The following is a 56456-nucleotide window of genomic DNA, read 5'->3' as shown; positions in this document are numbered from 1 at the left end:
TCGGCGTGCGGTAGAGCTTGCCCATCACCGCCGGTTGCGCCGAATCGCCGGCAAGGAACGCCGCGTCGACCTTGCCGGAGACGAGTGCGTCGGCGGCGTCGTCGCCCGAGAGCGGCAGCAGTTTGGTCGCGCCGCCCGGCACGATGCCGTTGGCCTTGAGCAGCGCGAGCGCCAGCTCGCGCGTGCCGCTGCCTTCGGCGCCGACCGCGAGCCGCTCACCCTTGAATTCGGAGAGCCGCGTGACGGTCGGCCCGTGATAGAAGATCGCGAGCGGCACATAGGCCACGCTGCCGAGCGACATCAGACCGTCGGACGCGGAGCCGGGCGCGACGCCGTCCTGCACGAAGCCGACATCCACGTTCGACTTCGGATCGGACAGGCGCTTGAGATTCTGCAGTGAGCCTTCCGAGGGCAGCACGTTCAGCGTGATGCGGTTGCGCGCCAGAATCTCCTTGTACTTCTGGGCGGCGTTCCAGAAGGTGCTGCCTTCCGGGCCGGCGCTGATCGTCAGCGTACTGGGCGGCGCGGGCTGGATCAGCCGCACGGCGACCCAGATCGCGACGGCGGCGATCAGCAGGATCGGCCCGAACGAGACGGCGAGATCGCGCCAGGAGATGGCGACGAAACGGGCGACGAGACGGGGAGGGCTTTTGCGGCCGGTGGCTGGCTTCATCGGATGACGTGACGGCGACGGTCGAAAGTGAACAGGAACGGCGCTCCACGGCGCGCGGACCAGGGCGAGGCGCTCGCGCCGCACCGCGCCGGCTGCCGCGAATGGCGCGCGAGCCACGCGGCAGCGCGCGTCGCGCCGATGGTACCTGAGATTCGCCGTACGGCGCCACGCCGGGCGTCTACGCGCGCCGACAAACCCGTAACAAATCGTGAACGCCGTGTGACAGCGGTGCGCGTGACGCAATTCGTGTCTCGTGTATGACTAAACCCTTTGCGCTTCTGGCCCGGCTAGATTAAATTGTGCATCGCTGCCGCGAACAGACGTTTGCGCAGCGCGACCCGGCAAGACACAAAAGAACTGGGCGCGCTCGCGGACCTCGCGGCTTGCCGGTCCGTCGTACCGCATGGCATGGCCGTCATCGCTTGCGGCAACGGCAACTGGCCTCTCCGCCTCTCGCACACCGTGTTGCAGCCATAGTCGGCCGTCGCTTGGCCGCGCCTTGTCGCGCGTCCAGCGTGGCTGCGGGAAGTCGTACGAAGCCGCTTGTGTATGCGGTCCAATGTGAAGCTAAGGAGAAGAAAAGTTATGAAATCGGTCGGTTTTCTGAAAACGCTGGGCTCGGTGGTGGCAATGGTGGTGGCGTGCAATGTGTACGCTCAGGCAAGCGACGCAACGGCAACGGGCACGACCGCCGCGCCGGCTGCAAGCGCCAAGGCCACCAAGAAGGCAAACAGCCAGCTGGGTCGCAAGGTGCGTAGCGCGTTGGCCAAGGCGCAAGGTATCGACGTGTCGAACATCGCCGTGCGCGCTCGTGGCGGCGCGGTGACGCTCACGGGCTCGGTGCCCGACCAAAGCCAGATCGACGCTGCCGGCGAAGCCGCCAAGGGCGTTGCAGGCGTGACGTCGGTGTCGAACAAGCTGACCGTTGTGCAGCAGTAAACAGGCTGGCGCATCAGGCGCGGGCGGCGAGACGCCGCCATGCGCCATCGTGATGCAGGTGTGCACCAGGGTTCCGGCAAAAAACCGGAGCCTTTTTTATTTTGTACTGGCGATTTTTGAAGCGGCGATGATAGGTCCAGGCGGTCGCAAGCCGCGCCGCGGCGCGACTGTGCGCTGTGACACATTACTGACGCGCTCTGAAGCGTACTGTGATGCGTAGGGAACCGGAGTCAACGCCATGGAAACCTCGCTTTTGCGCTATACCGATCTGCCCATCAGCGATCGGGCGGCTTTCGAACTGGTGTGCGCGCGGCACGGTTTCGCACCGGCGCATTTCGACATCAGCGCCTGCGCGGATCCCAGCGACGCCGCGCACGAGCGCCTTGTCACCATACGGCGCGGCGGCTGGGCGCAGTCTTATCACGATCGCCAGGGCCAATGGGTCCGGCAATTCGAGGCCGATCTGACCTGCCGGTTCTTCAAATAGCCGCCGGCCGCCTGCGCCGGCGGGCCGGCACCCCTTGCGGCCGGTCAGGCCAGCACGAGGCGCACGCCGACCAGCGTGAGCGTGGCGGCGAGCAGGTTGCGCAGCAGCGCGTCCGGCGCGCGTGAGGACAGATAGCTGCCGAGCGCGATGCCTGGCAGCGAGCCCACCAGCAGCGACAGCAGCATCGACCAGTCGACCGAACCCAGCAGCCAATGGCCGGCTCCCGCCAGCAGCGTAAGCGGCACCGCGTGCGCGATGTCGGAACCGACGATGCGCGTGGTCGGCAAAAGCGGATAGAGCAACAACAACACCGTCACGCCGATGGCGCCCGCCCCGACCGACGTCAGCGACACCAGTACGCCGAGCACCGCGCCGGTCAGCATGGTCAGCGCGAGCGTGCGTCCCTGACGCGGCGCGCGCTGCCGGCGCGCGCCGAGCGCCGCGAGTTGCGGACGAAACACCAGCGCCACCGCCGTCACCAGCAACGCCGCGCCGAGCACGATCTGGATCAGCCGGCTGGCGCCCGGCGTGTCCATGCCGTAACGATGCAGCAGAATCAGCGTGATCGTGGCCGCCGGCACGCTGCCGGCGGCGAGCCGCAGGGTCACCTGCCAGTCGACGGAGCCCTTCAGGCCGTGCACGAGCGTGCCGGTCGCCTTGGTGGCCGCCGCGTACAGCAGGTCGGTGCCGACGGCCGTGGCCGGATGCACGTTGAACAGCAGGACGAGGATCGGCGTCATCAGCGAGCCGCCGCCGACGCCCGTCAGCCCGACCAGAAAGCCCACGAACAGGCCGGAGACGGAGTACAGCAGATCGATGTGGGGAAGAGCCATTGAGCGGACCGCTGACGGTCGGGTGGGTTGGACGGATCAGGCGGCAAGGCCTGCGCGCCAGCCTTCGACAGTCGACGAAGGGCGGCGGGAAGGTCGCCGCGGCGCGGCGAAAGCCGCTATTGTCGCAAAACTGCCGCGTTCGCGTACGAAACGGTGTGCTGCGCCGCGAGCAAGCGGTCGATCAGTGCGAAGGCTTCGGGCCGCGTCTCGCCTGGCTTGCTGACCGGCGCCCGCCTTCTGCCGGGCGGGTTGCTGGCGATTGCCGGCGTGGCGGTGGTGGTGCGCGGGTGCTCGTGAGACTGACCTCCGCAACTGCGGCGGACTATCTGGCGATACCTGCTCAAAGCGCCCGGCGAATCTCCACGACGCCGAAGGCCGCCAGCATGAGTCCCACTATCCGGTCGATGGCGACGCGCAGTTTGCTGCCGATCGCATGGCGCGCGAGCGACACCACGGTCACGAGGAAGCACCACCATGCAATCGAGCCGCAGAACACGCCGCCCACCGTAGTCAGCGCAATGCTCGATGAAAACGCGCCGCGCGGGGCGAGCGTGGTGAACAGTGCGGCGAACATGATGACGGTTTGCGGATTGGTCAGCGTCAGCAGCAACGAACTCGCGTACGCGCGCAGCGCGCCGGCGCGGCCCACTTGCGTGAGCTTGCCGTTGCCGTTTGCCGCATCGTTTGCGGCGCCATTTGCCGCGTCAGCAGGGGCTTTCTGCAGCAGCGTGCGCACGCCCAGATACAACAGGAACAACCCGGCGAGCAGATGCAACGGGCGGTCGTACGCGAGCATGAACTGCGAGATGCTGACAAGGCCGAGCGCCGCGATCAGACCATAGGCCGCGTCGCCGGTCGCGATGCCGAAGCCGATTGCAAGTCCGGCGCGCGGACCGCCGGTCAGCGTGCGGCGGATGCACAGCATGCCCATCGGGCCGACCGGCGCGGCAATGGCGAGCCCGACGCCCGCGGCGGTAAAGAAGAGACTGGTGGTGGACATGGCTATCCCGGATCGATTGTTCTGGTTCGTGCTGCGATTCGTGTGTGCCCGGCAAGCGTGCGGCCGGCTAGCCCTTCAGCATAGCCAGACCGAAAACGCCGGGCAAGTCCGCGCCCGGGGATCGTGCCCGATCGCTTCGCGCAGGTTCGCATTCCCGCAGTGTTGCTGATGAGCCGAGGAGTATGTCGCTCGCTAGCGGGAAAACTTATTTCGTATCTCTATCGCGCGTTTCAGGCGGACCAGTGTCCTAACGCGGCCGATGGAATTCGTTTATTCGCAGAGCCGGATTTCCGCGATGTACCCGGCGTTCGCGAGCGCGCGATTTTGACCCGCTTCGACGTGGACGGAGTATGCGTGCTTATACCCGCCGCAAATGGCGATGGCGATGGCTGGGATATTCATGACGCTGCCTAAGGCAACGCTCAGGCCGACAATGCGGGGTGGGGTGCTGCAGGCTATTTCGCTTCAGATAAATACCCGCCGTGATTCGGCGGGCATGCTCAATGGGCTATCTTCAATGTTTCTTGGCGGTGGCCGAAGTGCTGGGCGCCATGCGGATCGGCGGTGCGCCCGAGGGCGAAGTGGCGGGTTGCGGTTTCTTCGCCTGTTTCGGTTTCTTCACCTCGCGGTTACTGCGCATTTGACCTTTTGCCATGATGGACTCCCAATTGGCGGTTATTGCTCCGCAAAGGAGCAGTTAGCTAGTGTGCGCCTCTTTTGTCCGCGTGGGCAAACAATCTAAACGGTTCGGCTCCTTTTCCAGGTCTGCGACGGCAACTCGCCGAACTGCCCGCGATACTCGTTGGAGAAATTCCCAAAATGCCAGAATCCCCAGCGCGTGGCGACTTCCGTTACGGAAGCCGAGCCGCGCAATTCACGGCGCACGTGATCGAGCCGAACAGCGCGCATATAAGCGGAAGGGTTGACGCCGAGGGTCTCTTCGAACGCATATTGCAAAGTGCGGCGGCTCGCGCGGAACCGGGCGCATAACTCCGCGACCGAAAGCGGACAATGCGGCGAGCCTTCGATCAATTCACGAACGCCACGCACCAGCTGCCAGTTCCGCGCAGTGCGCGCCTCGCTATTGCCGTGCGGATCGGTGTCGCGTAAGTCCTGCAAGACATCGGCGAGACCGAATATGACTGACTTCTCGAACGCCGCGGCCACACCGGCGTCGTCGAGCAAAGTGGGCGTGGCCGCGACGGCGTCGAGCAACTGCTTCAGCACTTCGCGAAAGCCCTGCAGTCTTGCGGGGTCGACATTCAGCACGCCGGGCTTCGCACCCAGTCGGCGTGTGATTTCGTCGAGTTGCGATCGCACCAGGGGATCGTCGATCGCACCCGGCTCGATTTCGAGGTTCACCACCACATGCTTGTCGGGCGACAGAAACTCGAAGCCGCCGTCGCCGGAAAACACATGCAGGCCGTCGCGATGACTCGTCTGCCCGCACAACAATGCGTGTCCTTCGAGCTGAAACGGAATGCCCACCGCGACCCTGGAGGCCGCCACCTGGCCGCGCTGATAGACCGTGCGGTTCAGGCGCTCGACCAGCACCCGCACGCCGCCCGCGTGGCACGAACTCACCGAGCCGTCGAAGGCGCCGCGCGAGATCTGGCAATAGCTCTGGTTCCATGCGTCGAGCAGCATCGCCTGCTCATCGATGTTGCGGCAACAACGAATTTCGACTGCGCCGCTCGTCTGATTGACCGCCTGCATAGCTTCTCCCGATTCTGATGGCGCTCCCCGAAAGCCTCGTGCCGACCAGTGTATGCGAAAAAAAAGCGCTGCCGTAGAGCGGATGCGGACCGTGTTTGCGCCGCTGGCAACGCGGCCGGACGCTGTCGTAATGCATTTGTCAGGCAGCCGGATTTTTACGGGATTTTTATCTTTTTGCCAATTTTGGATAGTCGCCGCTTTTTGCCGCCCCTACTTTGTGCCTCACGCAATGCACCGGAAAGGGAGTGAGGTATGAGCAGATCGGCAGGCAGGCTCGAAGGCAAGATCGCAATCGTGTCGGGCGGCGCAACGGGCGCGGGCGGCGCGGCCTCGTTGCTGTTCGCCGAGGAAGGCGCGCAGGTCGCCGTCGTCGATATCAATACGGATGCCGGCGAGGAAGTGGTGACGCGGATTCGCGCGGCGGGCGGCAGCGCCGAGCTGTTCGCCGCCGACGTGTCGAAGCGCGCGGCCGTCGATGCCGCCGTGGCCGGCATCATGGCGCGCTTCGGACGTATCGACGTGCTGTTCAATCACGCCGGCAGCATTGTCGTGAAGCCGTTCGTCGACACCACCGACGAAGACTACGACTGGCTCATGAACGTCAACGTGAAGAGCATGTTCATGATGACGCGGTCCGTGCTGCCGCACATGCTCGCTGCGGGCGGCGGCTCGATCGTCTGCACGGCGTCGATCTCGTCGGTGGCGGCGACGCCGCTCGAAGTGCTTTACTGCACCACCAAAGGCGCATGCGCGATGTTCGCGCGCGCCATCGCCGTCGAGTATCGCGACCGGGGGATTCGCTGCAATGCCGTGTGCCCCGGCTTTATCGACACGCCGCATGGACGCCGCGAAATCAGCGCGCTCGCGAAGTACGGCTTCGACGCGAGCGAAGCCGCCTTGTCGGTGCAGCAGGGCCGCCTGTGCGCGCCGGAAGAAGTGGCGCGCGCCGCGCTCTTTCTCGCGAGCGACGACGCGAGTTTCGTCAACGGCGCACACCTGTACGTCGATAACTGCTTCACGGCCGCGTGAGCCGCTTTGCTTGACGCGGCCACGCCGTTGGACCGGCTTGCCGGTTTGCCGCTTCGTCATAACCCTGTTCAAAGGATCGCGTCATGGACATCAACACGGCCTTGCCGTCGGCGGAGTCCGCCGACAACGACGTCAAGCTGTTGCACAAGATGGGTTACGCACAGGAACTGTCCCGGCGCATGGGGGCGTTCTCGAACTTCGCGGTGTCGTTCTCGCTGATCTGCATTCTCTCGGGCGGCATCACGTCGTTCCAGATGGGCTTGTCGGCGGCGGGCGGGGCGTCGATCGGACTCGGCTGGCCGCTCGGCTCGCTGTTCGCGCTGGTGGTGGCCGCGGCGATGGCGCAGATCGCTTCGTCGTATCCCACGGCGGGCGGCCTGTATCACTGGAGTTCGATCCTCGGCGGCAAAACGTGGGGCTGGCTGACCGCGTGGCTGAATCTGCTCGGCCTCGTGTTCGTGGTCGCCGCGATCAACTACGGCACCTACGATCCGTTCTTCCGCACGCTGATCGCGCCGATGTTCGGCGTGAAACCCGAAGCGCTCGGCTGGTGGCAGCAGACGCTGTTTCTGACCGTGATCACCGCGTCGCAGGCGTTCCTCAATCATCGCGGCATTCGCATCACGAGCAAGATCACCGACCTGTCGGGCTATCTGATCTTCGTGGTGACGATCCTTCTGGTCGGGTCGCTGCTGGTGTATTCGCCGGTCAAGATCGATCTGTCGCGGCTCTATACGTTCACCAATTTCACGGGTGTGGACGGCGGCGCGTGGCCGAAGCAGACCATGGCGATGGCGTTCCTCTCAGGCCTGCTGCTGACCGCCTATACGATTACCGGCTTCGACGCGTCGGCGCATACGTCGGAGGAGACCCATCAGGCGGCGCGCAATGTGCCGCGCGGTATCGTCGGTTCGGTGTTCTGGTCGACGACCTTCGGCTACGTGATGGTGTGCGCGTTCGTGCTGGTCATGCCGGATATCGGCGCGGCCGTGAAGCAGGGCACGGGTTTCTTCGAAGCGATTCTTGCGCCGATTCCGGGGCCGCTGCGCATCGTGATCGAATTGCTGATGTTCTTCATCAACTACGTCTGCGGTCTGGCGGCGGTCACGTCCACCTCGCGCATGATGTTCGCGTTTGCCCGCGACGGCGGCCTGCCCGCGTCGAAGTGGCTGCGTAAAGTGAATGCCGCGCATCGCACGCCGGGCGCCGCGATCTGGACCTCGGCGGTGCTGGCGATCGTCGTCACGTTGTACGGCGATGCGTTTACCGTGCTGAGCGCCGGGAGCGCCGTGTTCCTGTTCATCTCGTACGCCATGCCGATCGCGGCCGGCATTCTCGCCGAAGGCCGCACGTGGAACGAGAAAGGCCCGTTCCAGTTGGGCATGCTGTCGAAGCCTTTCGCGGTGGCGGCGGTGATCGGCGCACTGGTGCTTGCCTATGTCGGTATGCAGCCGCCGAATCAGAAAGTCGTCTACGTGATCGTCGGCTTGCTCGCGGTGCTGCTGGCGATCTGGTACGGCGCGGGTGTGCGCAACAGCTTCGCCGGGCCGCCGATCGGCAAGGTGTCCAAAGAACGCGAAAGCGAATTGCGCGGCATGGAGGGGCAGTTGGGAGAAAGTTGAATCCCTCGCTCGCCTGGCAGGTTCTGAACGCACAAAAAATAACGTCAGCCGGCCCGTGAGCCGGCTGACGTTTTTATGTCGGCCGCCGTACCCGAGTCCGGGTACGGCAAACGCATGCTTACATGCCGACGTATCCCACCGGCGTCGTCGCGTTGGCTCTGGCGACCGACGCGTTGTTCGACACCACGTACACCGGCGATTCGGTCAGGTTGAGGGTGAGCACACCGTTGCTGTAGTTCGCGGTGGTGGCATTGCCCATCATGTCGATCACCTTGACGGTGCCGCTCGTGCCCGGTTGATCGACGTTGAGGCTGTAGGCGACGCTATAAGTCGAGCTGAAGCCCGCGCTCGCGCTCCACACGCTATTGTTGTGCGCCCACAGGGCGGTGATCACCGCGCCGTTGCCCACTTGCTGGAACGCGTAGGCGTAGACGCCGGTCGGCGTGCCGTTCACCGGACCGAGCGTGGTGGTGCCGTCCAGCGTGTGGGTCATCGCGCTGATCGCCATCGCCACCGGCTTCGGGCTGATGTTGGTCGCGCCGAATGCGCCTTGCGCATCGCTCAGATCGAAGAAGGTGCCGTAGCCCACTTCATCCGGATAGTCCGCGCCGTAGAACACGTAGGTCTGATCCGCGCCCTCGCCGAGCGTGATGATGTGCATGCGCGCCGCGACCGCCGCTTGCGCGTACAGCACGTTGGCGGTCGGATAATTCGGACCGTACGACGTGCCCAGGTCGTAGCTGATGCCCGCTTCCGTCGAGAACAGATGCATGCCCGTGCGGTAGTCGGTGGCCATTTCCGCGCGCAGGTTGCGCATCTGGCCGCGCAGCGAACCGTCGGCGGTGGACGGGTCGCTGTCGTAGCGCTCCGGCGGATGCGACGGCGACGTGCCCGCGTCGTAGTAACCGTGCGTGGCGACCGCGTCGATGTACTGGCCGAAGCCGAGCGGCGCGAGGCGCTTCAGGTGCGAGGTGGTCAGGCTCGGGAAGGCGTCGGCCGGGCCCGTCACCATGGCGTGCGGATCGGTCGAATGAATGCCCTGGTAGACGGCCTTGTACAACGCGACGAAGTTGGCGTCGGTGTCGGTCCACATCTGGTTCGGTTCCCACGTCACCTGATAGTAGTTCGCCGACTGGGTCGGGAAGTACGCGGCGCGAATCGCGTTCGATTCCGTGCCGACGCGGCTCATGTAGCTCTGATAGTACGAAATATCGGTCGGCAGCGTGGTGTCGTCCTGGAAGGCGCCGGTGCTGCTCGCCCAGGCCGGAATGCCGTCGAGGCGGATCAGCCGCATCACGTTACCGCTCTTGTAGAACGCATCGAGATTGTTGGCCGACGGGTTGAACGTGTTCGGGCCGTTCGGTTCCATGGTCGAGAGCTGGCGGTCGTCGATGGTCGACGAAATGCCGAGTGCGGCAAGCAGCGGGCCGTTGTCGTTCGCGCCCTGCATGCCGAAGCGATGCTGCTCCTGGCGCGCATACGTGACGGCCGGCACGACGCCGGACAGGTTCGGCGTCACGCCGAACGTCGCGATGCCGACCGGACGCGTGCCGGCCTGCGGCAACTGGCCGCCGTTCCTGGCGAGCGTTCCCGTCGCCGCGAAATAACCGGCGAGCGTCGACGTGCAATTGAACGTGATGGTCTTCGCGCCACTCGCCACGGCGGTGCTGCCGCTCGCTGCGACCCGGCCGAACGTATCGGTGACGGACCAGTTGAGCGTGTCCGCGCCCGGTGCGTTGGTGTTGAAGGCGATCTGGAACGTGGTGCCGGAGGCGAAGATGCGCGTGCCGTCGGCGCTGGGCGTATCCGCGGAGATCGTCGCGCTGCCCGAGCCCGCCGACGTGGTGGGCGAGGCGCAGGTCATGCTCGCGGTGCCGCCGGTGGCGTTCAGCGCCGCGGTGCCGGTGCTGGCGTTCCCAGCGGCAGACGTGCTGGGCGAACTGGCGGCGTTGCTCGCGCTACCGCTCCCGTTGGACTGGGCTGCCGCGTTGCTGGTGGCGCTGTTACTGCCGCCGCCACCGCCGCAAGCGGCGAGGGCGAGGGACAGTGTCGAAAGAAGGAGTAGTCGAGATTTCATCAATCTGTAAGCAATGTGTTGGCTGATCATTGGTCCACGTCCTCGCGCGGAGCGCGTCAGGAGGCGGGGGAACAGCGGGGTTCATTTGCAAGCCAGCCGATGACCGAGGCTTCGACACTGGCGTCCTGGTGCGCAGCATTCCGGCTGCGCGAAGGTGATGCCTTCCCGGGTTGTCGGCCCCGAACGCATTTCTCTGCAGAGAAGCGCGCGTCGCGCGAAACCGGGCCGCCCACGCGAGCGGCTTTGGCGGAATCGGACGACCGGAGCAGGTACGACCAAACGGCCAGCGTGGTGAGGAACAGCGCGATTCAAAACGAACGGCTTGCGTACATGGCGCCAGCCGATGAACTTTTTACTGTTCCGTAAGCTGAAAATGCTTAATTTGGGAAGAATCGACCGCAACCATACGCATTAGTGTGCTTAAAAGAAGTAACGAGTCGTTACGTATGAACATTGAGGCAGTACTAATTGCTTTGATCGCATGAAACCGTCTGTCAGGCAAGACCAGTCTTTTTCCGCCACGTCGAATCGGGGTCGAAAGGATTTGAAATGGATGCCTAACTATCACGCACGGCCAATCCACTGAGAAATGGGCGCTAGCGCTCGTTGGTCAGCCGAAAAAGTCTTGGGCTTGGCGTAAAAGTGCTGGGTCTTGGGTGTAAGGTTTCTTCGCGACATGGAGTTCGCGGCGGAACTGTCGCTGATTGATAGAGACCGTGACGCGTTCCGCAAAAAAGGAGCGCGCCATATAGGGAGATGGATGTCGACGTTATTCGGGTCTGCAATAACGGGGGCGGCATCCCGTCCGCTGCGCAAAAAAGACGGTTATGCTGAGAGATCAATCGTGAGGATTCTTCAACTGGTTCATGCACCGCGATTGTCGGGGGCAGAAGTACTCGTAAAGGGGCTGGCCATTCACCATCAGCGCGGTGGTCATGAAGTCTGCATGACGTCGCTGCTCCCAGAGCAGGACGACTTCGCCGACATTCACGCCGAGCTTCAGGCCGCGGGCGTCACCTGCCTGTTTCCCGAGGTCCGCTACGGCAGGATAGGCAAACTGCTCCACCTGTATCGCGTGGTGCGGCGGTTCCGCCCGGATTTCATCGTGGCGCATGCAACGCTTGCGGCGCTGTATGTCCGTCTTCTGCCGGTCCATACGCCGATTGCGTGGGTCATGCATTCCGGCGTCAACGACTTCGAGAACGGCGCGCTCAAGCGCGCCGAGCGCCTGCTCTCGCGGCGGGCCAGAGCGATCATCGGTGTGTCGCAGCAGAATATCGACGACTACCTGCGGGAAATCGGCCGGCATCCGTCCATGGTGGTGATTCCGAACGGCGTGGATGCGCAATTGTTCGCCGAAGCCAACGACGCCGGCACGCCGGATATCGACCTACACCCGAAGCAGATCGTTCAGCTTGGCCGGTATATCGAAGGCAAGAGCCAGCTCGACACGATTCGCGCGTTCGAACGCGTGTTGCAATCGGAGCCGGACGCGCGTCTCTTATTGTGCGGTGTGGTCGAAGATCTGGACTATCACAGGGCGGTGCTGGAGCTCGTCCGGCAGCTCGGGCTGGAAAGCAAGGTGAGCGTGGGCGGCCCGCGCTCCGACGTGGCCGCGATCCTGCGCACCTCGCGCGTGTTCGCCATGCCGTCGCGTTTCGAAGCGCAGAGCATCGGTTTTCTGGAGGCGCTGGCCTCCGGTATTCCTGTCGTGGCGAGCCGGATTCCTTCTTTCGGCTTTGCGAGCTCCTTTGCCGGCGTCAACCTCGTCGACACCACCGACCCCGAAGCCTACGGCAACGCCTTGCTGAGCGCGCTCAATACACCGCGCGCCACCCGGCAACTGGCGGGCTACACGTTGCACGACACGGCGGATCGTTACATGTCGATCGCGCGCAAGTTCGCTCAACCCCTCCAGGTCTCGGCCTGACGTGAAACGGAACCGGCCGGCCCGCGCGCTACTGCGCGAGCCGGTCGATTCGCACTGTCTCCGAGAAAAGCCCCGGCAGTTTGCCCAGATCCTGAGCTTCGCCCAAGGCGAGTCCGTTTCCCGACGGATAGCGCGACAACGCGGGCGCGCCGCCGGTGAAGTAGAAATCGCCGAGGGTGGCGTCGGTCCGTCGAAACAGCATGAGTGCGGCGCCGTGCCGGTCGCGCACGAATTGCGGAAAGACATCCGACCACGACAGGTCATGTAATGTCGCGGCCGGGACCGGCGCGCTCGTCGCGCCGCTCAAGTCGAGCGTGGCGACGTCGATCGTGCCTTCTTCGCCCGATTCGTCGAGATGCGGCGTGAGCAGAATCAGCGTGTTACTGTCGCGCCCGTGCACGGCGCCCATGGTCACTTTCACGAAGTCCGGGACGAAACTCGCCGGCAAGACGGTGCGCTCGCCGACGGTCATGCGTGCGCCCTCGTTGGCGATGGAGGTGAACGCGAGGCGTCCGTTCGCACCGTCCACCGCGATCAACGAGGCGCGCGAGCCCGCCGTCTCACGTACCAATAGATTGACGTTGCGCGGCAGGTTTCGGGCCTGTGCCCACAGCGCCGGCGCCGACCCCACCGAAGCTGCCGATTTTTGCGGCGACGCCACCCACAGATCGAGCCCGCTGTCGGCCCGTTTCTGCGCGATCAGCACGCTGGCCCGGCCCGCCGCGGTGAAGTCCGCGGCCACATATTGCTGCGTCAAGTCCGGCTTGAATGCAGTGCTGGTTTGCAGCCAGAGGCGCGGCGCCTCGAAATGGTCGCCGGCACTGCGAAGCAACCAGAACGCGGTCCCGCCCTCGCGCGCCGCGACGATCATCAGATCCGCCTTGCCGTCGCCGTCGAAATCGCCAAGCAGGAAGCGTACGCTGTCGAAGCACAATTTGTCGCCGGCGCAGCTTGCCGCGGTGGCGAGCGGATCGAATGGGACGACGCTCGCGTACCACAGCGCGGGCGGCGACACCTTGGCGAGCGACGCGGCGTAGACGTTGAACCCCGGGCCGTCGTGCTGCCGCTGGACATACACCGCCGACTGTTCACTCGAGCCGGCCACGTCGCCCACCATCGCGGTGGCGAGCCGCAGATCGTTTGCCTGGGTGTGTTGCGTGGTGGCCCACCGGTAGCGCGTGGTGAGGGCGGTACAGCCACGCATGGTCAGCTTGCCGTCGTTTTCGCCGAGGCAATGCCGCATCGGCGTATAGACGAGGCCGAAGTCCCATGGCGTCCAGCGCTGCGCCACGTCCCATTGATCGCAGGTCTCGGCGACCAGATAGCCGTCGCGTTCGGCAATGCATTGCGAAGTCTCGACGCTCACGAGCGCGGCGTTGCGGGTATTGCCGGGGTAGACCGTCAGCGGATCCCATCGCCATTGCTGGGCCGGCGAGCCGGTGCACGCCGCGAGCGTCGGCGCGCGGCCAGGTCCCGGCGCGTTCAGGCAGCGGCTCGCCGCCGCGTTGAAGAGCTGAATTGGGTGAGACACGAAATCCGGCACGCGGCGATCAGTGCGATCGGCAAAAGCATAGCGGCGCGAAATCCAGTTGCCGTCCCATTGAAACTCACCGAATACATGCGACGACTCGCTGCCGTCGATCGAAAAATAGCTGGCGACAATGTCGCGCTTGCGCTGCACTTCGGCGGCCGGGAGATTGCCCGGCCAGCTGCCGGTCGGATAGGTGACGTGGTAGATGATCGGCGCGCTCTTGCCGAGCGTCTGGGCCACGTGGCGTGTAACGCGCGCGGTAAGGATGTGATCGGGATGCTCGATGAACGGCACGGTATCCGGGTTGAGCGTATAGATCAGCGTCGCCGGCGCGAGTATCGCTTTCAATGTGGCGGACAAGCCATCGCGATCGTATTTCACGCGCGCGGAGCCGTCCGCGTTCAACGGATAAGTTAAGAGCGTGGCGCGTTGTTCCCACAACAGGCCGAGCGGCACGCGGCCGCCGCGTACCGCGCCGCCGGGCAGCCGCAGTTCGAGCAGGCGCACGCGTGGGCTCGCCTTCAGCACCATCTGATGCACGAGCTTGCCGGCAATCGTCACGTTCGACTCGAGCCACTCGTCAGGCACGCCCGCCATGCGCGCGTAGGCGAGCCGCGAAGCCCGCTCGCGCGTTTGAACATAAGCGAAGTCCGCGCCGTTGGCGCCGCCGATCAGATGCACGGTGGTGATGCACCATCCCGCGTCGAGACGCTCGCTGATGGCGGGGTCCACGAACAGCAGATCGTCGTCGAGGTGAGCCACCACGGTGACCAGCGTACCGGCGCCGCAGTCGGCCGCGCGAGCGGAGCCCGGAAGGAAGGCGAAGAAGAGCAGCGCGAGACACGCAACGAATGAATCGCGAACGAGCCGGATTGCCGATGATCGCATAGTGATTCGAGCCCTGACGGTGAGCCCGAATCATACTGTAGCGGCCAGGGGCGGCACGTTGCCGAACTCACAGTCGGCGCCAGAATGCGGTCCGGCACGGATTCATGCGCGTGCGGCCGCCCGCGCGCACGTTTCGCACGCCGCTTAGCGGAAGTAGGCTTTGGTGTTGTCGTGAACGTCCGCGCGCGCCAGCAGTTCCGCCGGTGCGAGCCAGACATATTCGCTGTGCTGCTCGGGCCGTCCGAGCGGGGCGGTGCCCGCGAGCGTCAGCGCATAGGCGAGCACGATGTAGTGAGTCGATACGTCCGGCTCGCCCGCGAAGTTGTCACTGTAGTGATGCTCGAACACGCCTTCAAAGCGCGCCGCCGAGCGCGCCAGATTCGCGATGCCCAGCTCGGCGTCGGCGATGCGCGCGAATGCGGCGTCGAGTGTTTCGTCTTTGTGAATGCGGCCGCCGGGAACGAACCAGGTGCCGCGGGCGGGCCGGTTGCGGCGGCGGCCGATCAGCACGCGCCCTTGAGCATCGCTGACGATCAGATCGAACGCGACCAGCGGCGTGAGACGGACCACGTCCAAAAAATCGATCTCGGTCAGCATGTCATTTCCCCCGGTTTCCCCAGCGTCCGAGCGCGCCTGATCAGCGCGATCCCGAAGCGGCATTCATTGTTCGTCACGATTCGCTAGTAGTCGCGATGGTGATCGTCGTTCCGTGTGAGCCGGCTCGACACGCTCGCCAGAAAAAGCGCGAGCAGGACCGCGCCGAGCGTCGCGAAGAGAACCGCGCCGATCATTGCGGCCAGTACCAGCATCGTCCATGCAAGGCCGCTCATGTTTCGGCTCCAGCGTTCGGCTCCAGCGTGTTGACAGCCATGCTAACGCGCCCCCGTCTGCATGCTATGTGCGCCAGTCACCGCAGAGCCTGTCACATCCCGCCGAAGTATCGTCACATCGCGCCGCTAGCGCGCCACGTAACCCTCGGGTGTCGTGACTGCGTCCTTGAAGACGTCGGGGTTGCCCGAGACGACGTAGACAGGTGCGGGCGAGAGTTTCAGGCTCGCCACGCCGTCGCGGTACGGCAAGACCGTCGGGTTGCCCATCATGTCGAACAGCGTGACTTCGCCGCTGGTGCCGGGCGCGTCGACCCGCAGCCGATAGTCCACGCTCCGGCTCGCGTCGAAACCGGTTTTGGCGCTCCATGCGTCGTTGTCATGCGTCCAAAGCGCGGTCACGATCTTGCCGCCCCCCAGCCGACGGAACGCATACGCGTAGACGCCTTTGGGCACGCCCTTGAGCGGGCCGAGCGTGTCCGTGCCGTCGATGATGCGCGTCATCGCCGCCACCGCCAGCGCGGCGGGCTTCGGGCTGATGCGGGTCGGGCCATAAGCGCCGGTCGGATGATCGAGTTCGAAGAAAATGCCGTATCCGGGCGCGGCGTCCGGCATATCCGCCAGATAGAACACGTAGGTCATGTCGGCACCTTCGCCGAGCAGGATCAGATGCGTGCGCGCCGTTACCGCCGCCTGTGCGTACAACACGTTCGCGCCGGGATAGTTCTTGCCATACGATTGGCCAATGTCGTAGCTGATGCCGGTCTCGGTCACGAACAATGGCGCGCCAGGCTTCAGGTACTGACGCAACTCGTGGCGTAGCGCCCGCATGGCAGCCGGCAGCGCGCCCGGTACGGTGCCCTGATTGCCGGTATCCGCGACGCGCTCGGGTGGATGCGAGGGCGTCGTGCCGATGTCGTAGTAACCGTGAATCGTCATGCCGTCCATATAGCGGCCGATTCCAAGCGGACCGAGCTTGCGCATCCAGGTGACATTACCTTGCACCGACGAATAGGTCAGCCCCATGACCACCGCATGCGGATCCGTCTGATGGATGCCCTCCCACACCGCCTTGTACATGGCGACGAAATTCGCTTCGGTGTCGCGCCACGGCAGACCGCCGTCGGCGTCCGGCTCCCAGGTCACTTGATAATAGTTGTCGCGCTGCTTGGGAAAGTAGCTCATGCGCACGCGATTCGACTCGGCGCCGACCTTGGCCATGTAGTCTTTCATTTGCGCGAGCGACTTGGGCGCATAGCTGTGCGTTTGCTTGCCTGCCGAACTCGCCCACTGGGGAATGCCGTCGAGTTGAATCAGCCGCATGAGGTCGCCGCGCCGGAAGAACGGCGTGAGCTGTTTGGCGGCGGGGTCGAACGTGCCTGGCTTGTTGGGCTCCTCCATATACCAGTTGCGATTGTCGTTGACCCACGAGAGGCCGAGCGCGGTGTAGACCGGCCGGTAACCGTCGCCGTCGCAGCAGTGCTGGCCAGGCGCAAGATAGGCGGCGCCCTGTCCGCCGAAGCGGTGCAGATCTTCATAGGGAAAACGTACGGCGGGTAACGCCGCGGAGGGATCGGGCAGCACGCCGAATGTGGCGATGCCCATGGGACGCGTGCCGCGCGATTCGAGCTGGCCATGTGCGCGCTCCAGCGATGCGGACACCGCGAAGTAGCCCGCCACGCTCGAGGCACAACTCAGCGTGGACAGCGTTGCGCCGGCCGCAACGGGGAAGCGTCCGCTGGCACGCACGACATTCCACGCGTCGCGTATCTGCCAGTTGAGCGTGTCGTTTTGCGTGGGGCGTGTGGTAAAGACCAGCGCGAACGGTTTGGCCGCGGCGAACAGGCGCGTGCCGTCGCTGGGCGTGTCGGCTTCGAGCAGATCGCCGCTCGCGACCGTGGGCACTTGCATCGAGGGCGCCGAGCAGCGCAGGCCCTGGCCGGGCGGCGCCTTCAGAGCGGACGGCGCAACTGACTGCGCTGCGGCATTCGATGCCATATCGCCATTGGCGGCAGGCTTCGCGGCAGGCGCCGCCGCCTTGCGGGCTGCCGTTTGCGCCATCGCGCAGCGCTTTTCCACGCCGGGCGCCGGATCGCCGAACACGCCGTTGTTGCACTCCGCACTGTCGGAGAACGTTTTGACGACATGTTGCTGCGCCGTGCCATACAACACATCGCGCGTGCCGTTGAAACGGCAGGTACCGTATTCCGCCGCGCACGGTGTCCACTTTCTGCCGTCCGCGGTGAACTCGCCATTGCTCACACCATTCGCTTGAGGCGTAGCGTCCGCAGCCACGCACCGAACGGCGGAAAAGCCGAACAACATCATGGCCGCCGCCGAGACAACCTTGCTGATCCGTAGTCCTTGAATCCCGGCGGAAGAACCGCCGTCGCGCTTTCGCGGCGCGCGCTGTTCGCGTACATTCGACATGTGTTCCCCGTGCCGTTCGCTGTACCACCCCCAGACGACAGACGCGTCGTCCATGAACTAGTTCACCAGGTCAGACCCGCCTCGCCATTCCTTTTGAGGCAATGTGTTGCGGAAACCGCATAGTGTATTTCCGCAAGGCACTGGCGGAAATAACCCGTCTCGTACTCGACAGATTCCGCCACTGGCCCGCCTATTGCCGCGCGGTCTAAAGTTGTCTTATTCCCGTGTTTCACGTTTGAAACATTAATCGCCGCGTTTATATTCGTGCGATCCAATAACAACAAATTAAATAATTTTGTCGCGGCTTCAAGTGCTTATATTGGATGTTCGTTTTACTTATTGCCACTCCGAAGATTTATCGTCAGAAGATAGGCCGTCTGGCGTCCCCCGCAGAGCAGACGCCGGTATAGCGAAGCCGGCTGCGCTCATTCTGACGTCGTGGCGGGAAAAAGTCACTTCAAATCGGTTCGGCAACGGATGGTTCAAATTGTAACTCGGCCTTTTTCGAGTAGTCGCCGTGTGTGCGGTGCCGAACGAAATCGCGGTTTTATTTGCATTAACATTCGCAGAATGCCAATTCATTCATATGTGGAATCGGCAATTAACTCGTTGAAAAAGATAGCGGCAGCGGGGGAGTTCCGAAAATCCCTGGCCGGTCACCCCGTCCAAACGCCAACATGTACGCGCTTTCCGTCATGGCGGCTAAATGCTTGATTGGCGGTGACCATGATGCGCTGCACAGAGAAAGCCTCTCTGCAGCCGTCCGAAGGTGAAAAAGTTAGATCCGTTTTCTGGTGAGAGGATGACTATGACCTGCGCGAGTCTCGAGTCTGCAATGCTGCGCTGGGTGCACGCTCCGAACAAGGGTATGCGTCGCATCGCGATACTGATGTTCAACGACTGCTCGCTGCAGGGAGCCGGGGTCGTTGCCGAAGTGTTTCAGGCTGCGAACGAAATGGCTTCGTCCGGCTCGGGCGGCTGGTTATACGACGTTTCCTTCCTGTCGGCCGATGGCGGCATGGTGACTTCATCGTCCGCGCTGCGTGTCTGGACGGATGGACTCGATGCGCGGCATTACGGTGGTTTCGATGCGTTGTACGTGGCGGGCGGCAAGGGCGCATTCGCCGCCGCGAGCGACGAGCGGCTGATAGCCTGGCTGCGCCGTGTGCGCCGCAACACCGGCATGATCCGGCCGATCGCGGAGGGCCGCGCGCTGCTCGATGCAGCCTACGTGCCGGACAGCAAGGACAGCAAGGACGGCGCGGACCTGAACGGGCAACCCATGCAGGCGCGCCAGCCGGAACAGGGCGCCGACGCGGGCGATCGCCTCGAATCGATGCGCAGCGCGCTCGCCATGATCAAGCGCGATCTCGGCAGCGCCACGGCGCGTACGGTGGCCGAGCGCCTGCTGGCCGATTCGTGCTCGAATCTCGCGCCCCTGCTCGGTGAGGACGGTGGTCTGAGCCCCGGCGACAAGGTCCGCGCGGCCGCGCGCTGGCTGCAGGAGAACTGCCAGCAGGCTATTTCGATTGCCGATGCGGCGCAGTTTGCCGCGATGAGCGAGCGCAACTTTCTGCGCCGCTTCAAGATGGAAATGGGCATTACGCCCTCGAGTTTCCTGTTGCATGAGCGCCTTGCGGTGACCTGCAGCCTGTTGACCGAATCCGAGTTGCCGGTCGACAAGATCGCGCGGCGTACCGGCATGGGCAATGGCGATCGTCTCGCGAAGGTGTTTCGCAAGCGAATGAGAATTTCGCCCACCGAATTTCGGATTCAAAGCCGCCGACTGGTCGGCGAATAGCGCGACGGAGCCAGCCCGGAGGGCCGTGTGGCAACGCGGCATCCGGTCCGAATTTCCGCCGATCTTTGAAGATTATAAGGAATGCGAATATGTTGACTCAGGGAGCTGTGAGCGCCGTGTCGATCAATCCCGACAGTGCGGGAGCCGCGGCGGCGCACGGGCGCTGCGCGCGCATCGTCCCGGTCATTCTCGCGGGCGGTTCAGGCACGCGGCTGTGGCCGGTGTCGCGCGAAAACTTTCCGAAGCAACTGATCGACGTAGTCGGCTCCGACTCGCTTCTGCAGGCCACCGCGCGCCGCATGGACGCGTTTCCCGCCGGCTGGAAAGTGGATGCGGCGCCGATCATCGTGTGCGGCGAGGAACACCGCTTCGTGATCGCCGAACAACTTCATGAAAATGGCGTCGACGCTCGTCTTATTGTCGAGCCGGCGCGACGCGATACGGCGCCCGCGTTGACGCTGGCGGCTTCGCTGGCGTGCGCGGACGGTGGCGACGCGATCCTCGTCGTCATGCCGGCGGATCATTCCATTGCCGATGTGCCCGCCTTGCAGGCCGCGCTCGAACTGGCGGCGCGGTACGCGGAGCAGGGCGCGATCGCGACGCTGGGCGTGCCGCCCACGCGCCCCGATACTGGCTTCGGTTATATCCGCATCGGCGCGGAATTGGCGGGCGGCGGCCACGCGATCGACGGTTTCGTCGAAAAGCCCGCGGAAGAACTCGCGGCGAAGTACGTCGCCGCGGGCGTGTATTGGTGGAACAGCGGCATCTTCATCGTCCGCGCCAGCGTGTGGCTCGACACGTTGAAACGTCTGCAGCCGGACATGCATTCGGCTTGCGAACGCGCTTTCACCGGGGGGCGCCAGGACGGCGCGTATTTCCGGCCATTGGTCGACGCGTTCCTCAGTTCGCCCGCGAATTCGATCGATTACGCGGTGATGGAGCGCCTGACCGAGACGGCCGAACCGGACGCGCCGGATGGCGAGTCCGCCAGCGCGCCGGCGACGCCGGCGGGCGTCGTGGTCGGGTTGGATGCCGGCTGGTCGGACCTCGGTTCCTGGGACGCTGTCTGGGCCGCGATGGAGAAGGACGTCAACGGTAACGCGGGGCGCGGCCGGGTGACGTTCGAAGGCGCGGTATCGAGCTACGCGCATTCGGAAGGGCGGCTGGTCGCCTGTGTCGGCACCACCAACGTGGTGGTGGTCGAAACCGCCGACGCGGTGCTGGTAGTCGACCGCTCGCATGTGCAGGACGTGAAGGGTCTCGTGTCGCGCATCAAGGCGCAGCACGCGCCTGAAGCCGACGCGCATCGCAAGGTGCGCCGCCCTTGGGGTTTCTACGATTCGATCGATCATGGCGAGCGCTTCCAGGTCAAGCGCATCGTCGTGACGCCCGGCGCGCAACTGTCGTTGCAATTGCATCACCACCGCGCTGAACACTGGGTCGTCGTGCGCGGCACCGCACTCGTCACGCGCGGCGAGGAGCAGTTCCTGTTGAGCGAAAACGAATCGACCTACATTCCGCTCGGCACCCGCCACCGGCTCGAAAACCCCGGCAAGGTGCCGCTCGAAATCATCGAAATCCAGTCAGGTACCTATCTTGGTGAAGACGACATTGTGAGGTTCAACGACAACTACGGCCGCTGCTCCTAAACAGCACGCCGGACTCAAACTGCAGACAAGAACGGCAAGAACGAGGTGACCAAAATGCGCAAGTTTCAGGATTTGCTCGCGCGAGTTTTCGATGTTGCATTGGTGTTGGTGGGGGCGGCGGTGGCGTCGCAGATCCGCTTTGATTACCTCGCTCAATCCGGGTTCTATTGGGCGCTCGTGATGTTTTCCGCAGCGTTCGCGCTGGCCATCTTTCCGGCGTTCGGCGTCTACGAATCATGGCGCGGCCGCTCCAAGCTGGCGCTGGCCGGCCAGGTTTCGCTCGCCTGGCTGATGGTGCAAGGCAGCGCCCTCGTGCTGATGTATTCGCTGCATCGTATCGACTTCGTGTCGCGCCTGTGGTTCTCATACTGGACGGCGGTGACCGGCGGCCTGCTGATCGCCTACCGGCTGATGACCCACGCGGTGCTGGCGCGCGCGCGCAGCGCCGGCCTGAATCTGCATCAGGTGGCGATCGTCGGCAGCGGCTCGCAGTGCGACGCCATCATTCGCCGGATCGGCGCCGCGCCGGCCACCGGCTTTCGCGCCACGGCCGTGTACAACGCCCGGCCGGACGTGTCGCCCGTCACCAGTCCGGGTGTGCCGGTGTTCGACACGGTCGACGCGCTGGCGGGCTATATGCGCACCAATGACGTACACGAACTATGGCTGATGCTCTCGCTCACCGAGGAGCCGCTGATCTGCTCGCTGGTCAGCGAGTTCCGCGACGACCTGGTGAATATCCGCTTCATGCCCGACGTGCGCAGCCTCGCGCTCTTCGAGGGCAGCGGCGTGATCGATCTGCTCGGTGTGCCGGCAATCAATCTGGTGGCTTCGCCGCTGTCGGCCAATTCGATGCTGAAGAAGGAAATTTTCGACCGTCTGTTCGCCTTGACGGCGCTGATCGCTCTGGCACCCGTCATGTTCGCGATCGCGATCGCGGTGAAGCTGTCCTCGCGTGGTCCGGTTCTGTTCAAACAGAAACGCAAAGGCGCGGACGGCCGGGTATTCACGATCTACAAATTCCGCTCGATGCGTCTGCATACCGAGCAGAAAGGCGTCGTCAGGCAGGCCACGCGCAACGATCCGCGCGTCACCAGGGTGGGCGCGTTCCTGCGCCGCACGAGCCTCGACGAATTGCCGCAATTCTTCAACGTGTTGCGTGGCGACATGTCGGTCGTTGGACCGCGTCCCCATGCACTCGAGCACGACGACCTCTATCAGAAAGTGGTCGCGGGCTATATCAATCGCTACCGGATCAAACCGGGGATCACGGGGTGGGCACAGATCAACGGCTTTCGTGGCGAGACCGACCGCATCGAGAAGATGGAGCGTCGGGTGGAACATGACTTGTATTACCTGGGACATTGGTCGTTCGCACTCGACATGCGGATTATCGGCGCGACGATAGTCGCCGGACTGGTGCATCGAAACGCTTACTAAGTGGTTAACAAAACGCCAGACGCTACCTCCCTTGAGGAAAACGCCGTGGCGCAAGGAGGAAACATCATGAGCTCGCTTGGTTTACGCACGGGAAGTCTCCTGGTTTTCGCTACTGCAGCACTGCTTTCCGGGTGCGGTATCGCACCGGGCCAGCGGATGATTACGCCTGCCGCAATTCAGGACACGGGCGGTGATTACAGTACCGAAGCGAACACGCAACAACAGATTCCGATCACCGACATCAACCTGACGTTGCTGCGCAAGATGAATCAGGCGCAGAGCACCGCGCCGCTCTCGCCGCAGATGGTCGCGCTGTTCGGCAAGCCCACCGCTTATAAGGTCGGCCCCGGCGACGTGTTGCAGATCGTCGTGTGGGATCACCCCGAACTCGCAGCCGCGCTCGGTCAGCCGGCCCAGAACTCGAAGACGACGGATGCCGCACCTGGCTTCCTGATCGATGAAAACGGCGATGTGCAGTTCCCGTACGCGGGCACCGTGCATGTGGCCGGCAAGGATGTCGCCTCGATCCAGAAGGAACTGTCGCGGCGTCTGAGCAAGGTGTATCAGAAGCCGGAAGTGACGGTGCGGGTCGCCTCGTTCCGCGCGGCGCAGGTGTATGTCGACGGCGAAGTGCGCACGCCCGGTGCCCAGTCGGTCAACGACATTCCGATGTCGCTGACCACCGCGATCAGCCTGAGCGGCGGTCTCAGCGCGAATGCCGATCGCAGCCGCGTGGTGTTGCTCCGCAACGGCGTGCCTTATCAGCTCAACATCGACGATCTGATCAAGCGCGGCCGCAATCCGTCGGATATCTACCTGCAACCGGGCGACGTGCTGCGCGTCGCCTCGCGTGAAGACAGCGGTGTCTACGTGATGGGCGAGGTCAACAAGCCGGCGACCATCCTGCCGATGCGCAACGGTTCGCTGACGCTTTCGCAAGCGATTTCCGACAGCGGCAGCTTCGACTCGAACACGGCCGCGGCACGCCAACTGTTCGTGATCCGTAACTCGACAAGCGAAAAACCCGAGGTCTATCACCTCGATGCGACTTCGCCGGTGTCGATGGTGCTCGCCAACCAGTTCGAGCTTCAGCCGAAGGACGTGGTGTACGTCGGTCAAGGCGGGCTGGTCCGCTTCAACCGTGTGCTGAACCTGCTGCTGCCGGCGATCAATGCGGCTGTAACGGGCGTCGTGCTCACGAAATAACCACCGTGCAACGTGATCTTGAACCGCCGGGCTTTGTTGGGTGAAGAAAATGGCAATCAACTTCGAAAACCGCTACACCGACGTGTCCGGACCGGACGAGCTTCATCTGTCGGACTATCTGCGTACGATCGTGCGAGGCTGGCGCACCATCGTGATGGTGACGCTGATCGCGCTCGCGCTGGGGTGCGCGTACGCTTTCCTCGCGCCGCCGACTTACCGCGCGGACGTTCTGTTCCACGTCGAAGACAAGACGGCCAATGCCAATGCGAACGGCAAGGATTCCTTGCCGCCGCTCACCGGCATGTTCGACACCAAGCCTTCGACGGCGGCCGAGATCGAGTTGCTCAAGTCGCGTCTCGTCACGGAAGAAACCGTCAAGAAACTGCACCTCGATATCACGGCCGGACCGCGCTATTTTCCGATCATCGGCGGAATGATCGCGGGGTTGGTGAACGGGCAATGGGGCTTCAAGTTGCCGCAGTTCATCAACCTGTCCGGCTATGCCTGGGGTGACGAGAGCATTTCGGTGTCGCAGTTCGACACGTCGAAGGAAATGTACGACACGACCTTCACGCTGGTGTCCGGCAATGACGGCTCGTACGTGTTGCGCGACAAGAACGGTATCGCGATTCTGTCGGGCAAAGTGGGCGAAACCGTGGCAACGGATACCGCGGACGGCCCGATCACGCTGCGCGTCGACAAGCTGGTCGGCCCCGCCGGCTCGCGTTTCGAATTGTCGCGCGCCTCGACCTTGAGCACGGTGGACCGCCTGCAGAAAGCGCTGGTGGTGCAGGAAACCACGCTGCAATCCGGCGTGATCCGTGCGAGCCTGGAAGGCGGCGACAGCGCGCTGACCGCGGCGATCGTCAACAGCATGGCGCGCGAATTCGTGCGTCAGGATGTGGAAAGCCGTTCGACCGAAGCCGAGCACATGCTGGCCTTCCTCGATCAGCAACTGCCGGGCTTGCGCAAGGAACTCGACGACGCCGAGCAACGCTACAACAAGTTCCGCAATACGCACGGCACGGTCGATCTGGGTGAGGAAAGCCGCCTGTTGCTGCAACAGATCGTCGATAACAAGACCAAGCTGATGGATCTGCAGCAGCAACGCGCGGAGATGTCGCAACGCTTCACGGCGAATCACCCGGCAGTGGCCGCGCTCGACGCGCAGATCGCCGCCTTGCAAGGCGCGGCGGCGAACATGAACCGCAGCGTGGCGGTCATGCCGGATACGGAGCAGACGGCATTGCGTCTGCTGCGCGACGTGCACGTCGACACGGAGCTGTACACCAATCTGCTGAACAGCGCGCAGCAGCTGCGCGTGGCCAAGGCGGGGCAGGTGGGCAGCGTGCGCGTGGTCGACTTCGCCGAAGCGCCTGACGAACCCGTGCGGCCGAAGCGCGTGATCGCGATCCTGATCGCGCTCGGCGGCGGCCTCGTGCTCGGCATCCTGCTGACCTTCTTCAAGCGCGCCATGTACGGCGGCGTGGAGCGGCCTGACGAACTCGAAGGCATGCTCGGCGTGCCGGTGTTCGCGGTGGTCCCGCGCAGCCAGACCCAGCTGAAGCTGCAGGAGAACGTCATGCTGCGCCGTCGCGGGCTGCATGTGCTGGCGCAGCAGGCGCCGGAAGACATCGCCGTGGAAGGCGTGCGCAATCTGCGCACGTCGCTGCAGCTCTCGCTCGATCACGCCGAGAACAACGTGGTGATGATCACCGGCTCGCGGCCCGATTCCGGCAAGTCGTTCCTCTCGGTGAATCTGGCGGCGCTGGTCGCGTCGGCGAACAAGCGCGTGCTGATCATCGACGGCGATATGCGGCGCGGCGACGTGCACTCGCATTTCGGTGTCGCGCATCAGCCGGGTCTCTCGGACGTGCTGAGCGGCGGCGATCTGAGCGCGATGATCCAGCGCGACGTGCTGCCGGGCCTCGACGTGCTCGCAAAGGGCACGCTGCCCTCGCATCCGGCCGAACTGCTGATGAGCAAGCGCTTCGAAACGATGCTCGAAGAGCTGAAGTCGCATTACGACCTCGTGATCGTCGATACGCCGCCGGTTCTGGCGGTGACCGACTCGACGCTGATCGGCAAGCACGCGGGCACGACGCTGCTGGTGGTGCGCCACGGCCGCCATCCGCTCAACGAGGTCGTCGAGACGGCCAAGCGGCTGCGCAACGGCGGCGTGCCGCTCAGAGGCGTGCTGCTGACCGACGTGCCGCAGGAAGGCGCGTTCCTCGGCTCGGGCTATCAGGGTGGTTACTACGGCTACGACAGTATTGCCGGTTGAGACGACGGCTGGCAGCTGGCGGTTCAACAGGATTCAACTGGGTTGCGGCATTGGGATTGCAAAGGTTAACGAGGAGAATGCTCCATGAAACGTAAGGTCGCGCTGATCACCGGCATCACAGGACAGGACGGATCGTATCTGGCGGAGTTGTTGCTCGCCAAGGATTACGACGTACACGGCATCAAACGCAGGTCATCCCTGTTCAATACGGACCGGATCGATCACCTGTACCGCGATCCTCACGATCCGGACCAGCGACTCTTCCTGCATCACGCGGACCTGACCGACTCGACCAGCCTTCTGCGCGTGATCCAGCGTGTCGAGCCCGACGAGATCTACAACCTCGCCGCGCAGAGCCACGTCGCGGTGTCGTTCGAGGAGCCCGAATACACCGCCAACGCGGACGGCCTCGGCGCGTTGCGGATTCTCGAAGCGATCCGGATTCTCGGGCTGCAGGAAAAGACCCGCTTCTATCAGGCCTCGACCTCGGAGCTGTACGGCCTCGTGCAACAGGTGCCGCAGTCGGAGACCACGCCGTTCTATCCGCGCAGCCCGTACGCGGTCGCCAAGCTGTTCGCGTACTGGACCACGGTCAATTATCGCGAGGCTTACGGTCTCTATGCGTGCAACGGGATTCTGTTCAACCACGAATCGCCGGTGCGCGGCGAGACGTTCGTGACGCGCAAGATCACGCGCGCCGTCGCGCGGATCGCGGTGGGCATGCAGAAGACCTTGTATCTCGGCAATCTGTCGGCGCTGCGCGATTGGGGCCATGCGCGCGATTACGTCGAGATGCAATGGCGCATGCTCCAGCAGGAGCAGCCGGAGGATTACGTGATCGCCACCGGCGTGCAGTACAGCGTGCGGCAGTTCGTGCAGCACGCGGCCGCCGAGCTCGGCGTCACCGTGCGCTTCGAAGGCAGCGGCGTGGAGGAAATCGGCATTGTCGAGAAGGTGGAAGGGCGCGAGATCAAGATGTCGCCGGGCGACGTGATCGTGCGCGTCGATCCGCGCTACTTCCGGCCCGCCGAGGTCGAGACGCTGCTCGGCGATCCGTCGAAGGCGCATGCGAAGCTCGGCTGGCAGCCGACCACCTCGTTCGCCTCGCTGGTCAAGGAAATGGTGCGCTCGGACTATCAGATTGCACGACGTGACGCGCTCGTCACGCTGGCCGGATTCACGGCGCTGGAACATCACGAGTAACTTGCGATGAACAAACAAGCACGTATTTTCGTCGCGGGACACCGTGGCATGGTCGGCTCCGCGCTGGTCAGGCGTCTTGCCGCCGAGGGGTATCCGAACGTGATCACCCGCTCGCGCCGGGAGCTCGACCTCACGGATCAGGCGGCCGTGAACCGTTTCTTCGAAAGCGAACAGATCGACGTGGTGCTACTCGCGGCGGCGCGCGTGGGCGGCATTCTCGCGAACGCGACGCGGCCGGGTGAGTTCATTTATGAAAATCTGGTGATCGAAACCAACGTGATTCACGCGGCGTATCGCGCCAAGGTCGAGCGGCTGGTGTTCTTCGGTTCGTCGTGCATTTATCCGAAGCAATGCCCGCAGCCCATCCGCGAGGAGTATCTGCTGAGCTCGCCGCTGGAACCGACCAACGACGCCTATGCGATCGCGAAGATTGCCGGCGTCAAGCTGTGCGAAGCCTATAACCGCGAGTACAACACGCAGTACGTCGCGTTGATGCCGACCAATCTGTACGGCCCGAACGACAACTACGACCTGAATAGCAGCCACGTGTTGCCGGCGCTTCTGCGCAAGGCGCACGAAGCGAAGCTGAACGGCGACGCCACGCTGTCCGTGTGGGGTTCGGGCACGCCGCGCCGCGAGTTTTTGCATGTCGACGACCTGGCCGCGGCCACGCTGTTCGTGCTCGAACACGACGTGACGGTAGGCCTGTTCAATGTCGGCGTGGGCGAGGACCTGTCGATTCGCGAGCTGGCCGAATGCATCTGCAAGGTGGTCGGCTTCGATGGTGAACTCGTGTTCGACGCCTCGAAACCCGATGGCACGCCGCGCAAGCTGCTCGACGTCTCCCGCCTCGCGCAAATGGGGTGGCGCGCAACGATCGGGCTGGAGGAGGGGATCGCTTCCACCTATCGGAACTTTGTCGAATCCCATGCCGGTTCGACACCCGCTGCCGCCGTCGAGGCATAGGCGCGCGGGGTGCCGCGTCGGCGCGGCTTTGGAGTGAACAGCTGGGGACGCTGTGCGTGCGCAGAACGCGCCATGCACGCAGGACGATTTTTCGAGGAGTGGCATAAAAATGACAGCGTCAGTCACGATCTTTCACAACGTCGTGTGGTCGCGCCACAAGGGTGTCGTGTTTTCCGCCTTGCATAACATTTCGGCTTCCGGAGCGATTCGCTATTCGATGGTGCAGATCGCCGATACGGAGCACGACCGCGTCGGGTTTTCCGACGTCGACTATTCGTTTCACCGCTATCCGATGCAAAAGCTGTTCGACGGCTGCTACGAAGACGTGCCGACCATGAAGCTGATCGTGCGGCTCACGTGGGAGGTCTTGCGCACCAAGTCGGACCTGATCGTGCTGCCGGGCTATCACCGCCCGGAATACTGGGCGATGCTCGCGGCTTGCATCGTGACCGGCAAGCGGCGCGCGGTGTTCTGCGATTCGACCGCGCGCGACCGGCCCAAGAAGCTGCTCACGTCGATTCCGAAGCGGGTATTTTTCTCGCTGTGCGACGGCTATTTCGGCTTCGGCGAGCGCAGCCGCGAGTATCTGCTGTCGCTCGGCGCAAAGCGCGACAAGATTTTCGTGCCGTGTCAGGCGGCAGCGTTGCCGGGCTCGTTCTCTCCGGAACGGGCGCTGGTCGAACGGGTCGCCGCGCGCGCCGGTAATCCGCCCGTGTTTCTGTTCGTGGGACGTCTGTCCGAAGAAAAAGGCATCGGCACGCTGATCGAGGCGCTGGCCGGATTGCGGCGCCGGGTTCCGGCCGCGAAGCTGCGCATAGTCGGCACCGGCCCGATGCGCGAAGCACTGCATGCGAAGGTGGCAGAGCTCGAACTCGGCGACGCGGTGACGTTCGTCGGCAGTCTGCAGGACGAGCCGCTTACGCGGGAGTATTACGGCGCCACCTGCATGGTGTTGCCGAGCTACAGCGAACCATGGGGACTGGTGGTGAACGAAGCGCTCGCGCACGGTTGCCCGGCGGTGGTCAGCGAGAGTTGCGGCTGCGTACCGGAACTGGTGGTCGACGGGGTGAGCGGCTACGCGTTTACCGCGGGCGATGTCGCCGGGCTGCAGCGCACCATGCTCAAGGCAATGGAAGCGTTCGCCGATGCGGGCGGCACCGCGCGCCGGTGCATGGATGTGATTCGCCGGTTCGATCCGCCTTCCGCGGCTGCCAATATCGCCCGCGGCTGCGCGTTGATGTTGAGCGACTAGGCCGGCCCCCGCCCAGTCACTTCGCGCGTACGACGCCCTAACTCGTTCTGGCAGTCACAATGAAGATACTGATCTACGGCATCAACTATGCGCCTGAACTGACGGGGGTGGGCAAGTACACGGCGGAAATGGCCGTGCTGCTGGCCAACCGCGGCCATGACGTGCGGGTGGTGTGCGCGCCGCCGTACTACCCGGAGTGGCGTGTTGCAGAGGGCTATGCGTCGTGGCGATACCAGCACGAGACGCGCGACGGGGTGGCGATCTGGCGTGCTCCACTGTGGGTGCCGGCGCGTCCGAGCGGCCTGAAGCGCATGCTGCATCTGGCGACCTTCGCGGCGACTTCGCTGCCGCTGCTTGCATGGCAGGCGCTGTGGCGTCCTCACGCGGTCATGTTGATTGCACCGACCTTGATGTGCGCACCGGCCGCGCTGATGCTCGCACGCATCACGCGCGCGAGTGCATGGCTGCATATTCAGGACTACGAGGTCGATGCGGCGTTCGATCTGGGTCTGCTGAAAAGCCCACGAGCGGCCCGCGCGGCACGCTGGATCGAAAGCGCGTTGCTGCGGCGCTTCGATGCGGTGTCGTCGATCACGCGGCAGATGAGCGCGCGCGCGACGACCAAGGGCGTCGCTTCGTCGCGAGTGGTCTGCCTGCCGAATTGGGTCGACGTGTCGGCCATTTTTCCGCTTGCCCGGCCGAGCGAATTCCGGCAGCTACTCGGTATTCCGGACGAACAGAAAGTGATTCTGTATTCCGGCAACATGGGCGCGAAGCAGGGCATCGAAACGCTCGCCGATGCGGCGGTCGCGCTGGCCGCCCGCCAGGATCTCACTTTCGTGTTCTGCGGCAGCGGCGCCGCCAAAGATAATCTGCTCGAACGCTGCGCCGGCTTGACCAATTGCGTGTTCATGCCGCTGCAGCCGGTGGAGCGCCTGAACGAACTGCTCAATCTCGCCGATATTCACGTGCTGCCTCAACGCGGCGACGCGGCGGATCTCGTCATGCCGTCCAAGCTCACCGGGATGTTCGCGAGCGGCCGCGCGACCATCGCGATGGCGCGCCGTGGCACGGCGCTCTACGAAGCCGTGGCGCCCCGCGGCGTGGTCGTGCCGCCGGACAACGTCAAAGCGCTGGCGGCGGCGATCACGGTGCTCGCCGGCGACGCGGACCGGCGCGCGGCGCTCGGCAAAGCCGCGCGCAATTATGCGGAGCGCGCGCTCTCGCCGGAGTCGACGATTCGCACCTTCGAGGAACGGCTCGCGGTGCTGTTGCGTAAGTTGGGAGGCAAACCTTCGAAAGGCGCGGCAGGCGCTGCCGGTTCGCGGCCTTCAGGCGCCGCGAACCGGCGGCGACCCAAACCGGCCACGGCGGAGGAAGCCGCGCCGGATTGATCCGGCACGCGGCCTCATCATGAAGCTGATGTCACCACGGAGAGCGGTACACGCCGTGCTTGCCCGCGGAGTAGGGATCGGCGTAGGTGGTTTTCGCGGTGCCGTCGGCGGCCAGCGCCGCGTTAGCCTGATTCGGGCGGCCGGGCTGACCCGCTGCCTGCACCTGGCCATTGGCCGCGGCCGGCGCCTTGCGCTGGCCCTTGCCGAGCGCTGGTTTCGCGCCCTGGCCGCCGCCCAGCACGGTCATGCGCTGCGTGTCGAGCAGCGCGGCGCGTTGGGCGTCGTCGGTATTGCCTTGCACATTGTCCTTGCCGTATGGGTTCGGGGAGCCGAGCAATGCCTTCTCGCTGTCGCGATGCGCGGCGCGCCGGTTGGCGGGAAGCTGGGCGTTGACACCGTAGCCGTTGACCGCGGTTGCGGCGGGCGCGGGCGCGGCGCGATCGGGTGCGGCGTTTTGCGCGAACGCCGGCACCGCGCACGATGCGATCGCAAGAAACATCCAGGTAGCCGTGTGTCGAAGCGAGGTGGTCATCTTGTTCCCCAGAGAGATGCGGTCGGGATGCAGCTATCGTGCGCCAACCCGTACGCGTGTAGCCGCCAAAACGCTTGCCGGCACGGCCACAACGCAAAGTCGCGCAAGGTGCCGCAACATAATGTAAAGAATTTGCCTGGCATGCCTGCGTATGTTTACCACTATTCGTGGTTCGGAGAAAGCTGATGGGTAACGTTGCGGACGATCCACATATCGGGCGCATGCCGCAGGCCGCCGGGTCGCGCGAAGACGGTCGCGTCATCGAGCTGGCTCAGGCCGGCAAAGGAAACTATCAGGCGGGGCGCGGCGCGTTGATCGAACTCATCTGGTTCGTGCTGGAAGCCTGTGTGATCAACAACAAACTGCTGCCGTTCTCGGGTGTGCGCGTTGCGTTGCTGCGTCTGTTCGGCGCGAAAATCGGCACAGGTTGCCGGTTCGTGCATCCGGTGCGGGTCAAGGCGCCCTGGAATCTCGAGGTGGGCGACAACTGCTGGTTCGGTGTCGATGTCTGGATCTACAACCAGACGCTGATTCGCATCGGCTCGAACGTGTGCATTTCTCAAGGCACATTCCTCACCGCCGGCTCTCACGACATGAGCACCACGATGGATCTGCACGTTGCGCCGATCATCATCGAGGACGGCGTGTGGATCACTTCCAAATGCGTGGTGCAAATGGGCGTGACGATCGGCCGTTCGGCGGTCGTGACGCCATTGTCCGTCGTGCATCGTTCGCTCGAACCCGAAGGCGTGTATGGCGGCAATCCGTGCCGTTTTATCAGGAAACGGTTCGACTCCGTGACCTGAACCACAGACTTAGAACCACAGCGTTCGTACGCTGAGGAGGCCGAGGTCGCAATACCGGGATGTGCATTGCCGCAATGAGGTTGTCGCGCGATCTGACGCGCGGCGGCACTCATGCAGCACCCCGGTTGCGACGTTTGCGTGGCACGGCTGCCAGCGTTGGCCGGCGACCCGTGACGCGCTCAAAAAATGCGTGACGAAGATGGGGAGTAACGGATGTTCATCGATACGCGTACTGTTGAACAAAACACGGTTGTTGAAACGACGGTCTGCATCATCGGCGCAGGCGTCGCGGGGATCACGCTCGCGCTCGAAATGTCGAGGGCCGGTATCGATGCCTGCGTGCTCGAAAGCGGTGGCTTCGGACCGGACGACGCGACCCGCGATCTGTATCGCGGCGAGAACATCGGGCTTCCCTATACGTTCGCGGACGGCTCGCGCAGCCGCTATTTCGGCGGCAGCAGCAACTGCTGGGGCGGCTGGTGCCGCCCGCTCGATCCCTGGGACTTCGAAAAGCGCGACTGGATCGCGCACAGCGGCTGGCCGTTCGGCCTCGACGAGCTGGCGCCCTACTATGCGCGCACGCATGAACTGCTGAAACTCGGCCCGCAGAACTTCGACCCCGCTTACTGGGAGCGCGAGATCGGACGCCAGGATGTGCGCCGTCTGCCGCTCGCGACCGGCGATATGCGCGATACCGTCGCGCAGTTCAGCCCGCCGGTGCGTTTCGGCAAGACGTATCGCGAGGAGCTGTCGCGCTCGGCGAAAGTGCGCGTGTTCCTCCATGCGAACGTGCTCAATATCGACGCGGATGCCCAGGGCACGTCCATTTCCAGGGTGAAGGTGGGCACGATCAGCGGCCGCCGGATCTCGGTGACCGCGAGGATTTTCGTGCTCGCCACCGGCGGCATCGAAAACGCGCGCCTGCTGCTCGCGTCGAATAATGTGCAGGCCGCCGGTCTTGGCAATGCCAACGATCTGGTCGGCCGCTACTTCATGGATCATCCGCGGATGATGTCGGGCAAGGTGCGCTTCCGTCCGGGTATCGCGCGCAACAAGCTGTACGACATCAAGTATCACTACCAGAACGCGGCGGTGTCGGCGCACGGCACGAAGATCTCGTCCCAGTTCGCGCCGAAGCAGGAGTGGATGGAGCGCGAGAAGCTGCTCAATTCGCGCGTCTGGCTCTACTCGAAATGGTACGGCGAAGGCAGTGCCGGTTCCGAGGCGTTGATCCGCTTCAAGGAAGCGCTGATGGGCAAGGACCAGCCGGGCCGCAGCCTGAAGCGCGACATTGAGACCATGATCGCGCACCCGTTGCACACCGTCGGCTTCGGCCTGACGCGGCTGTTGCAATGGCCCGCGCTGATCACGGACGTGACGTTGCAGGCGATCGTCGAAGCGGTGCCCGATCCGGATAGCCGTGTGACCTTGTCGGCCGACAAGCGCGACCACTTCGGCATGCCGCGCGTGCGGGTGGAGTGGCGCCTGGGCGAACAGGTGCAGCGCACTTTCGACAAGACGTTCCAGTTGCTCGCGCAGGAATTGCAGTTGGCCAACGTCGCCGACGTCACGCTCGATGAGCCGCTCGAAGGCCGTACGTGGCCGGCGAAACTGGAAGGCACGTGGCATCACATGGGTACGACGCGCATGCACGATTCGCCGCGCGAGGGCGTGGTCGATCGCGATTGCAAGGTGCACGGGATGAGCAATCTGTACATTGGCGGCAGCTCGGTGTTTCCGACCGTCGGCGCCAACTTTCCGACCATCACGATTGCGGCGCTGTCGCTGCGCCTTGCCGGTCATCTGAAGCGGCAACTCGATCTGCCGGATCTCGTCGGCAATACCCGGGCCGACGCCGCGAACAGCGCCAGCATGCCGCTGCAGTCACCGTCTCAGGTCGACACGCTGCCGATCGCGGCTTCGACCCTGACGCCGTTGATGAAGGAGCAGTGAGCGCGTAACGAAGACGGGCGAAGCTGGCGCGCTTGGGGCGCGCCAGCTTCGGGCCGGGTAGAGAGGTTGTCAGGTCGTGACGCGTGACGGCGTGAGCTTGTGCGCGCGTGTGGCGCGCGCCGCGCGCCATGGGTGAGCCGTGCCGCGCGTCAGCGGGTTTGCTGGGTTGCTTCGCGCAGCGTGGTAAGCGTGGTGCTGTCTCGCGCGTTTTCGTGGCGGCCCTTGGACTCGAGCAGCGCGGTCAGCGCGCTGACCATGGTCTCGACCCGGAAGCGCGCTTCGAATGTGCGGCGTGCCTGCGCGCGCATCGCCTCGCGTGACGCGTTGTCCAGTTCGAGCCAGCGCACCAGATTCTGTTCCGTGCCGTCGACGGTATCCGCGGCCACCAGTCCCGCGCCGTCCGCTTCGATCTCGCGCCACACGTTGACCTTGTCGGAGATCAGCGCCGGCAGCCCGCAGCCGAGCGCCTCGGCGACCGCCACGCCGAAGTTCTCCTGATGCGACGGCAGGATAAACACGTCGCTCGCATGAAAAGCGCCCCACTTCAGGTCGCCTTGCAGCATGCCCGGCAGGCTCACGCGATGGGCGACACCGGCCGCTTGCGCCTGGGTGCGCAGCGTCGTGGCCCAACCGGTTTCGTCCGGACCGGCGATCACGAGGTGCAACGTCTGGTCGCGGCTGGCAATACGCGCGAACGCGTCGATCAGCAGATCGCAGCCTTTTTTCGCATGCACGCGGCCGAGAAACAGCACGATGCGCTTGCCGCGCAAGCTGGGTATGGCCTGCAGGAACGCTTCGCGCAGCGGCGCCGCTTCGAGTTGCGGCACCGTCGTGCCGAACGGCACGATGCGTTCATGTGCCCGGTACAGCCAGAACGACTGGCGCGCCCGCGTGCGTTCTTCTTCCGTCGTGAAGATGACGGCGCGCGCATCGCGCAACACGCGGTACTCAGCCCATGGCCAGTACAGCCACTTCTTCAGATGCTTGAGCGGGTAGGCCTCCTTGAACCACGGGTCCAGCATGCCGTGCACATACACGTAGTACGGCACCTCGCTCCTGTGCAGCACTTTCCATGCGGCGAAGCCGTGGTATTGCCACAAACCATGAACGATTACCGCGTCGAAGCGCTTCGCGTTGGCGGCGAGCCACGGTACGAGGCGCTCGCTGAAGCTATAGCGGCCCCTCGTCGGCCCGAACGCATGGACCGGGAACGGGAAAGCCGCGAGGTAAGCCTCGCTGGGCGCATCGCAGGTCGCCACTTCGATCTCGTGTCCGGCTTCCTGCATGGCCACGCCGCTGCGGCGAACGCCTTCAACCGGACCGCCGGCGCGTGGGTCGACGCTTGCAAGGAGGTGGAGAATTTTCATCGGATGATATCGGGTTGGTTGGGACGGTGCCCGGGCGGCGTGTGCGGGACGAGGGCGCCTAACTGGCTGGCGTCGCGACTCGTGTTGGCCGTGCTCGACACGCCGAGCGTGGACGGGAGATCAGCGCGGCCCATGCCGGGCTGAATCCGGCCGGGCAACGGGGGCATCGCTTCCGGGCGCACGGACGGCGGCCGGCGCAAGCGCCGCGCGCGCGCCGGCAGCGCGCGCTGCAAACGCGCGTGCGTGGCGATCATCAAGCCGAGCGCGACGCCGAATATCAGCCCCGAAAAACGCGGCCCGAGCGGATTGCCGCCAATCGAGGTGGCCGGTAACGCGGCAAACAGCATGATGGCGCGCCCCAGCACCGGCAACATGGGTGCATCGGGCACGACGGCGCGCCAGTATCGATACGAGAAGAAGCAGATTGCCAGCGCCGCGAGCGTGACCAGCGGCATGGCGAGGCCGAACAGCAGGCCGCCCGCGAAGAACTGATAGACCCAGAAGTTGTGCCCCGCAGCCCATTCATTGATCGCGTAAAAGTCTTTCTCGCTGATCTGGCCCGCGAGATCCGGCAGATAGACCGGCGAGTAGCGATAGTAATGGCCGTAGCCTTCGCCGAACCACAATGACGCCGGATCCGCCGTCACCTGATCGTACTGGTCGCGCATTTCAGCAAGGCGCGTAACGGTGGTCGGATCCTTGCCGGAGCGGGTTTCCTCGGAAACGAAAATGCGCTGCGCCCAGTGCTCGGCGACGGTCGGGAAACTGATAGCCGCGACGCCGGCCACCCCGGCGAGCACGGCGCCGATGATGAGCGTGCGGCTCATGGCGCGCCAGATATGCCGGATCGACGGCGCGCTCAGCCCCATCGCAATGAAGAACAGCAGTACCGTGCCGACCATCGCGCTGCGGGTCACGCTCAACAGTTCGATGACGACGCTCAGCGCGAACACCGAGACGGTGAACCACGAAAAACGCTTTGCCACGACGAATTCGTGCAGCAACACGCCTTGCAAACCCAGCAATGTCACGGAGAGGATGCGAAAGCGCACGTCGTCGAGACCACCACCGGTCGCCATCCCGTAGACCATGGTGAACACGAGGCTGATGACGTTGGCGACGAACAGGGCTTTCTCGAACTGGGCGATGCGAAATTCGCTCCACGGGCGGCACGCCACCAGATAGCCCAGCATGAAGAGGACGAACGGCAGCAGCACTCGCAGATAGTTGCCGGTATCGTTATCCTGAACCAGTTGCGCGACGATGCTGCCGAACACGCACAGCATCATGCTCCACGTGACGGCCGAGCGCAGCCGCGAGCGCTCGTGAAAGCGCGGCGCGATGAGAAGCAGGGCAATTCCCGCGGCGATCGCCGGAAGGACGAAGATGAACTGCGCGAAGTGGCCCGTATTCGCGTCGGTCGCCTTATAGTCGAACGCTAGCGGCAGCAGAAAAAACCATATCCAGGGCGTTGCATACTGATGGCGCATTACCGATTTCCTCCCCGTCGCCTCGTTCCGCCGTCGTCTATAGCGGACGGTCTCGCATCGGGTTATTTTGAAGGAATCCCTACGCCTGTTAGTTGGCTGGGCCGCATTCGTCGAACATTGCCTGGGTTCTGGCGTCGGTGGAAAGCGCACGCTCTGCAAGACGCGCGCAACCTTGCGCATGTTGTCGGCCAATGCCTTGAAGTTGGCGCGCACGCACGCTTGCCGACACCGAAGATGCAAAAAGGGCCGTGCGCCCGTGAAAGACGACAGCAACCATCTTGCATGGGACCAGAGTACGGCTAAGGCGCTAAAGCACCAACTCTGGCCGACAGGGGAGAACAACATGAAATTATTCGGCGGGGCGGGACCCACAACGGCCGGGCGGGCGGTCGAACTGGACTTCGTGCGCGGCATCGCCATCATCATGGTGATGGGTTTTCACTTTCATGCTGTTCACACCGGTAATTACCTCATCCAGATTATTGAGTACCCGCTGAAGAGTTTCGGCCGCGAAGGCGTGAACCTGTTCTTCACGCTCAGCGGCTTTCTGGTGGGCGGCCTGCTGCTCAGACAGTACGCCGAGACCGGCCATGTGGACGCACGGCGATTTATCGTCCGGCGGATTTTCCGCATCTGGCCCGCGTATTACGTGCTGATCATCTTTCATGTGCTGGCCGGACGCCACCCGTGGAATACCTTCCTGATCCAGAACCTGACCCATTTGCAGAACTATCTGGGCACGTCGATTACGCAGACGTGGAGTCTTGCCGTCGAAGAACACTTTTATCTGGTGCTGCCCGCGCTTCTGCTTCTGTTCGCGCGCTGGCGCCTCGGTGCGTGGACGATCGTCGGCGTGCTCACAGGCATCTGCGCGGTGGTGCTCACCGCCCGATGCTTCGCCGTGGCGGGCGGCAACCTCGAAGGGGCGTTCGCGTACACGCAGTACCGTATCGACAGTTTGCTGGTCGGCGTGATTCTTTCCGCTATCTACTGGATGAAGCCCGGCGTCTACCATCAACTCGCGAAGCGCAAATGGCTGCTGATCTTCAGCGTCGTCCTGCTGTGCGCGTGGCTCGCCCTCGCAACCAGGCATCTCGCACTGGATGAAAGCATCGGCTACACGATCCAGGCGATCGGATTCGCCGCATTGATCGTGCTGGTGCTGGAGTATTCCGGGTCGCTGCGCAAGTCGTGGCTCTATCGCGGCGTGGCCTGGATCGGCCTGTATTCGTACGGTATTTACCTGTGGCATTCGCTGGCGCTCGCGCCCGGCGACATGCTGATTCGCAAAGCGACCGCGATGGGCCTCGCGCCGAGCCTCATCTGGTTTGTCGCCCTCGCGGCACAGTTTGCGATCGCGATTACGATCGGCTACGTCACCACGCGTGCGATCGAGTATCCGTTCCTGCTGATGCGCAACGCGCTGTTCCCGGAAAAGCGCAGTAGTTCGGTGCGGGAGCAGGTGCCCGCCGCCGCGGCGGGTGGGCAGTTGTCCTGATGAGGGAGACATGCGGCCGGTTACGCGCGTAGCCGGCCGCTTAACCGACCAAACCGACGCCAAACCGACGCCACATGCGCCGAGGCGTCCATCTGATGATGGACGCCTCGCGTCGTTTCTGGGAAGTGTGCCGCGCAGTCAGGCCATCTGTTGCAGCAGGGTCTGCTTGAACTGCCCGAGCGTATGCCGGGACAACAGATCTTCCCGCGCGGCTGGCACGGCTTCGGGCGCGTGCGGCCACGAGGTCATCGTCTCGGTGATCGCGCGGCCGATCGATGCGGAACTCAGGTCGCTCAGGATCGGCCCCAATTCGCAACGCCGGCTGAACCAGCCGATCAAACCGTCTTCGGTCGCAATCACGGGTTTGCCGAAGCGGTACGCCTGCACCAGCACGCCGCTCATGCCGTAGTGCCCCTTGTAGCCGAGCCAGACCGCGTCGCATGCGGAGAACAGGTCGCGCTCCATATCGTTGGAGATGAAAGCGTCGAGCACCACCGGCGCGGGCTTCAGGCTGCGCACATGATTGCGCATGAAGTGACGTGTGCCGGCGTCCTGCTCGCCGGCGACGATCAGCGTGGGCGCATGCTCGAGACGCGTCAACGCATGCACCAGTTCGTAGATGCCCTTGCGCTCCGTGATCGCGCCGTACACCAGCAGATAGCGCTGCTCGGAATCCAGCCCCAGACGCTGGCGGGCCAGCGCGGGGTTTTCCGCCTGTTCATCGGGAAACGGGTCGGCCACATAGGCAATGGCTGCGCTGTGTTTCGGTGCACTGCGCGCCGCCCATTCCGGCAGCGTGGGGTCGATCGTCAGCAGCGTGCGCAGGCCGGTGGTGCGGATCGCGCGCTTGAAGAGCTGCGCCTTGATCGCATTGACGACCGGACGATCGGGAGCCTTGATGCCAACCTTGTGGTGATGGAACGTCGCGCGCATCGTGATGCCGATCCACGGCGTGTCGCCGAACGGCGAGCCGAGAAACGGCAGCGAATAAAAGAAGTAATCGACATAGGGCACGACCACCAGACGAATAGCCTGCATGCGGCTGATGATCGCGTGCACGCGCTTGAAATAGCGGTGAAAGCGCCAGTATTCGTTCGGATCGCGCAGGCGGCCGCGCGGCCGCTCTTCGGGATCGACAAAGGCGATCTGCTGATCCGGGCGGTTGGCGGCGGTGATCTGCCGCGCGAGCCGGTGATCTTCGTTGGCGCATTCGGTGACGAGCATGCACGGATAGCCGGCCTCCGCGCAGGCCTGCATGGTCCACTCGACGTATCGCCAGCGGTGCCCCGTGAGATTCGGTTCCACAATCAGGACATAGTCTTGTTCCATCGCGTCGGTAACCATTACGTTGGGTGAAAAATTGCTCGCGCGCCTGTTCCCGCATGGCGCCGGCTGACCAACGTTAGCACCGCCGGAATGCGCGGAACCACTAATTTGACCCGCTTTGTGGGTAAACGTACTAGGGGGCGTTGGTAGCGGCGGAACTGGCCTAGCTGATGGCGGTTGTCGGCGATTCTCTCGCGGTAAGGTCGTGCATGGAATTCGTTTAAAAACTTCGCCAGCTTGCTGGTGCTACTAACTAATTATGCGCCGGCGGCGTTCGCAGCGATGCGTGAAATCGCTGTGCGTGGCCGATTCACCGGCGCTGTGATTCGACGGAGAAATAGCTTGCGGGCGATCAGGCTTCCGGCGTTCTCGATGGCGGGCAGCTTCGGCGCGAGTGCGGCGACGTGGGTCCTGCTGCAACAGTTCGCCGTGCGTGGACTTGTAGCGGTCAAATTTCTTGCGATTGGGCGGATGCTCGGACCGGCGGCGATCGGTAGCGTGAGCGTGGCTCTGCTCGCGGTGGCGATTGCCGAGGCGCTGTCCGATACCGGACTCGCACAGGCGGTCATTCAAGGCGAACATCCGCCGTCGCGCTCGCAACTCGGCGCGCTATGGACGACATTGACGGCGCGAGGCGTGCTCATCTCGCTGTTGCTGGTCGCGCTCGCCCCGTTGTTGAGCAACCAGTTCCATCTGAACGGCTCACTCGTGCTGATCCAGCTCGCGGCACTGCTGCCGTTGCTGCGCGGTCTGGCGTCGCCCGCCTATTACGTGGTGCAGCGCGAGCGGCGCTTCCAGCACATCGCCGGGGTGGAAGTGGCGGCGGCGTTCGTCGATTGCTCGGTCGGGCTCCTGCTCGCGTATTTCGGCGCCGGCGCGGCCTCCGTGCTGCTCGGCCTCGTGGCGGGCGAAAGTCTGAAAAGCACGCTGACCTGGGCGACCATGAAGCCGCGCCCGCCGATCCGCGCCGTGTGGTCGGGCATCGGCCACTATGTCGGGTTCAGCCGCTGGATCTGGGCGAGCAGTGTGATCAATCTGCTGCTCAACCAGTTCGACAAGGTCGTGGTCGGCAAGCTGCTCGGACCGGCCCAACTGGGCAGCTATCAGATGTCGTCGCGGCTCGCGCAGATGCTGCTCGCGGACGCCGCGATCGCCATGTCGCAATACCTTTTTCCCACTTTCGCGGCGCACTACCGGCGCAATCCGCAGTCGGCGTCGCGCGTCATCAAGATCTACCTGCTGGTGATCGCGATCGGGCTCGCGGCCTTCGTCGCGTTGCTGAGGCTGATCGCCGAGCCGCTCTTCTCACTGGTTCTCGGCGCGGCGTGGTTGCCGGCGGTGCCGCTTTTCAGGATCCTCGTGATCAATATGGCGATCGGTGCGTTGATCGCGGTCCTCGTGGCTTATCTGCGCGCGGTGGGCGATGCGAAAGCGACCGTGCACGCATCGGCGATCCAGGTGGTGGTGTTGCTGTTGAGCGCGCCTCCCGCCGTTCACTGGTGGGGCGTAACCGGCATTGCGTGGTCCATGACGCTCGGCCTCGGCTGCGCCGCGGCGTGGATGCTGTTCCGGACTTTGACGGCCAGGACCTCATGATGCGCGTCTTTCATCTGGTTCTTGCGCCGCGGTTATCGGGAGCCGAAGTGCTGGCCAAGGACCTCGCGCTCGACCAGTGCGCCGAGGGCATGGCAGTGTGTGTGGCGTCGCTGTTGCCGGCGCACGCCGAGTTCGCGCCCTTGCAGGACGACTTGCAGCGGCACGGCGTGCAGTGCGTGTTTCCGCGGCGGCGGCACCGTGCGCTCGTCAAGCTGTGCCATCTGTTCGCCGCCGTGCGGCGCTTTCGTCCGGATGTGATTTTTGCGCATGCGACCATTCCGTCGTTTTATGCGCGCGCGTTGCCGCTGCGTGTCCCGGTGGTCTACGTCATGCATTCGGCAACCAACGATTTCGAGCGCCCGCTGTTCAGACGCGTCGAGCATGTTCTCTCGGGACGCGCCCGGGTGGTGATCGGCGTGTCCGAGCAAGGCGTGACGGACTACGTGCAGGCCATCGGGCCGCATCCGTCGATGACCGTGGTGCCGAACGGTGTGGACCTGGAGCGCTTTTCGTTTACCGACGGCGTGGAGCGCACCGGCCGCGCGCCGCAAGTGGTGCAGATAGGCCGATACGCGGCGGTGAAGGATCAACTGGCGACGGTGCGGGCTTTCAGCGAAGTGCTCCGGCAGGGGAAAGACGCACGTCTGGTGTTGTACGGTGTGGTTGAAGATCCCGACTATCAGCGTGCGGTCATCGCGCTGGCGCAGACCCTGGGAATTGCCGAGCGCGTCGTGGTGGCGGGCCCGCGCTCCGATGTCGCCGCGGTGCTGTCGGAGTCGAACGTCTTCGTCATGCCGTCGCAATCCGAGGCGCACAGTGTGGCTTTTCTCGAGGCGCTGGCCTCCGGCGTGCCGATCGTGGCGAGCAGGATTCCGGCCTTCGCGTTCGCGAACGGCTTTCCGGGGGTTCAACTGATCGATACCAGCAATGTGCAGGGCTATGCCGAGGCCGTGATCGCCGCGCTAGGGCAGGAGCGGGCGCAACGCTCGCTGACTGGCTTGACGCTTAGGGATACCGCGGACCGCTACCGCGCGATTGCGCGTCAGGTGAGTCTTGCCGTGTCGACACGCTAGAGGGCGCCGCCCTCGAGTGCTCGTCGACGTGGGTTCATGTGCTGCACGGAGCGGAGCGCGCCCATCAGTGATGGCTGGTCAGGTCGCGCGTGTCGGGTACGGACTCGGGGACGGGCTCGGCGGCCGGCGGAATCTGGAGCTCGGTTTCGCGTTGCGCGAGCGTCACGAGACGCTGGGCTTCCTTGCTGCTCGAATCGATCTGCAGCGCCGTACCCGCATTGTGCGAGACGCACGTCCATCGCGCGATATATCCGCAGCCTCGCGCGAGGCTCAGCAGCGCATCGCGCTGCTGTTCCCGCGCGCTCAGTGTCGAGCGCATATTCAACGCGTCGCGATTATCGGGTTGCGCGGCGATCGCTGCCGCAAGGCGCGCTCTGGTCGCCGATAGATTGTTCTCCTGCAGATTGGCACGCGCGGCTCTGAGGTGCCGGGACACATCGGGGCGCACCTTATCCGGAGGCTTGCCTGACTGGCCGCCTGGATCGCGTGTCGCGCCGGGCTGGACGGAGGCGACGCGGCCAGCAAGCGGCGGCGCGGCGGCCGGCGGCGGCGCTGGCGGCGCACGCACGGGCGCGGGCCGCAGGGCGGCGACGGTCGTGGGCTTCTGTGCGGCCACGGTCACCGCGGGCGGCTGCGGGGCAGCGGCAGCGGCCTTCTGCGCAGGCATCGCCGTGGGTTTCTGAGGGGCGGCGGGCACCGACCGCTGAGCGAACACGGCCGCGGGCTTCTGAGGCATGACGGCAAGCGGCGCGGCATGTTGTGTCTGCACCTTGCCGGAAACCGCGATTGGCGTGCCGCCATCCGAGTCGTTGCTATGAATGAAGCCGAGGTACACCGCCGATGTCACCACCAGCGCCGACGCGCTCAGCACGAGGGGCTGGCGCAGTCGTTGATAGATGGGCACCGCGACGACGGGTTCCTCGACGAACTCATAGCGGTTGACCAGCGCGCGTGAAGACGGACTCCAGATCCTGCGCGCCGGCAGCCGGCTGTCGACCAGCGGCAGCGGATCGTCCAGTGGCTCGTTCAACGGGACTTGCAGGGGAGAACGCGGCGCGGCGCGCGCGGGGAGCGACTCGACCGCCCGCTGATGACACGAAGGACAGGGCGCGAAGCGACCGCTTAGCGGGACACCACAGTGCCCGCATCGGGAAGGATCGTCATGATCGGAAGTGAAGTCGCTAAGCATCGCCGTGTCGCAAAGGGGCGTCGAATGCTGGCGCCACAATCAGAAAAACAAGGCACCGTAACGAGGCTTGCAAGCAAGGTTACTGTGCGACGACGTAACCCTTGGCTTGCATGCACGCGCCATACGCGGCCCAATATTGTGTCATTGGCGGCTCCGGTGCCGGCAGGGGCGGCAGCTTCACGCCGGATGCCGCCGCCACTTGCGCCGCGCTCGCAGCCGCCGTTTCCGAGGCGCCGCTCTCCGCGCTTGTCATGGACGCCATCGACGTCGCCGATCCCGCCGTGGTCGTGGTGCCTGCCGGCGGGGCGCTCGCCGCACCGGGCGCTGAGCCTTTGGCCGTCGCCGCCGTGGTCGCGGCGGCCACGCTCGCGCCCGTGGCGGTTGCCGCAGCCGGCATGCTCGCGCCAATCGGCGCGCTCGAGAAGCTGCTGCCGGGCAATGGCGGCCGTGACGGCACGCCGGTCGACGAGGTCTTGGTGGCAGGCGGCTTACGCGGCGGGATCTGCGGTTCCCGGGTGATGTTGACCTTGGTCTGCTTGTTGGCCGCCGCGTAGCACAGCGCAGTATCGACACTGCGCTGGTAAGGGCCTTGACTTCGAATCGGATAGGTGAGTGGCTGCCATGCGAAGGCAGCACTGCTAAACAGGACTAGCGTCAGTACGGTATATGTTTTGATTTGCATCGCAGTCGCTCCCGCAGCGATGTTTAGCCTCTCGTAGGCAATCGCGCTTCGCGGTATGTTCTGATAGCTGCTGGTTCTGCCGCTGAACGGCGGCTCACTGCCGCGAAGGCTGCTTTCCTGAGCGTAACACCGTGTATTGTCGACGTAATACACTGTCATAGCGCGCGAAACCGCCATCCTGCAGTCGAATCAAGCCACATTAAACGGGAAGAAGGAAAAGTCAGGGGAATCCCTGGGCGTGGCGGATGCAACCGTGAGAGGGCGTTGCTTGACGGCGCAGGCATCTGACGCCGCAGTTGATCATCGCGGGAACAGGGGAAGGGACATCTGAAGGAAGGCCGAATGCATCAGCGCTACAAACTCCTCAGCCTCGCGCTCGAGCCAGAATTCACCGGCATGGTCAAAGCGAATCTGAGTGAGAAGACATGTCGACTGATCTTCGAGCAAGTCGGCGGAGATATGTCCACGCTCACCGCGTGAGAACTGGTGAGCCGGCCGCGGCAGGTTTGATCCCGCTTGCCCGGTGCTCCGTTGCCATACTCAATCACCCGGCCGGGGACGATGCCCGTGCCTGCCGGATCTATGTACCGGGTTTGGCGCCGCGCGATTCCTCGACGTCGCGGAACCAGTGTTCCGCGCGGGAGCGCTCAGCAACGTCGGAATGAGGCGGCTGCGCATTCAACTCATGATCGACGAAGCGTGATCCCCATTCGACCCCGTCCCTGATGGCTTCCTCTTCGGTTAACCACTCGGGTTGGATCGTCATCGGGCGGTCATAGACTGGCGTTCCCGTGCCGCGACTTACGCTGACACTTGCCACCCAGGCGCCGCGTTCGTTAGTTTCAGGCCGCACGACGATCTCAAACTCGCCGTAAGAAACTGTGCATGCTGGCATCATTTTCCCCTTTGCAGCGTTCGTGATCGGCATTCGCCCTCATTCAGCGCGCGCTTCTCTCAAGAGGTCATCATGCCGCAATTCCCTGACCTGGACAGCAGGATATTCAACGCGAGCAGTCAATCTGCGCGCGTAGGGGGGCGATCGCCATCATTGGAGAAGCCGCGCTTCACTTGGCCATGACTTGCTCGTAGACTTTCAGACGAGAAGACGAACGGCCTCGCATTTCAAGAGTTAAATGGGTAACGCTTCACGCTACCGCGTGTAACGCGAATCAACGCAAGGGAGAGCATCATGGCGGCGCAACAGGGTGAGTTGGATGAGGCGTTCATCGCGCAGCAGCGTGAGCGCCTCGAGGCGCTTCGCCGGGAATTGCTGGGCGGCGAGGAAACTACGCTCGCCGACGAGCAGGCAGCGCAGGAGCAGCATGGCGACGAGGCGGAGGAGTTCGAGGATGAAGCGCAGTCAATGGCCCAGAGGGAAGTCAATCAGGCGTTGCGTGACGTGAACGACCAGCGCATCGCCGACATTGAACGCGCGTTGCAGAAGATCAAGGATGGCACCTACGGTATTTCCGACGAGAGTGGCCTGCCGATACCGAGAGCAAGGCTCGAAGTCACGCCCGAGGCTATTTTCACAGTTGAGGAGCAGAGCCGCCGCGAGTCCGGCAAGTGACGGCTCCCCTTCGATACTTGTCGGGCCGATCCGCCGATGCCCATGATCGGAAAATCCAGCATGTCCTGCTTCGCCCGCATGGACGCGGGCGGCTGGTCGATCACGTATGTGGCGACAGCTCGCGAGGCGTGCGAGATTCTGGGCCCGCAACGATGATCGGTGTCGAAGCACCTGTCTGGGTCCGCTTGCAGCATGATTGAATGCCGGAACAGTCGAGCATGCAGTCGAGCGAGACCGTTAGCGAAGCATCGATCCGTTCACTCCGCTTGCGTGACTGAAACCGATGCTTCGCTCGTCAACATTAAAAACGTCAGCGTTTCGCGCAGATAGAGACGCACCACGGTGTCCGTATGACTCGTGTAGCCGATCGACAGGTCTTCGCCGAGGTGTAACTCGAAGTCGCCGCCACGAGCGGACAGCACGCTGCCACCGGCGAGCGCGGGCGCCCAGATGATGTCGCCGTTCACAATCCGCTTGATGTGCTCGATAACCGGATAACCCTGGTCGCGTGCCTCGCCCAATGCCGTGTACGCATCGGCGCCGAGCAGCACGGAATAGGGACCGTCCACACCGGCAAGCCGCAACTGTTCGAGCGCGTTACTGATGGCGTTCGGATAGTCACTCACCGCGGCCGGCAACGCAAGCGGCGGGTTCGACGAACCTTCGCGAATCCCGCCGATGCCCGCCGCCTGATAGCCGTCGAAGATCGCTCGATCTTCGGCGTAGGCGAGTTGCTTTGCCGCTTCTTTCGCGGGCTGCCAGTCGGCATCTTTCGCGCCGCGCACGACGCTGTCGATCGCCTCGCGCTGCAGTTCGAACGGCACGGTCAGCTCGACGAGGCTTTTGATCTCGGACAACTTGGCCACGACGCCCTGCTGCGGCGCGGTGATCGCGATCTGATGCCCCGTGCCGACACCCGACAGTTCCGTTCCGCCCGGGCCTTTGACGTCGACTACGCGACGGCCGGCAACACTGCGCCTGAAAGTGCGCGCCACTTCGTCTTCGATCTGCGACCAGGCGGCACGGGAGATTGGGGCGAGCTCGCGATGCAGGTTATTCATATTGAGAAATTCCCTTGAGAGAGCCGATGTTCAACGAACCGCCTTGATGCGGTTCTGCGGAAGAAGCCGTGTCGGGTTGCTGCTCGACACCGGCAGCGGCCGCTTGTGGATCACGGTCTGCCAGTTCCTCGAGCAAGGTCGCCGATGGGACGAAGAAGAGGCCGCCCGTCACCGCGCGGCTATAGTCGAGCAAGCGGTCGTAATTGCCCGGCGGCCGGCCGACGAACATGTTTTCCAGCATCTGCTCGATCGGCGCAGGCGAGCGTGCATAACCGATGAAGTAGGTGCCGAACTCGCCCGAACCGGGCCTGCCGAACGGCATGTTGTCGCGCAGTATCTTCACTTCCTTGCCGTTCTCGGTGAGGGTGGTGAGCGAGCTATGCGAGCACGACGGTTTCACCGCTTCATCGAGTTCAATATCGGACAACTTCGTGCGGCCGATAATGCGTTCCTGAGTCTCCACCGAAAGCGCATTCCAGCCCGTCATGTCGTGCAGGTACTTCTGCACGACAACATAGCTGCCGCCGGCGAACTCCGGATCCTCGTCACCGATCAGGGTGAATTCATCAGCGGCGCGACCCGTCGGATTTTCCGTGCCGTCGACGAAGCCCACCATGGCGCGCATATCGAAGTAGCGAAAGCCGTGAACTTCGTCGACCACGGTCACCGCGTCGCCGAGTGCCCCCAGCAGCTACGTGGCGAGTTCGAAGCACAGATCCATGTGGTCGGCGCGAATATGCAGCAGGATGTGCCCCGGCGTGCCTGGCGCCTGGCGTTCGCCTGAGCCGACTTCCCGAAACGGGTGCAGGGAGGCGGGGCGGGGAGCGCCGAACAGTGTGTCCCACGCGTCGGAGGCGAAGGCGCACACGCACGATAGATTGCCGGCGGGGACCCGCTTGCCGACCGAGCGCACGAGGGCGGCGATGTCGCCACACCATGCACGCACCTTTTCTGCCGGATCGGGGCCGGCTTCGAGCGTCGCGACGATAAAGATCGCGCTACGGGTGACGTCGTTATGAATGGCTTGCGGCTCTGGGGTGTCTTTGGGCATCGGATTGGGTGTGAATAGATCGTTGCGAATTCCGACAGCAGTACAGCGAATGCGTATGCGATTGCGCGATCACCTGCTTGAGGCAAGCGGGAATATTTCATTTGAGTGGCTGAAACAGCTTGGCGGCTGTGTTGATTCGCCTCGCCGCCGCGAAAAGCCCACTGCGCAACGTCGTTGGCCTTCACGATTTTCACGGATCTTATACCGCCCACTCACTTTGTGACACCCCATAAAAGGCTATGGCGTTCAATTTCTATATGCGTGTTGTTGGTAAAGCATCGTGACATGACTACTGCTTTTCGATACTTCATATCGGATTCGACAGCTTCTTACTTTCTGTCACGCCGTTATCATGCGTTAATCTCCGGCTCAATGCGGCATGCGGATCAGGAAGAATACCTTCTTTCATGTCCGCGTGTTTGCCGGATGCCAATTCGCATCGCTGAACTCGACAGGGAAAAGCGTGTAGCATCGGCGAGTCCACGGCTCGCCGTGTGCATTCGTCAGGAGTATTGGAACATGACCCGGCCCGCCGACGAACATCTCGCTCGCCAAGCGATTGAAGACTTCTACCGCGCTTTCGAGCAAAAGAACGTCGCGTTGCTGCGACGGGTCGTCACCCCTGACTGGGAATAGATTCCCGAGCCTGCCGGAGTTGTGGCGGGACCCGACCAGATGGTGCAATTGTTCGACAATCTTGCTCAAGCACTTCCCGACCTGAGAGTGACGATTCTCGACGTGCTCGTTCATGACGACCGGGTAGGCGTTCGCGCGGAGATCGGCGGAACTCAGACCGGGACACTGCTTGGTATTGCCGCGAGTTCCAAACACATCAGATTCGCGATTCACTCTTTCCACCAGATGCGCGGAAATCTGATTGCGAAGACGTGGCACCTCGAGGACTGGCTGTCCGTGTTCCGGCAACTTGGCGCGTTACCCCAATCTCTTGAACGGCCTTGAGTGCGTGCGCAGGACCGATGTCATGTCACGAATAATTGTCGATAGCCGGGAAGCACCTCATCGGCGTCTTTTTCGATTCGTTGTATTGCGATATTCGAAGTCGCGAGTGAGCGCCGCGCTATTCGTGTGCTGGGCGGCCGTAATCCGGTTGAACCGTGTCCGCAGCCTTAAAGGAAGGCCAAACGTCACGCGTTATCGACGACGCCACTATGACGCTGGCGCTACGACGAATGCGTACGCTACCGCTACGATGGGTGAGTTGCGTCGTCTATCTGGTCGATTATCGACAGTAGACGCGTTACGCGGCGTGCGCCATCGGGAAGCAATGACTGCGCTGGTTCGAGCGCCGTGATACGCCGACGCCAATAGACTAGCCCAAGGGCGCTACTGGCCGCGAGCTGTGGAAATATGTGTTCGAGGTGAACGATATCCTGTTCGAGTTGATGATGCGACACATCGGTCCTTTGTCTGGAGGGAAGCTCCGGAATGCTGATGTTTCGCCCGATGCCGGGACCGGTCTTTCCGCCGCTGCGCGCACAGAGCCTGGCTGCATGAAGATGGTCCGGTTCCGCCGACCACTGCATACTGATTCAGTCTGTCAACCTTCTACTTGCCCACCAAACCTTGCCGATATCGGTAATGGGATACGATAATTATTATCGCCATCCCGACTAGAACGCCCCACCACGCTGTGGTCATGTTGTACTCCTTCATTCCTCCTGCCTGCCCGACATCAACTGCCTGTCAACGCCACGGAATAGCGCCACTTGCTTGCGTTGGAATCAATGCGGGCATCATTGACGCGCCGTTGTTCCGTCCGCGCCTGGTCCGCCCGTTCGAGCAGAAGTGCTTGTGCCTGACGCGACAGAGCGTATTCGCTCATAGTGCCGCTCGTACGTGGTGCAACTTTGATTTGTGATCGCATGGTCATTCCAGAATAAGGGGCGTCAAACGCGACCCGTACACCGACTGTATACCCTTCGGGCGGTGCAAGCACGCTTTCCTTTGAAAAAGGTTGAGGCCGCAACGGTCATGTCGCGCTCTCGTCGAGCGTGAGACGCAAGCTCCGTCGACGTTGCCGACGATTCGTAGCCCGAAGTGAGATGCGGCCTCGCTCGCGCGGCGTTGTGTAGTGACGCGCGCGCCGTCGCCAGAATTCTCGTGTTTGTACGTCTGACGATTCAGTTCGATGGGAGCCAGATCAGTCAGGCGCGTCGTGGATGGAGCCGGCAGCCCTCGCATGCGACCCGCGCGGCCTTAATGCAGGTGAATCTCCCGGCGAGCCAGCCAGACGCCGGGCAGCATAGGGAGCCAGACGGTCAGGGTGCACAGCAGAAGCGTGGGCGCGTCGGCCAATTGCCGAAGCAGCGTGGTGAAGCCATGCACTCGCTGAGCGATGCGATCGGCGCACGTTGGCCCCATTGTTTGGGTCCCAGCACGCCAGCCGGTGCCGCCGATGTGGCCACGACGAAGATCGCTACGCCGGCCACTAGCGGCGTGTTCAACCGCTGCCGCAGCCACGGCATGCCTGCGCTGGCGATGCCTGGGCCTGCGTTAGCGCGGCAGTTCGTACATCGCCGCGGCGATGTCGGCATGTCCCGGCTTGGCGGCCTGTGCGACGGTGGCGTGCGCTTGCCGGCTCGGCACCAGTAACACCGGCAGGTGCGCACTGCGCACGACGCGCTCTGCCACACTGCCCAGAAACAGGCGCTTGAAACCGCGCCGCCCGTGCGTGCCGAGCACCAGCAGGTCCGCATTGAATTCGTTGGCCGAAATGCGGATGCGTTCCGCAATGTCTTCGCCGATCGGCTCGACGTCGACGATCCGCGGCACGCCGGCAACGTTCTCATGCTCCATGCGCGCCAATGCATCCGCCAGTACCTGCTGGCCTTCCTGCATGCAGGCGTTGCGCAGGACGGTCGGATCGTAGCCGGAGGCGTCGTATGCCATCACTGGGTTGTCGATCACATAGAGCGGCTGCAATTGCGCGCCATTATCACGAGCGAGTTGCAGTGCGCTTTCGAATGCATGTCCGGACGTCTCGCTGCCGTCGATCGCTACCAGAATGCGTTGATACATGTCGGGCCTCCAGTGAATTCGTGCGGACGGCGAGCACCGCCGTGGGGTGGGAATATCTGAGTTCGCCGCGACACAGCCTGAACCTTGCTGTCGGCAATGACGGACTCCCTTTAACAGTTTACTCCGCCGGGCCGGCCCATCGCTAGATTGCAGTCGCCCGGAAGCAGAGCCAGGAACGGCGCTACCTTCGGCCAACAATCATGCAATGCAATGAAGGGATGCCCGGGATGCCGTACTGAAAGACGAGCAATGTGGGAGCTATTGCGGCCTGCACACAGCGATTCGATAGTGTGGTGGCGCGCTATTTCAGATTGTTGAGTTCGGCGCGGGCAAGCGTCTCGACCGATTCCCATGCGGCCTCTTCACGTTCGAAGACCGTGTCGAGCTGGATGTGTTCGTTGCCCTTCGACGCGCCCTTCGGCACGATGCACACACTGGCTACCCAGCCATCGGAAATGTGATCCTTGACGTTCATGTGGGCGTCGTGTGTCGTGCTTGAAATGATCTTGTCTGCCATAGCGCCGTCCGTCTGATCGAACGACAGCCACACTGGCCGTCGTCACTGTTGGTTAAGGCTTGCGATTCGTCGATAACGGTGAGCGCTGCTATATCCCGAACTTATGCTCCGCAATGTATTTATCGCCATACGCGAGTGCCGCCTCATGGCCTTCCTGGCTCGTCGAAAAGATGCCGATGTCGTAGAGTTTGTCAGCCGAAGGAAGCGTGCCTTCCACCGCATGCCGAAGATGAAAATGAAATGTGCCGTCCTGCAGTTCGACGCATTCGGGAGTGAACGTGTGGATACGCGCCTGATACAACTTCTGGATGTTTTCCCTCATGACTTGCCCCTGCCGTTAATGCCTTTGAAGTTTTCTGCTCCGATCGGTCCGGCGCTGTGCGGACTTCGACGAGAGCGGTGATCCGCCCGGCGCCTACGTCCTATCCGACGCACTCGGGTGCCGGCATCGAGCCATTCTTCGCGCTTGACGTGAAGTTGATCGCCCGATCAGGGGCCACTGTTGTTCAGCACGAAGGTGCCGATCAGTCCAGCTTCGTTCCCGCTCGTCGACGATAAGAGAGACGCTACGCGCACGCGCCGGAGAATGCAATACGACAACGTACAGACGGATGCCTATGTTCGAACGCGCAATCCGCTGCGATCGCAGTGCGCGTTTGAGCGTCAGACCGACCCGAATCCGCGGGCCGTTCGGGAACGCACCAATTTCCCCGGCTTTTGGGGCTCGACCGACGCTCGGATCAGTCGGTCGCTCTTGCCGATTTGAACGCTACCGTACGGACTTACCGACCCGCATTTGCGAAGCTGTTCTTTCAACCTGCCGACCGCTCGTGGATTCCTGATCGCGTGAGGCGAGGCAGGCATGGGCGAATCACGCGGTGCCGGTGCTCTCTGAGAAGCAGCCTTGCTGCTCTCCTTGAACATGTGCCGACACGCGCCTCGCTTTGCTCTTCGTGGTCCAATGGGCCGCGAAATGGGGATCAAAATGTCAGCCTATCTGGCGTCCACCGAGCCGTCTTCGGGTGGTTCTGCGTTGAACGGTCTAATCGTGACGGACGCAATAATGAACCGTGGTTGCCGCGCGGCCGAAAGTGGCTTCGTGGCGGATGCGTGTGCGGCGGGCCAACGCATCGACGCACCAGCACTGAGCAATGAGGTCCTGGCCATGGTGGCGCACGAGTTGCGCGCGCCGTTGATGCCGTTGCGGATGGCCAGCCAATTGATCCGCAGCGCATCGGCCGAGCGCCCGGAGATACTCCGGCTGATATGATCGATCGGCAAGTCAGTGGAATCGCACGGCTCGCGCAGGACTTGATGGATGCAACCCGAGTCGATCAGGGCGCGCTTCGGCTCAACAAGTTCGAGTTCGAAATCGCGCCCCTGCTTGCTGACAGTTGCGAGATCACGGCAGCGGCCGCCGCGGCAAAAAATCAGGCTTTTACCGTGTCGATTCCAGACAGGACATTGCGCGTTGAAGGCGATCCAGAACGCTTGACGCAGGCTATCGGTAACCTGTTGCATAACGCGGTGAAATACACGCCGGTGCACGGCAATATACGCATGACCGTGCTTGCCGAGGGAAGCAACGTCGTCATCAGAATCAAAGACGATGGAGCCGGAATTTCGCCTGTGCTGCTGCCGCATATTTTCGAGTTGTTCGCGCAGTGCAGCAGAACGATCGCCTCCAGCGCTGGCGGCCTTGGCATTGGCCTTGCCGTCGTAACGCGATTGCTCAAGCTCACGGGGGTACGGTGTCGGCAGCAAGTGCCGGCCCGGGGGAGGGCAGTGAGTTCACGCTCAAGCTGCCGATCGCCACGTAATCACGTCCGGCTGTGCTTCTTTATGGCCGCGTATCAGTGGAGCGGCGGTTGCCTTTTAGCAGGTGAACCACGCCGGACAGGCAGACGGCGCGACAATCTCGAAGTTCGTGCGATACGCATCCCCAGCGTGCGCCGCCACGCGGTGTCATGCGAGGGCGCGGACCTGTGCCCTGATGTCGACGCGACTTATAATCCTCCTTATATCGGTCAGACTTCGGGTCGCGTAAAGGATGCCGGCCCTTGTCGTGCGTCGGCACAACCCTTAAGGCGTTGGAGCATTCCTCCTTCTATCCATATTTACCGTCAGGAAATCGTCGGCGAAAGCGGCGCGGTTCCGGGCGAGCTGCGGAGCGTGCGAAATGGCCCGAGGTCATCAAGAAAACGAAAATCATCTGCTCGCGGTGCTGCCTGACCTGGAGTGGGAGCGGCTGGCGCCACATCTCGTGCTCGTGGATATGCCGCTAGGCAACGTCGTCTACGAATCGGGCGACCGGCTCAATTAGGTTTATTTCCCGACCACCTGTATCGTGTCGCTGCTGTATGTGATGGAGGACGGTGCGTCCGCCGAGATCGCGATTGTCGGTAACGAAGGGCTGATCGGCATCGCGCTTTTCATGGGGGGCGAGACCACGCCCAGCCGGGCGGTGGTGCAAAGCGCAGGCAAGGCGTATCGGCTGGACGCTCAAATTCTGAAAGATGAATTTCATCGTGCCGGCCCGGTGCAGCGCCTTCTGCTGCGCTATACGCAGGCGCTGATTACCCAGATGGCGCAGACCGCCGTGTGTAATCGACACCACTCGATCGACCAACAGTTGTGCCGGTGGCTCCTGCTTAGCATCGACCGCCTTTCTTCAAACGAACTGAAGATGACGCAGGAGCTGATCGCCAATATGCTGGGCGTTCGCCGGTCCGGTGTGACAGAGGCCGCGCTGAAGTTACAGGACGCAGGCTTGATTCGCTATAGCCATGGCCACATCGAGGTGCTGGACAGGCCGGGGCTCGAAGCACGCGTGTGCGAATGTTACGGCGTGGTGAAGCGTGAATTCGACCGGTTGTTGCCTGCTTTGAAAGCGGTGTGAGGATCGCGTCAGTTTCTCTTCGGGTTTCGGGCGCCTCTGAATATATGGTGTGTGAGAGATACCCGGCGGGCCGCGGTCGTCGGTAAGTAGTTCACGAGCTTTTTATCTTATAGCGGCCTTTTGCTCCGCTCGTTGGAAGCGTAGGCGCCGAACGATTCTTTCCCCGAGCACCAGGGGAATTCCCTGGCGCGGCGCGTGTACCGGTCGAGGAATGTTCGGTCCGTGTCCGAAACGCACCTTGTGCGAATCACAGACTCATTTCAGGGCGACGCCACCCGAATACGCGGGCGTTGACATGCGTCAAACAGCTGGCTGGCGAGTGAAATAGCCTGAAATCAGCCGTTCGTTGCTGCGGAGTTGCGCGATCGAAGAAATGGCTATCGAATACTCGGGAGGTGGAAGATGACCACGCTGGTTCCATGGCGCTCGGGTGTCCTGGGCGCACTGCTGATATTCTCGTGTTCCACCCTCATGGCCAAAGAGCTGGCGACGATCGAAACGCATACGCAGCGGTATGGCTCTCACATTGCCATTTCGGCTTACGACGATCCGCTCGTGAATGGCGTAACGTGCTACGTGTCAGAGTCGCAGTCGGATGGCGCGCTGGGAGGTGGACGCGTCCCCCAGGCTGTAGACATGACGGCATCCTGCCATCAAACGGGCAACATCCGCATAGCCGAAACTGTTGCCCAGCGAGCGCAGGTATTCACGGCCGAGTTGAACCCGGCTTTCGACGCGCTCCATGTCTTCCGGATACTGGACACGGAACGGCACTCACTTGTCTACTTCATCTATTCGGAAAGCGGAGTCGCCGGGGATTTGCCGGGGCGCATCTATGTGATCCGGTTGCCACCAGGTCTCAGGATGCCCGCCAGATAGCGACTACCATGAATGCCGGTTCGCTTCGCGGGTGGGGTACGCCCCTTGTGTGCGGCCGAGGCTTCACGCCCACCTGCATTGATCGGTGATGAGGTTCAACATGAAAATCAAGTCGCGAGATTTTCGGGTCCCGGAACGTGGGCGGGTCAAGCTCGAAAAGTGGCCGACGACGGTGGAGTCCGTATACGAGTCACGAGAACACTACCAACAATTGCTGGGTGAACACGTCGCGCGCCTGAGTTCTCTGCAGCAGTTGCTCTATGCCTCCAACCGCTATGCTGTCCTGCTTATTTTTCAGGCAATGGACGCAGCCGGTAAGGACGGTGCCATCAGGCATGTCATGTCCGGCGTGAACCCCCAAGGTTGTCAGGTTTTCAGCTTCAAGCATCCGAGCCCCATGGAGCTGCAGCACGACTTTCTTTGGCGCACCACACGCGATCTACCCGAGCGCGGACGCATCGGCATCTTCAACCGGTCTTACTACGAAGAGGTGCTGATTGCCCGTGTCCATCCCGAGATTCTGCGTAACGAGGGTCTGCCGGACGCATTGCTCGACGAGAGGACCGTGTGGCATGACCGCTATCGTTCGATCGTGGACCTGGAGTTGCACCTTTCGGGGAACGGCACCCGAATCGTCAAGTTCTACCTTCATATCTCGAAGGAAGAGCAGCGCAAACGCTTCCTGCAACGCATAGACGATCCTGAGAAGAACTGGAAATTAAGTGTTGCCGATGTCGAGGAACGGCGCTAC

The 56456-nt window shown here is 63.3% G+C and carries 51 protein-coding genes and 2 pseudogenes (2 of these 53 running past the window's edge); 30 read left to right on the top strand and 23 right to left on the bottom strand.

Going from position 1 to position 56456, the window contains the following annotated elements; all coding sequences use genetic code 11:
• Window positions 1-673, bottom strand: partial view of a TAXI family TRAP transporter solute-binding subunit gene (locus CJU94_RS02245; RefSeq protein ID WP_095420184.1) — the 5' portion only. It extends 830 nt beyond the left edge of the window; 673 of the gene's 1503 nt are visible here — the first part of the coding sequence; the start codon lies at window positions 671-673; its stop codon lies beyond the left edge, outside the window.
• 585 nt (window positions 674-1258) lie between these two features.
• On the opposite strand from CJU94_RS02245, the gene CJU94_RS02240 reads away from it, so the two are divergent.
• Both CJU94_RS02240 and CJU94_RS02235 read left to right on the top strand, forming a co-directional pair.
• Window positions 1259-1612, top strand: coding sequence for a BON domain-containing protein (locus tag CJU94_RS02240; RefSeq protein WP_095417377.1), 354 nt, complete (start codon window positions 1259-1261; stop codon window positions 1610-1612).
• Between the two features lie 238 nt (window positions 1613-1850).
• Window positions 1851-2099 carry a hypothetical protein gene (locus CJU94_RS02235; RefSeq protein WP_091796617.1) on the top strand — a complete coding sequence of 83 codons (249 nt, stop codon included), beginning with the start codon at window positions 1851-1853 and terminating at the stop codon, window positions 2097-2099.
• A 44-nt stretch (window positions 2100-2143) separates the two neighbouring features.
• Here CJU94_RS02235 and CJU94_RS02230 read toward each other — a convergent pair whose 3' ends face one another.
• Both CJU94_RS02230 and CJU94_RS02220 read right to left on the bottom strand, forming a co-directional pair.
• Window positions 2144-2932 carry a sulfite exporter TauE/SafE family protein gene (locus tag CJU94_RS02230; RefSeq protein WP_095417376.1) on the bottom strand — a complete coding sequence of 263 codons (789 nt, stop codon included), beginning with the start codon at window positions 2930-2932 and terminating at the stop codon, window positions 2144-2146.
• 340 nt (window positions 2933-3272) lie between these two features.
• Window positions 3273-3932 carry a LysE family translocator gene (locus CJU94_RS02220; RefSeq protein WP_095417374.1) on the bottom strand — a complete coding sequence of 220 codons (660 nt, stop codon included), beginning with the start codon at window positions 3930-3932 and terminating at the stop codon, window positions 3273-3275.
• A 123-nt stretch (window positions 3933-4055) separates the two neighbouring features.
• Here CJU94_RS02220 and CJU94_RS40715 point away from each other — a divergent pair, with 123 nt between their 5' ends.
• On the top strand, window positions 4056-4346 hold the full coding sequence (locus CJU94_RS40715) for a hypothetical protein (RefSeq protein WP_157763710.1): 291 nt from the start codon (window positions 4056-4058) through the stop codon (window positions 4344-4346).
• A 100-nt stretch (window positions 4347-4446) separates the two neighbouring features.
• Here the strand turns inward: CJU94_RS40715 and CJU94_RS41555 are convergent, their stop codons facing one another.
• Window positions 4447-4587, bottom strand: coding sequence for a hypothetical protein (locus tag CJU94_RS41555; RefSeq protein ID WP_208645340.1), 141 nt, complete (start codon window positions 4585-4587; stop codon window positions 4447-4449).
• Between the two features lie 83 nt (window positions 4588-4670).
• The gene (locus CJU94_RS02215; protein WP_095417373.1) at window positions 4671-5648 is read right to left on the bottom strand and encodes a helix-turn-helix domain-containing protein; all 978 of its coding nucleotides are present in this window, start codon (window positions 5646-5648) and stop codon (window positions 4671-4673) included.
• A gap of 252 nt (window positions 5649-5900) precedes the next feature.
• On the opposite strand from CJU94_RS02215, the gene CJU94_RS02210 reads away from it, so the two are divergent.
• Together CJU94_RS02210 and CJU94_RS02205 are read left to right on the top strand one after the other, a co-directional pair.
• Window positions 5901-6677, top strand: a complete 777-nt coding sequence (locus tag CJU94_RS02210) for an SDR family NAD(P)-dependent oxidoreductase (RefSeq protein ID WP_095417372.1) — start codon at window positions 5901-5903, stop codon at window positions 6675-6677.
• A gap of 83 nt (window positions 6678-6760) precedes the next feature.
• On the top strand, window positions 6761-8299 hold the full coding sequence (locus CJU94_RS02205) for an amino acid permease (RefSeq protein WP_095417371.1): 1539 nt from the start codon (window positions 6761-6763) through the stop codon (window positions 8297-8299).
• Between the two features lie 118 nt (window positions 8300-8417).
• Here CJU94_RS02205 and CJU94_RS02200 read toward each other — a convergent pair whose 3' ends face one another.
• Complete coding sequence (locus CJU94_RS02200; protein ID WP_244220908.1) at window positions 8418-9959, bottom strand: glycoside hydrolase family protein; 1542 nt, start codon at window positions 9957-9959, stop codon at window positions 8418-8420.
• Here CJU94_RS02200 and CJU94_RS41675 point away from each other — a divergent pair.
• Together CJU94_RS41675 and CJU94_RS02195 are read left to right on the top strand one after the other, a co-directional pair.
• A complete protein-coding gene (locus CJU94_RS41675) occupies window positions 9922-10386 on the top strand; it encodes a hypothetical protein (RefSeq protein WP_244220907.1) in 465 nt (154 codons plus the stop codon). The two genes, CJU94_RS02200 and CJU94_RS41675, sit on opposite strands and share 38 nt — an antisense overlap.
• A gap of 834 nt (window positions 10387-11220) precedes the next feature.
• Entirely contained in the window at window positions 11221-12306 is a 1086-nt protein-coding gene (locus CJU94_RS02195; RefSeq protein WP_095417369.1) for a glycosyltransferase family 4 protein, read from the top strand.
• A gap of 28 nt (window positions 12307-12334) precedes the next feature.
• On the opposite strand, the gene CJU94_RS02190 is transcribed toward CJU94_RS02195, so the two are convergent.
• The 4 genes from CJU94_RS02190 to CJU94_RS02180 form a co-directional block, all read right to left on the bottom strand.
• Window positions 12335-14725 carry an RICIN domain-containing protein gene (locus tag CJU94_RS02190; protein ID WP_095417368.1) on the bottom strand — a complete coding sequence of 797 codons (2391 nt, stop codon included), beginning with the start codon at window positions 14723-14725 and terminating at the stop codon, window positions 12335-12337.
• Between the two features lie 144 nt (window positions 14726-14869).
• Entirely contained in the window at window positions 14870-15322 is a 453-nt protein-coding gene (locus CJU94_RS02185) for a GDP-mannose mannosyl hydrolase (protein ID WP_095417367.1), read from the bottom strand.
• An 83-nt stretch (window positions 15323-15405) separates the two neighbouring features.
• Complete coding sequence (locus tag CJU94_RS41325; RefSeq protein ID WP_167397509.1) at window positions 15406-15555, bottom strand: hypothetical protein; 150 nt, start codon at window positions 15553-15555, stop codon at window positions 15406-15408.
• Window positions 15556-15681: 126 nt separating this feature from the next.
• Window positions 15682-18036, bottom strand: a complete 2355-nt coding sequence (locus tag CJU94_RS02180; RefSeq protein WP_095417366.1) for a hypothetical protein — start codon at window positions 18034-18036, stop codon at window positions 15682-15684.
• Window positions 18037-18790: 754 nt separating this feature from the next.
• Here CJU94_RS02180 and CJU94_RS02175 point away from each other — a divergent pair.
• From CJU94_RS02175 to CJU94_RS02135, 9 genes are all read left to right on the top strand, one after another.
• A complete protein-coding gene (locus CJU94_RS02175) occupies window positions 18791-19783 on the top strand; it encodes a helix-turn-helix domain-containing protein (protein WP_095417365.1) in 993 nt (330 codons plus the stop codon).
• Between the two features lie 89 nt (window positions 19784-19872).
• Entirely contained in the window at window positions 19873-21432 is a 1560-nt protein-coding gene (locus tag CJU94_RS02170) for a mannose-1-phosphate guanylyltransferase/mannose-6-phosphate isomerase (RefSeq protein WP_095417364.1), read from the top strand.
• Window positions 21433-21486: 54 nt separating this feature from the next.
• Window positions 21487-22872 carry an undecaprenyl-phosphate glucose phosphotransferase gene (locus tag CJU94_RS02165; RefSeq protein WP_095417363.1) on the top strand — a complete coding sequence of 462 codons (1386 nt, stop codon included), beginning with the start codon at window positions 21487-21489 and terminating at the stop codon, window positions 22870-22872.
• A gap of 66 nt (window positions 22873-22938) precedes the next feature.
• Complete coding sequence (locus CJU94_RS02160) at window positions 22939-24078, top strand: polysaccharide biosynthesis/export family protein (RefSeq protein WP_208645339.1); 1140 nt, start codon at window positions 22939-22941, stop codon at window positions 24076-24078.
• Window positions 24079-24127: 49 nt separating this feature from the next.
• Window positions 24128-26362: a polysaccharide biosynthesis tyrosine autokinase gene (locus tag CJU94_RS02155; protein WP_095417361.1), complete on the top strand. Its 2235-nt coding sequence runs from the start codon at window positions 24128-24130 to the stop codon at window positions 26360-26362.
• 84 nt (window positions 26363-26446) lie between these two features.
• A complete protein-coding gene (gene gmd, locus CJU94_RS02150; protein ID WP_095417360.1) occupies window positions 26447-27565 on the top strand; it encodes a GDP-mannose 4,6-dehydratase in 1119 nt (372 codons plus the stop codon).
• A 6-nt stretch (window positions 27566-27571) separates the two neighbouring features.
• On the top strand, window positions 27572-28531 hold the full coding sequence (locus tag CJU94_RS02145) for a GDP-L-fucose synthase family protein (protein WP_095417359.1): 960 nt from the start codon (window positions 27572-27574) through the stop codon (window positions 28529-28531).
• Between the two features lie 109 nt (window positions 28532-28640).
• Complete coding sequence (locus tag CJU94_RS02140) at window positions 28641-29783, top strand: glycosyltransferase family 4 protein (RefSeq protein WP_095417358.1); 1143 nt, start codon at window positions 28641-28643, stop codon at window positions 29781-29783.
• Window positions 29784-29842: 59 nt separating this feature from the next.
• Entirely contained in the window at window positions 29843-31177 is a 1335-nt protein-coding gene (locus tag CJU94_RS02135) for a glycosyltransferase WbuB (protein WP_095417357.1), read from the top strand.
• A gap of 31 nt (window positions 31178-31208) precedes the next feature.
• On the opposite strand, the gene CJU94_RS02130 is transcribed toward CJU94_RS02135, so the two are convergent.
• Window positions 31209-31709, bottom strand: a complete 501-nt coding sequence (locus tag CJU94_RS02130) for a hypothetical protein (RefSeq protein ID WP_095417356.1) — start codon at window positions 31707-31709, stop codon at window positions 31209-31211.
• Between the two features lie 185 nt (window positions 31710-31894).
• Here CJU94_RS02130 and CJU94_RS02125 point away from each other — a divergent pair, with 185 nt between their 5' ends.
• Both CJU94_RS02125 and CJU94_RS02120 read left to right on the top strand, forming a co-directional pair.
• Window positions 31895-32515, top strand: coding sequence for a DapH/DapD/GlmU-related protein (locus CJU94_RS02125; protein ID WP_095417355.1), 621 nt, complete (start codon window positions 31895-31897; stop codon window positions 32513-32515).
• A 213-nt stretch (window positions 32516-32728) separates the two neighbouring features.
• The gene (locus tag CJU94_RS02120) at window positions 32729-34468 is read left to right on the top strand and encodes an FAD-dependent oxidoreductase (protein WP_095417354.1); all 1740 of its coding nucleotides are present in this window, start codon (window positions 32729-32731) and stop codon (window positions 34466-34468) included.
• 149 nt (window positions 34469-34617) lie between these two features.
• Here CJU94_RS02120 and CJU94_RS02115 read toward each other — a convergent pair whose 3' ends face one another.
• A complete protein-coding gene (locus CJU94_RS02115) occupies window positions 34618-35835 on the bottom strand; it encodes a glycosyltransferase (RefSeq protein ID WP_095417353.1) in 1218 nt (405 codons plus the stop codon).
• Window positions 35832-37325, bottom strand: a complete 1494-nt coding sequence (locus CJU94_RS02110) for an O-antigen ligase family protein (RefSeq protein ID WP_095417352.1) — start codon at window positions 37323-37325, stop codon at window positions 35832-35834. The genes CJU94_RS02115 and CJU94_RS02110 overlap by 4 nt, the downstream gene beginning before the upstream one ends.
• Window positions 37326-37668: 343 nt before the next feature.
• Here CJU94_RS02110 and CJU94_RS02105 point away from each other — a divergent pair, with 343 nt between their 5' ends.
• Window positions 37669-38823, top strand: coding sequence for an acyltransferase family protein (locus tag CJU94_RS02105; RefSeq protein ID WP_095417351.1), 1155 nt, complete (start codon window positions 37669-37671; stop codon window positions 38821-38823).
• A 138-nt stretch (window positions 38824-38961) separates the two neighbouring features.
• Here the strand turns inward: CJU94_RS02105 and CJU94_RS02100 are convergent, their stop codons facing one another.
• Window positions 38962-40167 (bottom strand): glycosyltransferase, encoded by a 1206-nt coding sequence (locus CJU94_RS02100; RefSeq protein WP_095417350.1) that lies wholly within the window; start codon window positions 40165-40167, stop codon window positions 38962-38964.
• A gap of 324 nt (window positions 40168-40491) precedes the next feature.
• Here CJU94_RS02100 and CJU94_RS02095 point away from each other — a divergent pair, with 324 nt between their 5' ends.
• Window positions 40492-41745, top strand: a complete 1254-nt coding sequence (locus CJU94_RS02095; protein WP_095417349.1) for an oligosaccharide flippase family protein — start codon at window positions 40492-40494, stop codon at window positions 41743-41745.
• Window positions 41745-42818: a glycosyltransferase family 4 protein gene (locus tag CJU94_RS02090; RefSeq protein WP_095417348.1), complete on the top strand. Its 1074-nt coding sequence runs from the start codon at window positions 41745-41747 to the stop codon at window positions 42816-42818. The genes CJU94_RS02095 and CJU94_RS02090 overlap by 1 nt, the downstream gene beginning before the upstream one ends.
• Window positions 42819-42882: 64 nt before the next feature.
• Here CJU94_RS02090 and CJU94_RS02085 read toward each other — a convergent pair whose 3' ends face one another.
• Window positions 42883-43848, bottom strand: coding sequence for a hypothetical protein (locus CJU94_RS02085; protein WP_244220906.1), 966 nt, complete (start codon window positions 43846-43848; stop codon window positions 42883-42885).
• Window positions 43849-44086: 238 nt separating this feature from the next.
• Window positions 44087-44689 carry a hypothetical protein gene (locus CJU94_RS02080; RefSeq protein WP_095417346.1) on the bottom strand — a complete coding sequence of 201 codons (603 nt, stop codon included), beginning with the start codon at window positions 44687-44689 and terminating at the stop codon, window positions 44087-44089.
• A 342-nt stretch (window positions 44690-45031) separates the two neighbouring features.
• Here CJU94_RS02080 and CJU94_RS40705 point away from each other — a divergent pair, with 342 nt between their 5' ends.
• A complete protein-coding gene (locus tag CJU94_RS40705; protein WP_157763708.1) occupies window positions 45032-45169 on the top strand; it encodes a hypothetical protein in 138 nt (45 codons plus the stop codon).
• Between the two features lie 100 nt (window positions 45170-45269).
• On the opposite strand, the gene CJU94_RS02075 is transcribed toward CJU94_RS40705, so the two are convergent.
• Window positions 45270-45617 carry a DUF6566 family protein gene (locus tag CJU94_RS02075; RefSeq protein ID WP_244220905.1) on the bottom strand — a complete coding sequence of 116 codons (348 nt, stop codon included), beginning with the start codon at window positions 45615-45617 and terminating at the stop codon, window positions 45270-45272.
• A gap of 261 nt (window positions 45618-45878) precedes the next feature.
• Between CJU94_RS02075 and CJU94_RS02070 the strand changes: the two genes are divergently transcribed.
• The gene (locus tag CJU94_RS02070; RefSeq protein ID WP_095417345.1) at window positions 45879-46259 is read left to right on the top strand and encodes a TraR/DksA family transcriptional regulator; all 381 of its coding nucleotides are present in this window, start codon (window positions 45879-45881) and stop codon (window positions 46257-46259) included.
• 257 nt (window positions 46260-46516) lie between these two features.
• On the opposite strand, the gene CJU94_RS02065 is transcribed toward CJU94_RS02070, so the two are convergent.
• A complete protein-coding gene (locus CJU94_RS02065) occupies window positions 46517-47320 on the bottom strand; it encodes a family 1 encapsulin nanocompartment shell protein (protein WP_095417344.1) in 804 nt (267 codons plus the stop codon).
• Window positions 47313-48371 (bottom strand): annotated as a pseudogene (locus CJU94_RS02060) (Dyp-type peroxidase). Before CJU94_RS02060 ends, CJU94_RS02065 begins: the two are co-directional and overlap by 8 nt.
• 285 nt (window positions 48372-48656) lie before the next feature.
• Here CJU94_RS02060 and CJU94_RS41670 point away from each other — a divergent pair.
• On the top strand, window positions 48657-49007 hold the full coding sequence (locus CJU94_RS41670) for a hypothetical protein (RefSeq protein ID WP_244220904.1): 351 nt from the start codon (window positions 48657-48659) through the stop codon (window positions 49005-49007).
• A 39-nt stretch (window positions 49008-49046) separates the two neighbouring features.
• A complete protein-coding gene (locus tag CJU94_RS41665) occupies window positions 49047-49331 on the top strand; it encodes an ester cyclase (protein WP_244220903.1) in 285 nt (94 codons plus the stop codon).
• A gap of 733 nt (window positions 49332-50064) precedes the next feature.
• Here CJU94_RS41665 and CJU94_RS41320 read toward each other — a convergent pair.
• From CJU94_RS41320 to CJU94_RS02030, 4 genes are all read right to left on the bottom strand, one after another.
• Window positions 50065-50214 (bottom strand): hypothetical protein, encoded by a 150-nt coding sequence (locus CJU94_RS41320; protein WP_167397508.1) that lies wholly within the window; start codon window positions 50212-50214, stop codon window positions 50065-50067.
• A 671-nt stretch (window positions 50215-50885) separates the two neighbouring features.
• The gene (locus CJU94_RS02040) at window positions 50886-51410 is read right to left on the bottom strand and encodes a universal stress protein (protein WP_095417343.1); all 525 of its coding nucleotides are present in this window, start codon (window positions 51408-51410) and stop codon (window positions 50886-50888) included.
• 301 nt (window positions 51411-51711) lie between these two features.
• Window positions 51712-51927 carry a hypothetical protein gene (locus CJU94_RS02035; RefSeq protein ID WP_157763707.1) on the bottom strand — a complete coding sequence of 72 codons (216 nt, stop codon included), beginning with the start codon at window positions 51925-51927 and terminating at the stop codon, window positions 51712-51714.
• A gap of 88 nt (window positions 51928-52015) precedes the next feature.
• Complete coding sequence (locus tag CJU94_RS02030; protein ID WP_095417341.1) at window positions 52016-52249, bottom strand: hypothetical protein; 234 nt, start codon at window positions 52247-52249, stop codon at window positions 52016-52018.
• Between the two features lie 663 nt (window positions 52250-52912).
• Here CJU94_RS02030 and CJU94_RS42490 point away from each other — a divergent pair.
• From CJU94_RS42490 to CJU94_RS02000, 5 genes and pseudogenes are all read left to right on the top strand, one after another.
• On the top strand, window positions 52913-53197 hold the full coding sequence (locus CJU94_RS42490) for a hypothetical protein (protein WP_157763706.1): 285 nt from the start codon (window positions 52913-52915) through the stop codon (window positions 53195-53197).
• On the top strand, window positions 53194-54159 hold the full coding sequence (locus CJU94_RS42485; RefSeq protein WP_095417338.1) for a sensor histidine kinase: 966 nt from the start codon (window positions 53194-53196) through the stop codon (window positions 54157-54159). The genes CJU94_RS42490 and CJU94_RS42485 overlap by 4 nt, the downstream gene beginning before the upstream one ends.
• Window positions 54107-54826, top strand: a pseudogene (locus CJU94_RS02010) (Crp/Fnr family transcriptional regulator). The gene CJU94_RS42485 and the pseudogene CJU94_RS02010 overlap by 53 nt, the downstream one beginning before the upstream one ends.
• Before the next feature lie 402 nt (window positions 54827-55228).
• Complete coding sequence (locus CJU94_RS02005; RefSeq protein ID WP_095417337.1) at window positions 55229-55705, top strand: CreA family protein; 477 nt, start codon at window positions 55229-55231, stop codon at window positions 55703-55705.
• Window positions 55706-55805: 100 nt separating this feature from the next.
• Window positions 55806-56456, top strand: the 5' portion of a protein-coding gene (locus CJU94_RS02000; RefSeq protein ID WP_095420181.1) for an ADP-polyphosphate phosphotransferase. Its footprint extends 249 nt past the window's final position; only the first 651 of its 900 coding nucleotides appear in the window; the start codon lies at window positions 55806-55808; its stop codon lies off the right edge, out of view.

The organism is Paraburkholderia aromaticivorans (assembly GCF_002278075.1).
Taxonomy (GTDB): domain Bacteria; phylum Pseudomonadota; class Gammaproteobacteria; order Burkholderiales; family Burkholderiaceae; genus Paraburkholderia; species Paraburkholderia aromaticivorans.
The sequence above is the reverse complement of the archived record's forward strand: the minus strand, read 5'-3'. Positions and strand labels throughout refer to the sequence as shown.

Bases quoted from the DNA above. Each gene is read 5' to 3' on its own strand.
- CJU94_RS02175 (WP_095417365.1), top strand. From the start codon at position 18,791: ATGACCTGCGCGAGTCTCGAGTCTGCAATGCTGCGCTGGGTGCACGCT.
- CJU94_RS02220 (WP_095417374.1), bottom strand. From the start codon at position 3,932: ATGTCCACCACCAGTCTCTTCTTTACCGCCGCGGGCGTCGGGCTCGCC.
- CJU94_RS02170 (WP_095417364.1), top strand. From the start codon at position 19,873: ATGTTGACTCAGGGAGCTGTGAGCGCCGTGTCGATCAATCCCGACAGT.
- CJU94_RS02090 (WP_095417348.1), top strand. From the start codon at position 41,745: ATGCGCGTCTTTCATCTGGTTCTTGCGCCGCGGTTATCGGGAGCCGAA.
- CJU94_RS02110 (WP_095417352.1), bottom strand. From the start codon at position 37,325: ATGCGCCATCAGTATGCAACGCCCTGGATATGGTTTTTTCTGCTGCCG.
- CJU94_RS02230 (WP_095417376.1), bottom strand. From the start codon at position 2,932: ATGGCTCTTCCCCACATCGATCTGCTGTACTCCGTCTCCGGCCTGTTC.
- CJU94_RS02165 (WP_095417363.1), top strand. From the start codon at position 21,487: ATGCGCAAGTTTCAGGATTTGCTCGCGCGAGTTTTCGATGTTGCATTG.
- CJU94_RS41670 (WP_244220904.1), top strand. From the start codon at position 48,657: ATGACTACTGCTTTTCGATACTTCATATCGGATTCGACAGCTTCTTAC.
- CJU94_RS02130 (WP_095417356.1), bottom strand. From the start codon at position 31,709: ATGACCACCTCGCTTCGACACACGGCTACCTGGATGTTTCTTGCGATC.
- CJU94_RS02100 (WP_095417350.1), bottom strand. From the start codon at position 40,167: ATGGTTACCGACGCGATGGAACAAGACTATGTCCTGATTGTGGAACCG.
- CJU94_RS02125 (WP_095417355.1), top strand. From the start codon at position 31,895: ATGGGTAACGTTGCGGACGATCCACATATCGGGCGCATGCCGCAGGCC.
- CJU94_RS02035 (WP_157763707.1), bottom strand. From the start codon at position 51,927: ATGGCAGACAAGATCATTTCAAGCACGACACACGACGCCCACATGAAC.
- CJU94_RS02235 (WP_091796617.1), top strand. From the start codon at position 1,851: ATGGAAACCTCGCTTTTGCGCTATACCGATCTGCCCATCAGCGATCGG.
- CJU94_RS41555 (WP_208645340.1), bottom strand. From the start codon at position 4,587: ATGGCAAAAGGTCAAATGCGCAGTAACCGCGAGGTGAAGAAACCGAAA.
- CJU94_RS02030 (WP_095417341.1), bottom strand. From the start codon at position 52,249: ATGAGGGAAAACATCCAGAAGTTGTATCAGGCGCGTATCCACACGTTC.
- CJU94_RS02185 (WP_095417367.1), bottom strand. From the start codon at position 15,322: ATGCTGACCGAGATCGATTTTTTGGACGTGGTCCGTCTCACGCCGCTG.
- gmd (WP_095417360.1), top strand. From the start codon at position 26,447: ATGAAACGTAAGGTCGCGCTGATCACCGGCATCACAGGACAGGACGGA.
- CJU94_RS02120 (WP_095417354.1), top strand. From the start codon at position 32,729: ATGTTCATCGATACGCGTACTGTTGAACAAAACACGGTTGTTGAAACG.
- CJU94_RS02080 (WP_095417346.1), bottom strand. From the start codon at position 44,689: ATGCAAATCAAAACATATACCGTACTGACGCTAGTCCTGTTTAGCAGT.
- CJU94_RS02190 (WP_095417368.1), bottom strand. From the start codon at position 14,725: ATGCGATCATCGGCAATCCGGCTCGTTCGCGATTCATTCGTTGCGTGT.
- CJU94_RS02160 (WP_208645339.1), top strand. From the start codon at position 22,939: ATGAGCTCGCTTGGTTTACGCACGGGAAGTCTCCTGGTTTTCGCTACT.
- CJU94_RS02065 (WP_095417344.1), bottom strand. From the start codon at position 47,320: ATGAATAACCTGCATCGCGAGCTCGCCCCAATCTCCCGTGCCGCCTGG.
- CJU94_RS02155 (WP_095417361.1), top strand. From the start codon at position 24,128: ATGGCAATCAACTTCGAAAACCGCTACACCGACGTGTCCGGACCGGAC.
- CJU94_RS02205 (WP_095417371.1), top strand. From the start codon at position 6,761: ATGGACATCAACACGGCCTTGCCGTCGGCGGAGTCCGCCGACAACGAC.
- CJU94_RS02070 (WP_095417345.1), top strand. From the start codon at position 45,879: ATGGCGGCGCAACAGGGTGAGTTGGATGAGGCGTTCATCGCGCAGCAG.
- CJU94_RS02145 (WP_095417359.1), top strand. From the start codon at position 27,572: ATGAACAAACAAGCACGTATTTTCGTCGCGGGACACCGTGGCATGGTC.
- CJU94_RS02240 (WP_095417377.1), top strand. From the start codon at position 1,259: ATGAAATCGGTCGGTTTTCTGAAAACGCTGGGCTCGGTGGTGGCAATG.
- CJU94_RS41325 (WP_167397509.1), bottom strand. From the start codon at position 15,555: ATGAGCGGCCTTGCATGGACGATGCTGGTACTGGCCGCAATGATCGGC.
- CJU94_RS02140 (WP_095417358.1), top strand. From the start codon at position 28,641: ATGACAGCGTCAGTCACGATCTTTCACAACGTCGTGTGGTCGCGCCAC.
- CJU94_RS02180 (WP_095417366.1), bottom strand. From the start codon at position 18,036: ATGGACGACGCGTCTGTCGTCTGGGGGTGGTACAGCGAACGGCACGGG.
- CJU94_RS02210 (WP_095417372.1), top strand. From the start codon at position 5,901: ATGAGCAGATCGGCAGGCAGGCTCGAAGGCAAGATCGCAATCGTGTCG.
- CJU94_RS42485 (WP_095417338.1), top strand. From the start codon at position 53,194: ATGATCGATCGGCAAGTCAGTGGAATCGCACGGCTCGCGCAGGACTTG.
- CJU94_RS42490 (WP_157763706.1), top strand. From the start codon at position 52,913: ATGTCAGCCTATCTGGCGTCCACCGAGCCGTCTTCGGGTGGTTCTGCG.
- CJU94_RS02135 (WP_095417357.1), top strand. From the start codon at position 29,843: ATGAAGATACTGATCTACGGCATCAACTATGCGCCTGAACTGACGGGG.
- CJU94_RS02075 (WP_244220905.1), bottom strand. From the start codon at position 45,617: ATGCCGATCACGAACGCTGCAAAGGGGAAAATGATGCCAGCATGCACA.
- CJU94_RS02215 (WP_095417373.1), bottom strand. From the start codon at position 5,648: ATGCAGGCGGTCAATCAGACGAGCGGCGCAGTCGAAATTCGTTGTTGC.
- CJU94_RS02115 (WP_095417353.1), bottom strand. From the start codon at position 35,835: ATGAAAATTCTCCACCTCCTTGCAAGCGTCGACCCACGCGCCGGCGGT.
- CJU94_RS40705 (WP_157763708.1), top strand. From the start codon at position 45,032: ATGCATCAGCGCTACAAACTCCTCAGCCTCGCGCTCGAGCCAGAATTC.
- CJU94_RS02040 (WP_095417343.1), bottom strand. From the start codon at position 51,410: ATGTATCAACGCATTCTGGTAGCGATCGACGGCAGCGAGACGTCCGGA.
- CJU94_RS02005 (WP_095417337.1), top strand. From the start codon at position 55,229: ATGACCACGCTGGTTCCATGGCGCTCGGGTGTCCTGGGCGCACTGCTG.
- CJU94_RS02105 (WP_095417351.1), top strand. From the start codon at position 37,669: ATGAAATTATTCGGCGGGGCGGGACCCACAACGGCCGGGCGGGCGGTC.
- CJU94_RS41320 (WP_167397508.1), bottom strand. From the start codon at position 50,214: ATGAGCGAATACGCTCTGTCGCGTCAGGCACAAGCACTTCTGCTCGAA.
- CJU94_RS41665 (WP_244220903.1), top strand. From the start codon at position 49,047: ATGGTGCAATTGTTCGACAATCTTGCTCAAGCACTTCCCGACCTGAGA.